This is a genomic window from Phytopseudomonas dryadis, assembly GCF_004327355.1.
Classification (GTDB): domain Bacteria; phylum Pseudomonadota; class Gammaproteobacteria; order Pseudomonadales; family Pseudomonadaceae; genus Aquipseudomonas; species Aquipseudomonas dryadis.
Genome location: NZ_QJUM01000011.1, coordinates 114,458 through 171,334, shown reverse-complemented (window position 1 = coordinate 171,334; position 56,877 = coordinate 114,458). Strand labels below are relative to the sequence as shown.

The window sequence follows — 56,877 nt, the reverse complement described above, 5'->3', positions numbered from 1 at the left end:
CCCGCGCCGCCACCGGCCGCGCCGGCGTGATCGCCTTCACCGGTGCCTACCACGGCCGCACCATGATGACCCTGTCGCTGACCGGCAAGGTCGTTCCCTACTCCGCCGGCATGGGCCTGATGCCCGCCGGCGTGTACCGCGCCCAGGCGCCTTGCGAGCTGCACGGTGTGAGCGAGGACGAGTCCATCGCCAGCATCGAGCGCATCTTCAAGAACGACGCCCAGCCCCAGGACATCGCCGCGATCATCATCGAGCCGGTGCAGGGCGAGGGTGGTTTCTACGTCAACTCGCCGGCGTTCATGAAGCGCCTGCGCGCCCTGTGCGACCAGCACGGCATCCTGCTGATCGCCGACGAAGTGCAGACCGGGGCCGGTCGTACCGGTACCTTCTTCGCCACCGAGCAACTGGGCGTGATCCCGGACCTGACCACCTTCGCCAAGTCCGTCGGCGGCGGTTTCCCCATCTCCGGGGTCAGCGGCAAGGCCGAGATCATGGACGCCATCGCTCCCGGCGGCCTGGGCGGCACCTATGCCGGTAGCCCGATCGCCTGTGCCGCGGCCCTGGCCGTGCTGAAAGTGTTCGACGAAGAGAAGCTGCTGGATCGTTCCAACGCCGTGGGCGAGAAGCTCAAGGCCGGCCTGCGCGACATCGCCGCCAAGCACAAGGTCATCGGCGATGTGCGTGGCCTGGGTTCGATGGTCGCCATCGAGCTGTTCGACGGCGGCGACCACAGCAAGCCGGCCGCCGAACTGACCGGCAAGATCGTCGCCAAGGCGCGTGACAAGGGCCTGATCCTGCTGTCGTGCGGCACCTACTACAATGTCATCCGTTTCCTGATGCCGGTCACCATCCCGGACGCTCAACTGGAAAAAGGCATCGCCATCGTTGCCGAGTGCTTCGACGAACTCGCCTGAGTTCGCGTCGCCTGAGAAGACCCGCTGCGGCGGGTCTTTTTTGTGGCTCGCCATCCCTGGCGGCTACCTTGCGGGCCGCCGCAGGCGACGTCAAAACTGGCTCCCAGCCATTTTTTGCCCATGATTGCTGGTCAGCGCTGGTATGGCGCAAAGCCACGTTCTAGACTGCGTCCTGTCATGGCTGACGGTTGCTACAGCTTTTTCGAGCCCGAGGATGCGGGGATCGGTCGCTAGCCCTGCCTGAACTCGTCTCGCACCGATTTCTCGAGGTTTTCATGCCTGTTCCGGCCAGTGCCCCGGAAGTTCTCATTGCCGATGCCGACCCCTGGACGGCCGATCTGCTTGCCCAACTGGTGCTCGACGTACGCTGCGATGCGCAGGTGATTCGCGTCAACGATGGTCAGGCGGCCCTGGCCCGCTGCAAACGACGCCTGCCGGAACTGGTGATCGCCGACAGCGAATTGCCCGGGCTCGATGGCCTGGAGTTGCTGCGTCAGGTACGGCGTCACCCGCGTACGCCGGCGTTGCCGTTCATCCTCATCAGCGGCCGGCTGGATGCCAACAGCGTGCGCGCGGCCAGGCCGCTGGCGCCTACTGCCTATCTGGCCAAGCCCTTCAATGCCGAGTCGTTGCGCAAGCGCCTGCTCGGGCTGTTGCAGGCCGAGGGCGAAGAGCTGCTGTGCCCGATTCGTCCGTTGCTGGTGAACACGCTCGACGATTACCTCGACGCCATGCGTGAAGAGGGTCAGGGGGCTCCGCTGCTGGCGTCGGTGCGCGATTCGGTCAGCCAGTACCTGAGCAGCAACGAACCCGGTCTGCGCGAGTTGGAGCAGGTCTTCGCCCGCGACCCGCAGATCACCGCCTGCCTGATCGCGGCGGCGAACAGCGCCGCCCACCACAATGGCGCTCCCTGCCAGACCCTGGCGCAGGCGCTGCCGCGTCTGGGAGTGGCGCGTACCTTGAACCTGGTGCTGGGGCTGTCGATACAGCGCAATGCCCGTCTCAGCGACCCGCGTCTGGCCGAGCAAGGCGGCAAGACCTGGGCGGCCGCCCAGCGCAGCGCGGAGGTGGCCCACTGGCTGGCCTGTGAGCTGTCGCTGGATGCCGAGCTCTGTTACACGGCGGGCCTGTTGCACAACATCGGCGAGCTGGCGCTGCTGCGCTGCCTGCAGGACTGGCAGGATGCCGGCGGCGTGCTGAGCGATGCAGACATCGACCAGGCCCTCAGGCAGCGTGCCGCCAGTTTCGGCTCTGCTCTGCGCATCCGCTGGCGTCTGCCATTCGGCCTGCGTGAGCTGGTGGCGGCTTATTACAGCCTCAGCAGCGGCGTGTTCTCCCGTGAAGCGCTGGTGCTCAATCTGACCGGCCAGGTCCTGGCGCTGGGGGCAGAGCAGACGGCCAGCGAACTGCGCGACGCGCGTTGCGTCCGCTTGCTGCGCCTGGATCCCGCGTTGCTGACACGTTTGCCGGTGCAGGCCAGCAGCGCCTGAGTGCGCCTGCCGTGGCCGCGAGACATGGCTGCCTGCCGTCGCCTGCTGGAAAATGTGTCCAAAGCCTGCCGCGGGCGTCTCTTCACTTGCCGAAGAAGGGCCCGTGCCGCCATGCTCTGGCGAATGGTCGTCACGGCCGGCGATCACCGGATCGTTCTGCGCGGATGCTGGTCCAACTCCGTTCTCTGCCTAATGGCGATGCGTTCCCCGATTGCGGATGCGTATCGCCGATGCTCTGAGGATTGTGCTGTACATGACACATTTTGACCTGTTGCTGGTCGGTGCCGGCCCGGCTCACCTCGGGGTGTTGCGGCGTTGGGCGCTGAACGAGCGGCCGGCGGGTCGCATCGCGTTGCTGGCCAGTGCCGAGCACGCCTGGCATGTCGGCATGTTGCCGGGGCTGGTCGCTGGGCGTTATACCCCCGCGCACTGCCAGATCGAGTTGGCGGGCCTGTGCCAGGCCGCTCAGGTCGAACTGATCGTGGCTCAGGTCGAGGCGTTTGCCGCGGCGTCGCGACAGGTCACGCTGGTCGATGGCCGGGTGCTGGAAGGCAACTGGCTGTCGCTCAATGCCGGCGAGCTGGTGGCCTGCCCACCCCGACAAGGCGAGGCGATGCAGGTGCTGGCGGTCAAGCCCGTGGATGCCTTCATCAGCGGCTGGCAACAATGGCAGCAGGCGCCCCAGGCGCTGGCCATTCTCGGTGGCGGTGTGGCCGGGGTGGAAATGGCCCTGGCGCTGGCCGGGCAGGTGCCCCAGGTGTCGCTGTTCTGTGGCGAGCCGCTGCTTGCCGGGCATTCGCCGGGGCTGCGCATGCGGGCGCTGGGCCATCTGCGCATGCGCCGGGTGCAGGTGCGCGAACACTGCCCGATCAGCCGGATCGATGAAGACTGCCTGATGAGTGGCGAGTCCCCGGTATGGCGCGGTCGTCGCCTGCTGCTGGCCAGTGGCGCCCAGGCCCTGCCCTGGATCGCCGGGAGTGGAGTGGGTTGCGACGCGGCGGGCTTCATCCATACCGCCGCGACCCTGCAAAGTCACTCGCATCCGCAGATCTTCGCCGTGGGCGATTGCGCGAGCATGCCCGGGGTGCGCAAGAGTGGCTTGTACTCCCTGCGCCAGGTGCCGGTGCTGGCCGCCAATCTTGCCGCCGCCTTGCGCGGCACCGCGCTGCGGCCCTACAAGGCGCGTGCCCAGGGCCCGCTGTTGCTGGCCTGCGGCGATGGCGGCGCCTTGCTCGGCTGGCGTGAATGGAGCGCCGGCGGGCAGTTCTATGGGCGTTGCAAGGATTACCTCGATCGCGCCTTCGTGCAGCGCCATCGGCTGGATCGCTGATCTGCTACCAAAGTGCCATGTTCAGGCGTAGCGTGCAGGTGGTCAACTCGAGCCGCAGGGACTACAGATTGTGCGTCCGTTGCCGATGTCCTCGGTGATCGCGGAAGATTTCCGCGCCTGCTCAGCAACTGAACAGAATAAAAACAACGAGGTCTGGCCATGGGTTTCGTTTTCCCGCGTGATTCACTGGCCCTTGTGCTGCATGCACTCGGGCTTGTCGCCCTGATGCTGGTCTACCAGCAGGTGCGCTTGCCCGCCTATGTCGGCGTGCCCGCGCTTTTGCTGCTCGCCCTGTGGCCGTGGCTGGGGCCATGGCGGCGTCCGCCGGCACCGGCGCAAGCCGTGGCGGCCGGCTCGCTGGGGGATTTGAGCCAGAGCCTGTCGCAGCACACCTGCCACAATGCGCTGTCGGCGGCCCAGGTGTCGCATACGGTGCAGCAACTGGCCGGCAAGCTGCAGTCGCAATTGCTGGCGGTGGAGCAGATTGGCGAGGGCGCCGATGCCGTCACCCGCACCGAACAGGACAACGCCCAGCGTGCCGGGCAGACCCTGAACGCGGCGCAGACCGTGCGTGACAGCAGTGCCAGTGGCCAGGCCGAATTGCAACAGGCGATCAGCCGCATGCAGCAGCTCAGCGCCCAGACCGCTGCCAGTCGCGAACTGATCGACGGCCTCGGCAAGCGCACCGAGCAGATCGAGCAGGTCACTCAGGTGATTCAATCGATTGCCAGCCAGACCAACCTGCTGGCGCTCAACGCCGCCATCGAGGCGGCCCGTGCCGGCGAGCAGGGCCGTGGCTTCGCGGTGGTCGCCGACGAGGTGCGCAGCCTGGCCGGGCGTACCGCCAGCGCCACCGGCGAAGTCGGCCAGATGGTCGCCGATATCCGCCAGCAGAGCGCCGCAGTGGTCACCCATATTCAACGCCAGGCCGATGAGCTGGAGCAGGCTGCCCGACAGATCGAGTTCACGGGCGAGCAGTTGCGTGGTATCGCCGATCTGGCGGCGGATGTGGACACCCAGGTGGCGCAGATCAGCGCCGGCACGGCGAGCAACCACGAGCGCCTGGCCGATCTGCTGGTGGCGGTCGAGCAACTGCGCGGCGATGTGCGTGCCAGCGAAGGGCAGACGCGGCAGCTCGGGGTGGCCGCCGAACAACTGGTCGCGCAGGCCGAGACGGTCAGCGAGCAACTGGCCAGCGTCGGCCTGGATGACTATCACCAGCGCATCTACGACCTCGCCCGGGAAGGCGCCGCGGCGATCGCCCGGCAGTTCGAGGCCGATATCCAGGCCGGCCGCATCAGCCTGGCCGACCTGTTCGACCGCCAGTACCAGCCCATCGCCAACAGTTTCCCGCCCAGATTCAAGACCCGCTTCGACAGCTATGCCGACCAGGTGCTACCGGACCTGCAGGAACCCCTGCTCAAGCGTCACGAGGGGCTGGTATTCGCCATCGCCAGCACCCCGGAAGGCTATGTGCCGACCCACAACAAGGCCTTCAACCATCCGCCCACCGGCGACCGCGCGGTGGACATGGCGAAGAGCCGTAGCAAGCGCCTGTTCAACGATCGCACCGGCATCCGCTGTGGCAGTCACCAGCAGCCGTTGCTGCTGCAGACCTACATGCGCGACACCGGCGAGCTGATGCACGATCTGTCGGTGCCCATCCATGTGCAGGGGCGGCACTGGGGCGGCCTGCGCCTGGGCTACAAGCCGGAGCCCTGAGCGGCGCAGGCTGACGCGCGGCCGCGCGCAATGTTTAGTTCGGGACGATCTGAAGGTGCGATAAAAGCGATTTAATTGCCCGCTGGCGGCGTGCGAGCCTCAGGGCATGAGCATCCCGGCGACCCGTTCCAGCCGTTCGAAATACGTACCTGCCCTGCGCCGGCGGCCACCCGTGCCCGAGCGCACCGCGTTGCCACGGGCCCTGGCCTTCTGGGCGCTGTGGCACTGCCGCCATGCCCGCCCGCCGGATAGCGCCGCCGTTCCGATCTGATGCCACTGGCTGCCCCGTGCAGCCGCTTGCCGATCATCGCCCGTTCGAGCGGGCCCGCGCCATCCGGCGCTGACGAGAGCCCTATGCACTTCGCCCCCTTGCAGGACGCCGAGGATTTCCTCGCGCAGAACCCCGATATCGAGTTGTTCGAACTGTTCATCATCGACGGCAACGGCGTGCCGCGCGGCAAGCTGTTGCACCGCGACGAGCTCGTGGCCGTGTACCGTAGCGGCCGGCCGCTGCCGAGCACCATTCTCGGCCTGAGCATCAACGGCGATGACGTCGAGGATTCCGGCCTGGTGTGGGAGGTCGGTGATATCGACTGCCGCGCCTATCCGCTGGCCGGCAGCCTGGTGCGCCTGCCCTGGCGGCGCATCCCCACGGCGGCGGTGCAGGTCAGTATGCACCCGCAGGAGGGGATGCCGGCCAGCGTCGCCGACCCGCGCCATGTGCTGGTGCGGGTGATCGAACGCCTGCAGGCCGAAGGCTTGCATCCGGTGATGGCCTGCGAGCTGGAGTTCTACCTGCTCGACGCCAGGCGCGATGCCCAGGGCAATCCGCAGCCTGCGCTGGACGCCGATGGCGGCCGGCCGCGCAACACCCAGGTCTACGGCCTGCGCGAGCTGGAGCAGATCGAACCGTTTCTCGCCGATCTCTACGCGGCGTGCAAGGCCCAGGGCATACCGGCGCGCACGGCGATTTCCGAGTACGCGCCGGGACAGGTGGAGATTACCCTGGAGCATGGCGATGCGCTGCAGGCGATGGATCAGGCGGTACGGTACAAGCGCCTGGTCAAGGGCGTGGCTCATCGCCATGGCATGCAGGCCTGCTTCATGGCCAAGCCCTTCGAGCACCTGGCCGGCACCGGCATGCACATGCACGTCAGCCTGAACGACGGCGAAGGCCGCAACCTGTTCGCCAGCGAGGCCGCCGCCGGTACACCGTTGTTGCGTCGGGCGGTGGGCGGCATGCTCGCCTGTCTGCTCGACTCGTTGTTGCTGTTCTGTCCCAACGCCAATTCCTACCGGCGTTTCCAGGCCAACAGCTATGCGCCGCTGGCGCCCACCTGGGGCGTCGACAACCGCACCGTCAGTCTGCGCGTGCCGGGCGGCCCGGCCGCGAGCCGGCATATCGAGCACCGCATCTGCGGCGCCGATGCCAACCCCTATCTGGCCGCCGCCGCGATCCTCGCCGCCATCCACCGTGGAATCGAAGAGGAGCTGGACCCGGGGGCGCCGATCGAGGGCAATGGCTATGCTCAGGCCACGACCCTGCTGCCGACCGACTGGTTGACCTCGCTGCGTGCCTTGCAGGCCTCGACCTGGGCCCCTGGCGCCCTGGGAGAAGAATTTCTGCGGGTGTATCTGGCGGTCAAGCGCGAAGAGCATCGCCGCTTCATGGGCGAAGTCGGCGAGCAGGACTGGCGCTGGTACCTGAATCAGGCTTGAGGCGCATTGTGCCGGGCGGATATCGGCACTCGATCAGCGGGTGGCTGTCCGACCCACGCCAAATCGAATATCCAGGCTGCGCCGGGTGCGCCGACAAGGACAGAACATGAACACCATCATTCGACACGGGGTTGCCGCGGCTGAGCGCAGCCCGTCCTATTACACCGCGACTCTCAACGAGGAAAGCGCTTATCCGGTCCTGCAGGGCGAGGTGCAGGTCGATGTGGCGATCATCGGCGCCGGCTTCACCGGCCTGGCCACTGCGCTGGAACTGGCCGAACGCGGCTTCAAGGTGGCCGTGGTGGAAGCCCGCAAGGTTGGCTGGGGCGCCAGTGGGCGCAATGGCGGTCAGGTCACCGGCAGCCTGTCCGGCGATGCCGCCATGGGCAAGCAGATGCGCAAGCGCCTGGGCGACGAGGTCGACGATTTCATCTGGGATCTGCGCTGGCGTGGGCATGCCATCATCAAGCGGCGGGTCGAGCGCTACGGCATCGCCTGCGACCTCAAGCACGGGCATCTGCACGCGGCGATGAAGCCCAGCCACATGGAGGAGCTGAAGGCGGCCCATGACGAGGCGCTGCGCCGGGGCATGGGCGATGAGCTGCAATTGCTCGATCGCGACGCCGTCCGCGCGCACCTCGACAGCCCGCTGTATGTCGGCGCGCTGAAGAACAGCCGCAACATGCACCTGCACCCGCTGAACCTGTGCCTGGGCGAAGCCCGCGCCGCGAGCAGCCTGGGCGCGCTGATCTTCGAGCAGTCGCCGGTACTGCAGATCGTGCATGGCGCCAGGCCGGCTCTGGTCACCGCCGAAGGCCGTATCGTCGCCAACCAGGTGCTGCTGGCCGGCGACGTGTACCACCGGCTGGAGCCGAAAACGCTCAAGGGCATGATTTTCCCGGCCATGGGCGGCATCGTCACCACCGCGCCCCTGGGGGAACTGGCGCGGCAGATCAACCCGCAGGATCTGGCGGTCTACGACTGCCGCTTCGTCCTCGATTACTACCGCCTGACCGCCGACGGACGCCTGCTGTTCGGCGGTGGCGCCAACTATTCCGGGCGCGATTCGCGGGATATCGCCGCCGAACTGCGCCCGGGTATCGAGCGTACCTTTCCCTGCCTCAAGGACGTGCCCATCGAGTTCCAGTGGAGCTGCGCCATGGGCATCGTCATCAACCGCATTCCACAGTTGGGCAAGCTGTCGCCGAACGTCTGGTACTGCCAGGGCTATTCCGGCCATGGCATCGCCACCAGCCATGTGCTGGGCGAGATCATGGCCGAAGCCATGAGCGGCGAACTGGAGCGCTTCGACACCTTCGCCGCCTGTTCGCATATCAAGGTGCCGATGGGCGATCGGCTGGGCAATCCCATGCTGGCGCTGGGCATGTGGTACTACCGGATGCTGGAGAGGCTGCGCTAGGCGATCCCGCTGTTGTGGGAGCCGCGACCTCGCGGCGAATGGTGGGCACGACGCCGTTTTTGCGGGATGGCCGCAATCAATTCGCCCCGAGGTCGGGGCTCCTACAGGTTTGTAGATCACGCGATCGTGTAGGAACGGGGCGCCTGGCTCTTGCCGGCGAATGGTGGCCATGGCGTGGAATTGCACAATGGCCACCGTCGTATCGCCCGCAAGCGGGCTCCTACGGGGTGTGCGATTTGGCGGGCTTGAACGCTAGGCGCGGTTGGGCTCTTCGTGCGGCTCCGGCACTTCGTCGCGATCATCGATGAATTCGGTGCGTGGGGAGCCATCGGCGTTGAGTTGGAACACCCGCTGAGGCTGGCCTTCGGCATTGAATAGCACCTGGCCCAGGCCGGCCGCATTCCACAGGCGTTCGCCCGCCTTGCTGTGTTCGGGGATGTGCGGAAACACCTGCATGCGCCGGCGTTTGGTCAGCCGGTTCAGCGGCGACCAGGGCGCATACAGCCAGCGGTTGAGGCGGTCGAAGATATCCAGCAGGCGCCGCGGGAACTCGTTCTTCACCCCGCTGCTGGTGACCTGCCAGATGGTCGGGCCGTGCCTGCGCTGGCGAATACGCACTTCGTAGAAGAACGAGTAGTGCACGTCGCCGGAAAGGATCACGTAGTCGCCCGGCGTGCGCGAATGACGGAAGATGTTGAGCATCACCCGCGCCGCACCGCGATGCGCCATCCAGTTTTCCGCATCGACCATCAGCGGTTGGCCGGCCCAACTGAAGACCCGCTGTACGATCTCGATCAGCTTGACCCCGAACATCGGCGCCGGCGAGACGATGATCGCCGACGGATGATCGAGCAGATCCTGCTGGAATTCGCTGAGCGCTTCCCAGTCGAGCAGGCCGGAGGGACGCCTGGGGTGGCGCTCGCTGCGCCAGCGGCGGGTGCGGGTATCGAGCACCAGTAGGGCCGGTGTGCTGGGTAACAGGTAATGCCACTGCTGGAAAGCGAGCAACCGGTCGATCAGGCGATCCTGCATCGGGCTGTCCAGGCTCCCGCCTTTGGCCTGCTCGCACAGGCTACGGGCGTTGCCCAGGGGCTCGCCGAAGGCGTCCGGGTTGTTGCCCCAGCCCTGGCAGAGCAGGTAGCCGATCAGGGCGTTGCCGATGATGCGCTTGGAGAACGGGTGACCGTAGGCGGTTTCTTCCCACTGCGCCGAGAGGTTCCAGTCGTCGGTGACGTCATGGTCGTCGAAGATCATCAGGTTCGGCAGGTGCGCCAGAACCCGGGCGACACCGCTCAGCCCGCCGACGAAGGCGTCGATGTGCGTCAGTTCCCGGCGATAACGTTCGGCGTGTTCGGCCTCCAGCGCTGGCATGTCCGTATCGATCAGCGTCCAGGGCGTGGGCGACCAGACCAGCAGGTACATGGCCAGCACCTCGGCCAGGCTGACCAGGTGGTTGTCGGCGTTGCTGCTGGTGAAGATCGGCTTTTCCGTACCGCCGAAGAAGCGTTCGCGCAGGGTTTCGTTGCTCTTCAGCGCTGGCAGCAGGTCGGCGCGCCGGTAGTAGCTGGCCGGATGCGCGTAGAGCGCCGCACTGTCGTCGACCACAGCGCCTTCGAGGCGCTCGTGGTACAGGCCCAGGCGTTCGATCAGGCCGTGGATCGCACGCAGCATGGGCCCGGCGACATCGTCGGCGTACACCTGGTCGCCGCTGTGCATCAGCAGCGCCGGGCGCTCGTGCGGGGCATGGGGCTCGGCCAGCAGGCGATCGGCGCAGAGCAGACCATCGGCCGAAGGGTGATGCGGTTTGCGGCAGGAACCATGCAGCAGATGGTCGATGTGCGCGCGCAGGACGAAGTTGGGTTGGCGCGCCTCGCCGTACAGCAGGTGCGGAGCCCAGTCGGCGATACCCCGGGCGCCGTCGATCAGCAGGTCGTAGTCGATCCGTTCGTCCTGCGGCAGCGGCGTGTCCAGGCGCAGGTCGATCAGGTGCATGACCGCGTGGCGGCCGATGGTCAGACGCTGACAGCTATCGTCTCCGAGGCGGTGCTCGTTGTCGCCCAGCCGTAGTGTCAGCGACAGCTCGCGAGTAGCCACCAGCCACAGCACCAGCCGCCCAGGCTGCAGACGGCGCAGCAGCGGACCGGCGAGTACCGGCGGTAGTGGGTGGTCAGCGGTGGATTCGGACAAGGGCATCAGGGCTTCGGCGGACGAGGAACAGGGACATGGGCGGCTGTCGATGGAGGAACATGGACATGGCGCTTGGCCATTGGTTCGCCTATCACGAATTGTTCATATGATTGTGGCAGTTCCTACTGCGAGACCTTACGCAGGCCTTCCAGGTCGAGAATCTCGATTTCGCCATAGGTCAGGCGCAGGATGCCCCGGGCTTCCAGCTCCTTGAGAATCTGGTTGGTGGTCTGCCGGGAAATCGCCAGCATCAGCGCCAGCTGTTCCTGAGCCAGGTGGATGATGCGCTGCGGGCCCCGGGTTTCGCCATAGTGTTCGGCGATCAGCAGCAGACGCCTGGCCAGGCGCTGGGCGGCGGGCAGCAGGCTCATCTCTTCCAGGGTGATGAAGGCCAGGCGCACCTTGTGCGTCATCAGCAGGGCGAGGTCGCGCCAGTAGCCGGGATGCGCGTCGAGCAATGCCAGCAGGTCGGCCTGGGGCACCCGCAGCAGGGTGCTGGCGCTTACGGCGAAGGCGTCGTGGGTACGCGGCTGGCCGTCGAACAGGGAGATTTCGCCGAACCAGTACGGCGGTTCGATCAGGGTCAGCAGGGCTTCCTTGCCCTGGCGGTCGACCGCGCCGATGCGTATGGCGCCGGCCACCACGGCGTACAGGCCACTGGGCGCATCGCCGCGGCGGAACAGGCGCTGGCCGGCATCCAGGTGCACTTCCTGGGCCATTTCCAGCAGGGCCTGCCGGAGCGCGGCGGGCAGAGCGGCGAACCACTGGCCCTGAAGCAGGTGGGCGTGCAGGTCGGTCATGAGGGCTCCCGGTTTGTCGGCTACCTGACAGTACGCCGCCGGGTAGCGGGTTCATTATCGCTTGACCGTTGCCTTGGAGAACAATAATGAAAACTCTGGTCGATCATCTGGCTCAATACGCGGCCTATCACCGCGACCGGCGTAATATCGCCACTCACTTCATCGGCATTCCCATGATCGTGCTGGCGGTGGCCGTGCTGCTGTCGCGGCCAGGCCTGCCGGTGGCCGGTGTGTGGCTGTCGCCGGCGACCCTGGTGACCCTGGCGGCCGTCTGCTTCTACCTGCGTCTGGATCTTCGCTTCGGCCTGGTCATGACGCTGCTGCTTGGCCTCGCCCTATGGATCGGTGCCCTGCTGGCGATGGGCGGCACGGCGCTGTGGCTGAGTGCCGGGCTCGGCTTGTTCGTGGTCGGCTGGATCATCCAGTTCATCGGCCATTTCTACGAGGGGCGCAAGCCGGCTTTCGTCGACGACATCATGGGGCTGATGGTCGGGCCACTGTTCGTGATAGCCGAGGCCGCCTTTCTGCTTGGCCTGCGCCATGAGGTGGAGCAGGCGGTGGTGCAGCGCGCCGGGCCGACCTGCATCCGCGAACGCAAGACGGCGCCTTCTTAAAAGCGGAAGCGGACGTTGAGCTGCAAGCCACAAGCTTCAAGCTAGAAGCGAGGCAGCCTGTAGGATGGGTGAAACCCATCAATTGCCGATGGGTTTCACCCATCCTACGAACTTCAGCCTTTAGCGCTCCTATCGGCCGTCCGCTTTCGGGCTTAGCTGGCCGTGGTGGTGACCGGTTTGCCGGCCTTGGGCTTGAAGTACAGGGTGGCACCGCGGCTGAGGTTGTCCAGGCTGAGGTGATCCTTGGCCACTTCGGCTTCGATCAGTTCATCCTGGCCCTCGACCTTGAGGGTCACCCGGGTGATCGCCCCCAGTGGCCGGATGTCGCGCACTTCGCCGGCCTGGTGATCGTCCTGCGGTTCGGTCGACAGATGGACTTCGTGGGGGCGGAACAGCACGTGGCGGTCTTCGCCCACGTACAGTCGGTTGGCGTCGCCGAGGAAGTGGTAGACGAAGTCGCTGGCCGGTTTCTCGTAAACCTCGGCCGGCGAGCCGATCTGCTCGACCACGCCCTTGTTCATCACCACGATGCGGTCGGCCACTTCCATGGCTTCTTCCTGGTCGTGGGTGACGAACACGCTGGTCAGGTGCACTTCTTCGTGCAGGCGCGCCAGCCAGCGACGCAGTTCCTTGCGTACCTTGGCATCGAGGGCGCCGAAGGGTTCGTCGAGCAGCAGCACCTTGGGCTCCACCGCCAGGGCGCGAGCCAGGGCGATACGCTGGCGCTGGCCGCCGGAAAGCTGTTCCGGGTAGCGGTCGGCGAGCCAGTCGAGCTGCACCAGGTCGAGCAGGTCGTGCACCTTCTTCTTGATCACGTTCTCGTTCGGCCGCTCGCGTTTGGCCTTCATGCGCAAGCCGAAGGCGACGTTGTCGAACACCGTCATGTGGCGGAACAGGGCGTAGTGCTGGAACACGAAGCCGACCTTGCGATCGCGCACGTCGTGTTCGGACACGTCTTCGCCGTGGAACACGATGTTGCCGCTGTCCGGGGTTTCCAGGCCGGCGATGATGCGCAGCAGGGTGGTCTTGCCGCAGCCGGACGGGCCGAGCAGGGCCACCAGCTCGCCGCTGTTGATGTTCAGGTTGATGTTGTCGAGCGCCTTGAACTGGCCGAAGTGCTTGTTGATGCCTTGAACTTGAATACTCATGGGTTGCACCTGCTGATCTGTGTTGCCGGGGCGGCGCATGCGTGCACCGCCGGCGGAATGATTCAATCGTCCTGATTCGCCTTGAGCTGCCGGCTCAGGCGCGCTTCGCTCCATTGGCGAAGCAGCAACACGACCAGGGCCATGACCAGCAACAGGATGGCCACGCTGAACGCGGCGACGATGTTGTATTCGTTGTAGAGAATCTCGATGTGCAGTGGCAGCGTGTTGGTGTAGCCGCGGATGTGGCCGGAGACCACCGATACCGCGCCGAACTCGCCCATCGCCCGTGCCGTGCACAGCACCACGCCGTAAACCAGCGCCCATTTTACGTTAGGCAGCGTGACATGCCAGAACATCTGCCAGCCGTTGGCGCCGAGCAGGCGCGCGGCTTCTTCTTCGGTGGTGCCCTGTTCCTCCATCAGCGGGATCAGTTCGCGGGCGACGAAGGGGAAGGTGACGAAGATGGTGGCCAGGACGATGCCCGGCACGGCATAGATGATCTGCAGGTTCTGGTCCTGCAGGTAGGGCGCCAGCTTGCTCTGGGCACCGAACAGCAGCACGTAGATCAGGCCGGCGACCACCGGCGAGACCGAGAACGGCATGTCGATCAGGGTCACCAGCACGCTCTTGCCGCGGAACTCGAACTTGGTCACCGCCCAGGCCGCGGCCACGCCGAACACCAGGTTCAGCGGCACGGAAATGGCCGTGGCCAGCAGGGTCAGCTTGAGCGCGGAAATGGCGTCCGGCTCGCGGATCGCCTCCCAGAAAAATTCCAGGCCGCGGCTCAGGCCCTGGGTGACGACGATGTACAGCGGCAGTACCAGGATCACCGCGAATACCGCCCAGGCGACGACGATCAGGGCGATGGCGCCGGGGGAGCGGCGCACCGGGCGCGCAGCCGCGTTCTTGCCAAGGGTTGCAAGGCTCATGACGGGCTCCTCAGAGTTGCGGCTGGATACGGCGCTGCAGGATGTTGATCAGCAGCAGCAGGATGAACGAGACCACCAGCATCAACACGCCGATGGCGGTCGCGCTCGGGTAGTCGTACTGATCCAGCTTGGAGACGATCAGCAGCGGCAGGATCTCGGTTCGCATCGGGATGTTGCCGGCGATGAACACCACCGAGCCGTATTCGCCGACGCCGCGGGCGAAGGCCAGGGCGAAGCCGGTGAGCCAGGCCGGCAGCAGGCTCGGCAGCAGCACGTGCCAGAACACCTGCAACGGCTTGGCGCCCAGGCAGGCGGCGGCTTCCTCGACCTCCTTGGGGATGTCGGCCAGCACCGGCTGCAAGGTGCGCACCACGAAGGGCAGGGTGACGAACACCAGCGCCAGGGTGATGCCCAGCGGGGTATAGGCGATCTTGAACGGGAACAGCGAGCCGATCAGGCCGTTGGGCGCGTACAGCGCGGTCAGGGCGATACCGGCGACCGCGGTGGGCAGGGCGAACGGCATGTCGACCATGGCATCGATGATGCGCCGGCCGGGAAAGGTGTAGCGCACCAGCACCCAGGCGATGACGGTGCCGAGAATGCCGTTGAGCAGGGCTGCCGCCAGGGCGGTGCCGAAGGACAGCTTGAGGGAGAACAGCACCTGGCGGTTGGTGATCAGGTTCCACCACTGCTCCAGAGACAGTTGCAGAGAGAAGAGGAACATGGCGCCCAGCGGGATGAGCACGATCAGCGCCAGGTAAGTCAGGGTGTAACCCAGAGTCAGCCCGAAGCCGGGTATGACCGAGGAGGTTCGACGAGACATGGGGAGTCCTTTTGATCAGGTCCGCAGAGCGAAGCCCGCCACTCCTTCAGGAGTGGCGGGCTTCGTCGGTCAGGCTGAACTTACTGGTTGATCTTCTTGAAGATGTCGTCGAACACGCCGCCGTCGTCGAAGTACTTGGGCTGTGCGGAGGCCCAGCCACCGAAGTCCTTGTCGATGGTGACCAGCTCCAGGTCCTGGAACTGATCCTTGAACTCGGCGGCCACTTCAGCGTTACGCGGACGGTAGAAGTGCTTCGCCGCGATGCGCTGGCCTTCTTCGCTGTACAGGTACTGCAGGTAGGCTTCGGCGGCCTTGCGGGTGCCCTTGCGGTCGACGTTCTTGTCGACCACCGCCACCGGCGGCTCGGCGAGGATGGACAGCGACGGGGTGACGATTTCCAGCTGGTCGCCGCCCTCCTCGGCCAGCGACAGGTAGGCTTCGTTTTCCCAGGCCAGCAGCACGTCGCCCAGGCCACGCTGCACGAAGCTGATGGTCGAACCACGGGCGCCGGTGTCGAGAACCGGCGCGTGACGGTACAACTCGGTCACGTATTCCAGGGCCTTTTCGTCGCTGCCGTATTTTTTCTTGGCGTAAGCCCAGGCGGCGAGGAAGTTCCAGCGTGCACCGCCGGAGGTTTTCGGGTTCGGGGTGATGATTTCGACGCCATCCTTGACCAGGTCGTCCCAGTCCTTGATGCCTTTCGGATTGCCCTTGCGCACCAGGAAGACGATGGTCGAGGTGTAGGGGGTGCTGTTGTCGGCCAGGCGGGACTGCCATTTCGGATCGATCAGCTCCTGGTTCAGGTTGATCGCGTCGATGTCGCCGGACAGCGCCAGGGTCACCACGTCGGCCTGCAGGCCGTCGATCACCGCACGGGCCTGTTTGCCCGAGCCACCGTGGGACTGCTGGATGGTCAGGGCTTCGTTGCCTTGTTCCTGCCAGTGCTTGTTGAAGGCCTTGTTGAATTCGACATACAGCTCGCGGGTCGGGTCGTAGGACACGTTGAGCAGGGTCTGGGCCGCGACCGGGCCGGCGACCAGGGCGCTGGCGATGGCAGCGAGTGCGAAACGGCGAATGGACATGGGTAACTCCTCGATACTGAATACGGTGTTGGCGTGTTGGGCTTGTTTTTCGATGCCGAGTCTCAGCCCGGCATTCGTGGATTACATCGACAGTAGCGGTACCTGTTCATGCTGGGGGTCATCTCACACTGTTCCCGTTGTCGGGTTGACGATACCAGCTGGCGTCAGGTGTTCTTGTTGCCGGACTGCTGCAGGCGGAATTTTTCCTTGCGCTCGATCTGCACCACCTGGCCGTTGTGCACGGTGATTTCCACCGAGCCGAACTTCAGGCCGTGCAGGGCACTGTGGATTTCGCGCAGGATGGTGGCTTCATCCTGGCCTTCCAGGTTGCGGAGGGTTGCGGTCATGGCTAAGGCTCCTTGCCCTCGTTCTTTATGCGACGGCTGTCGGCTGTGGGGCGTGGAGCGGATATTAGGGAACCTGAAATATTCTTAAAAATACTGTTTAAGAACATTTATATCTCTTTTGGATATATATCTATTTTGCCCTTGTCGCGCGTTGTTATTTGCTTATGCGGAATAAGCAAATAAGTTCTTATTCTTTTTAGTATCGTTCATGGCCTTCTACACTGCCGACAACGCATATAGAGGAGGCGCGGTGATGCGCAGTGAAGCGATTCGATACGTGATCGTGCCGGGCTGGCAGGGCTCGGCCGACGATCATTGGCAGAGCCACTGGCAGCGCAGCCTGCCGAACAGCGCGCGGGTCGAGCAGAAGGACTGGCTGACGCCGCGTCGCGAGGAGTGGGTGGCGGCGCTGGAAGAACAGGTGAGCGCCGACCCGCGGCCAGCGATCCTGATCGCTCACAGCCTGGGCTGCGTGACGGTCGCCCACTGGGCGGCGCAGGCGCCCGTGGCGTCGCTACGCCGGGTACTCGGCGCCTTGCTGGTCGCACCGGCGGATGTGCAGCGCGCCAACTGCCCGCCGGCCTTGCAGAACTTCGCGCCGATTCCCCGGCACCTGCTGCCGTTTCCCAGCCAGTTGGTCGGTTCCGACAACGATTCGGCCGCCAGCGCCGCGCGCGCCATCGAACTGGCCCGCGACTGGGGCAGCGAGGCGGCCCTGCTCAGTGGCGCCGGGCATATCAATGTGAAGTCCGGTCACCAGCGCTGGGAGCAGGGCTTCGCCTACCTCTACCGCCTGCAGAACCGTATCGAACAGCAGCAGCGCCGACGCGCCTGAGCGGCAGCGTTCAGGCACGCATTTTTTCAACGGAGGCCGCATGCGGCCTGACGCTATATAGAGAGTGTTTTATGGACCTGTCATCGGCTGGCGATCAGTCGCTGCTGATCTTTCCCGATGCGGAAAAGAGCCCCCTGAGCATCCGCGCCAAGGCCCTGGTGTTCATCGATCCGCGCACACGCCGCCTGCGCGCCGAGGTCGAGCGCCTGGCCGACCTGCCGGTGCCCATCCTGATCCAGGGCGAGACCGGCACCGGCAAGGAACTGCTGGCCCGGCACATCCACCGGGCCAGTGAGCGGCCGGGCTTGTTCGTCGCGCTCAGTTGCAGCGGCCTGAGCCCCAACCATGCCGAGGCCGAGCTGTTCGGTTATGCCGCCGGTGCCCACCAGGGCGCGCCCAGCAGCCGTGCCGGCTGGGTCGGCTCGGCCAATGGCGGCACCCTGTACCTCGATGAGATCGGTGACCTGCCGCTGCCCTTGCAGGCGCAACTGCTCAGCGTGCTGGAGACCGGCGAGGCCCTGCGCGTCGGGGCTTCGCAGGCGACGCCGGTGGATGTGCGCCTGGTGGCCGCCACCAGTATCGACCTGTGGCAGGCGGTGGCCGCCGGCAAGTTCGACGAGCGCCTGGCCCATTACCTCAGCGATGGCCGCCTGGAGTTGCCGCCGCTGCGCGAGCGGGTCGGCGATGTATTGCCCCTGGCGGAGTATTTTCTCGGCATCTACGCCCAGCGCCTGCGTCTGCCGCTGCCTGGTATCAGCCTCGCCGCCCAGGCCGTGCTCGAGCGCCACGACTGGCCGGGCAACACCCGTGAACTGGAGAACGTGGTGCACTTCGCGTTGCTGGTCTCCGGTGCCGATGAGATCGATGTGCAACACCTCAACCTGCCGGCGGCACCGCCGTTGAAACGCATCGAACATGCGCTCGAGCAATTGCTCGACGATGGCGATGCAACACAGCTCGCCGCCCTGCGCGAACTGCTAAGGCGTGCCGAGGCCCGGGCGCCGGTACTGGCGGCGTCGTAAGCAACTTTGCTGTTTCATCACGACAGCGGAGCCTGGGGGATTTCCCGGGTGTCGCTGCGCTCGACCCGGGCTACGCAAGGATAGCGTTCCTGTCGAGACGTTCGTCGGGCTCAGCTCTAAGCGCGCAGAATGGCCACATTCGTGTGGGAGCCGCGAATCGTGGACATACCGCGATTCTTCAGCATGACCGCCCTCGCATCGCGCCGGGGGCGACGCTCCTGCGAACGGGCTCTTGCAGGCCAAGGATCAAGACGGTATCTACCAAGGGTCAGCTACGTAGGATGGGGCGGGCCGCGCAGATGAGCCTCATCGGAAATTGATGGGTTTCACCCATCCTACTGCTGGCTGGCTTGCCGTAGGCTGGGTGAGGCGCTTGTTACGCTGGCGAATACGACACAGGTTCGGTTGCGCCGTAACCCACCCTATCAAGGGTCAGGACGCCAGCAGCGATACCGATTTGATCTGCGCCCACAGCGCCTGTCCGGCCTGGATGCCCAACTGGTCGAAGGAATAGCGGGTGATGCGGGCGATGATGCGTTCGTCGCCGACCCGCAGTTCGACCAGGCGGTGCGCCGGGTTGGGCAGCTCGAACCACCGTTCGACCCTGGCCGGCAACAGGTTGAGGACACTGCTGTCCTGGGCCTGCTGCAAGCCGAGGCTGACATCGCGGGCCTTGACCTTGATCCGCACCCGTCGCCCTGGCGGCAGTGGCGCATGGGCCAGCCTCAGGCTGCTGGCGCTGCCGGCCAGGCTGATGTCGAGCAGGCCGTAGCCGGCGTCGTGGCGCTCCACCCGGCCTTCGATCACCGCCTCGGCGTCGTCTTCGAAGATGAACGGCAGGTCGCTGCGGATCAGGGTTTCCTTCAGCGGCCCGGCGGCCTGTACCCGGCCGTCGTCCAGCACCACCAAGTGGTCGGCCAGCCGGGCGACTTCGTCCGGCGAGTGGCTGACGTAGAGAATCGGGATTTCCAGCTCGTCATGCAGGCGTTCCAGATAGGGCAGCACTTCCTGCTTGCGCTTGAGGTCGAGTGCCGCCAGTGGCTCGTCCATCAGCAGCAGCCTGGGGCTGGTGAGCAGGGCGCGGGCCATGCCGACGCGCTGGCGCTCGCCGCCGGAGAGCCGATCCGGCAGGCGCTGCAGCAGGTGTTCGATACCCAGCAGGGCGACGGCCTGCTCGAGAGGCACGCGCCGCTCGGCCGCCGCGATGCGCTTGAGGCCGTACTGCAGATTGCCCTGCACGGTGAGGTGGGGGAACAGGTTGGCATCCTGGAATACATAGCCGACCGGACGCCGATGGGCCGGCAGCCAGACGCCGCGGCCGCTGTCCTGCCAGCATTCGCCATTGACCTGCAGATGCCCCTCGGCCGGCTGCTCGAGCCCGGCGAAACAGCGCAGGCAACTGGTCTTGCCCGAACCGGAATGGCCGAACAGCGCGGTGATGCCGCGGCCGGGCAGTTGCAGGTCGACGTCCAGAGTGAAACCGGGATGAGCGAGCCTGAAGCGGGCGTGGATCCGTGCGTCGTTCATGACCAGGCCTTATGGCCGCGGCGACCGGTGGAGTACAGCGCCAGCAGCACCAGGAACGAGAACAGCACCATGCCGCCGGCCAGCCAGTGGGCCTGGGCGTACTCCATGGTTTCCACATGGTTGTAGATCTGCACCGAGGCCACCTGGGTCTTGCCGGGAATGTTGCCGCCGATCATCAGCACCACGCCGAATTCGCCGACGGTGTGGGCAAACCCGAGAATCGCGGCGGTGAGGAAGCCCGGCCTGGCCAGTGGCAGGACCACGCTGAAGAAGGCATCCCAGGGCCCGGCACGCAGGGTCGCGGCGGCCTCCAGGGGCGCCCGGCCAATGGCTTCGAAGGCGTTCTGCAGCGGCTGCACGACGAACGGCAGGGAGTAGAACACCGAGCCGATCACCAGGCCGGCGAAGGTGAAGGTCAGGGTGCCGAGGCCCAGGCTCTGGGTCAGTTGGCCGAAGAAACCGTTGGGCCCCATGCTGATCAGCAGGTAGAAACCGATCACCGTCGGCGGCAGCACCAGCGGTAGGGCGACGATGGCACCGATGGGCCGCTTGAGCCAGGAGTCGGTGCGCGACAGCCACCAGGCGATGGGCGTGCCGACCAGCAGCAACAGCACGGTGGTCAGGCTGGCCAGCTCCAGGGTCAGGAGGATCGCAGCGAAGTCGTTGGGGCCCAGTGGCATGGGGACAGCCTTTGAGAGGTAAAAGACGAGAAAGGCGCTGGAGGCTGAGCGAAATTGTTCCGCGTCCGGCCTCCAGCGCGCTTGATCGGCTTATTTTAGAGCTGGTAGCCGTAAGCCTTGATGATGGCGGCGGCCTTCGGCCCCTTCAGGTAGTCGACCAGCGCGGTGGCGGCGGGGTTGTTGGCGCCCTTGTTGAGGATGACGGCGTCCTGACGGATCGGCTCGTGCATGTCCTCCGGCACGATCCAGGCCGAACCGCCGGTGATCTGGCCGTCCTTGTACACCTGGGACAGGGCGACGAAACCGAGCTCGGCATTGCCGGTGGACACGAACTGCAGCGCCTGGGTGATGTTCTGGCCTTCGACGATCTTGCTGCGCAGCGAGTCGCTCAGGCCCAGTTTGTCCAAGGTCTGGGTGGCCGCCAGGCCATAGGGCGCGGCTTTCGGGTTGGCGATGGACAGGTGCTTGAAGTCGCCCTGTTTCAGGACGGCGCCTTTATCGTCGACGTAGCCTTCCTTGGCCGACCACAGCACCAGGGTGCCGATGGCATAGGTGAAGCGCGAGCCTTCGACGATCTGGCCTTCCTCTTCCAGCTTGGCCGGGGTGCTGTCGTCGGCGGCGAGGAACACCTCGAAGGGCGCGCCGTTGCTGATCTGCGCATAGAACTGTCCGGTGGCGCCGTAGACGGCCTGCACGCTGTGCCCGGTGTCTTTCTCGAATTCGCTGGCGATGGCCTGGATCGGCGCGGTGAAGTTGGCGGCGACCGCCACCTGGACCTGCTCGGCCAGGGCGTTACCGGCCATGGCGAGGGTGGCGCAAAGGACGAACAACGGACGAACGAGGCGAGTGCGCATGGACAGCTCCTGAGTGGCACGGAAAGCGGGCGGCGTAGCGTCCGCGGTAACGCTATATACAAAAATATACGGCGATAGGGAAGGGGAAGTCGCAAGCTTCAAGCTTCAAGCCAGAAGCCAGAAACGTATCGGTGTTACGCCTGAACCGCTTTTAACTTGCCGCTTGAAGCTTAACGGCTGCTCCGGCGGCGAGGCGCGGTAAGATCGCGTCCTGAAACGGCTTTGAGGTGACAGGGGTGGATCTACAGCGGGGCTTCGTCCTGACCCGGCACTGGCGCGATACGGCGGCCGGTACCCAGGTCGAATTCTGGCTGTCGACCGACACTGGCCCGCGGCGCGTTCGCCTGCCGCTGCAGACCTCGGTGGCCTTTATCGCCGCCGAGCAGCGCGCCCGCGCCGAGGCGCTGCTGCATGGCGAGCAGGGCGTCGAACTGCGCCCGCTGGCGCTATGCGATTTCCGCCATCGCCCGGTGCTGGGCCTGTACTGCCGCCAGCACCGCCAGTTGATCAACCTCGAGCAGCGCCTGCGCCAGGCCGGGGTCGACGTCTACGAGGCCGATGTGCGGCCGCCGGAGCGTTACCTGATGGAGCGCTTCATCACCGCGCCGGTGCTGTTCGGCGGTACCCCGGCCGATGACGGCGTGCTGATCGATGCGCAGATGAAGCCGACGCCGGATTACCGGCCGCGCCTGAAGCTGGTGTCTCTGGATATCGAGACCACGGCCAAGGGCGAGCTGTACTCCATCGCGCTGGAAGGCTGCGGCCAGCGCCAGGTGTACATGCTCGGGCCGCCGAACAAGGACACGGCGGTGGACTTCGCCCTCGACTACCGCGATACCCGTGGCGAGCTGCTCGAGGCGCTGAACCAGTGGCTGGCGCTGCACGACCCGGACGCCATCATCGGCTGGAACCTGGTGCAGTTCGATCTGCGCGTGCTGCAGGAACACGCGCAGCGCCTGCAGGTGCCGCTGCGTCTGGGCCGCGGCGGCGAGCCCCTGGGCTGGCGCGAGCACGGCGCCAAGCAGCATTTCTTCGCCAGCGCGCCGGGACGCCTGATCATCGATGGCATCGAGGCGCTGCGCTCGGCGACCTGGAGCTTCCCCTCCTTCAGCCTGGAGCACGTCGCCCAGACCCTGCTCGGCGAAGGCAAGGACATCAGCACACCCTACCAGCGCATGGACGAGATCAATCGCATGTTCGCCGAGGACAAGCCGGCCCTGGCCCGCTACAACCTCAAGGATTGCGAACTGGTGACGCGCATCTTCGCCAAGACCGAACTGCTCACCTTCCTGCTCGAGCGCGCCACGGTCACCGGCCTGCCCGTCGACCGCAGCGGCGGTTCGGTGGCGGCCTTCGTCCACCTGTACATGCCGCTGATGCACCGCCTGGGGTTCGTCGCGCCCAACCTCGGCGAGCGGCAGGCGGAGGCCAGCCCCGGCGGTTTCGTCATGGACTCGCGGCCAGGGCTGTACGAGTCGGTGCTGGTGCTGGACTACAAGAGCCTGTATCCGTCGCTGATCCGCACCTTTCTGATCGACCCGGTGGGGTTGGTGGAGGGCCTGCGCACACCGGATGACGCCAGCTCGGTCGCGGGCTTTCGCGGCGCGCGCTTCTCGCGTACGCGGCATTGCCTGCCGGCCATCGTCGAGCGCGTGTGGCAGGGGCGCGAGACGGCCAAGCGCGAGGGCAATGCGCCCTTGTCCCAGGCGCTGAAGATCATCATGAACGCCTTCTACGGGGTGCTCGGGTCGAGCGGCTGCCGCTTCTTCGATCCGCGCCTGGCCTCGTCGATCACCCTGCGCGGGCACGAAGTGATGCGCCGCACCCGCGCCCTGATCGAGGCCGAGGGCCACGCGGTGATCTACGGCGATACCGACTCCACCTTCGTCTGGTTGCGGCGGGCCCATTCCCAGGACGAGGCCGAGCGCATCGGCCGTGCCCTGGTGCAGCGGGTCAACCAGTGGTGGCGCGAGCACCTGCGCGACGCGTTCGGTCTGCACAGCGCCCTGGAGCTGCAGTTCGAAACCCACTTCAGCCGTTTTCTGATGCCCACCATTCGCGGCGCCGAGGAGGGCAGCAAGAAGCGCTATGCCGGCCTGATCCAGCACGCCGATGGCCGCGAGGAGATGGTCTACAAGGGTCTGGAAACGGTGCGCAGCGACTGGTCGCCCCTGGCCCAGCAGTTCCAGCAGGAGCTGTACCTGCGCATCTTCCGCCGCCAGCCGTATCAGGCCTACGTGCGCGACTACGTACGCCGCACCCTGGCGGGCGAGTTCGATGAGCGCCTGGTCTACCGCAAGCGCCTGCGCCGGCGCCTGGACGACTACCAGCGCAACGTGCCGCCGCATGTGCGTGCGGCCCGTCTGGCCGATGCCTACAACGATGAACAGGGCCGGCCCCGGCAGTACCAGCGCGGTGGCTGGATCAGCTACGTGATCAGCGTCGCCGGACCGGAGCCGCTGGAGGTGCGCCGGGCGCCGATCGACTACGAACACTACCTGACCCGTCAGTTGCAGCCGGTCGCCGATGCCATCCTGCCGTTCGTCGACGATGACTTCAGCACCCTGATCGGCGGCCAGCTCGGCCTGTTCTGAGGCCGCCCATCCGCGCTGCGCGCCCTGCCCGTTCGGCCATGGCTGCCAGGCCCGGCATGCATATTCTAAAATGTAATTTATTAGTAATTATTGATTCTTTTTAGTTTTATAAGCCTTGGCTTAGCCTTGCTTTCGCCTACACATAACCGTCTTTACCGAGTACGGCCCGCGCATCGGCCGGCTCACGATGGATCACGCTCTGGAGCACACCCGCATGAACAAGTCCACATTGGCCCTGGCCGTCACCGTCGCCACCCTGGCCCAACAGGCCGGTGCGGCCGGCTTTATCGAAGACAGCACGGCCAAGCTCGACCTGCGCAATTTCTATTACGACCTGAACACCAAGAACACCGCCAACAACAATGGCGAGGCGAACGAGTGGGGCCAGGGTTTCATCTTCAACTACCAGTCCGGTTTCACCGAGGGCACCGTGGGGGTGGGCGTCGATGTGATCGGCCTGTATGGCCTGCGCCTGGATTCCGGTGGCAGAAATACCAAGGTGGGCCGTGATCGCACTCCGGGCGCGCTGTTCCCCCTGGAAAGCGACGGCAGCGCCGTGGATGATTACAGCAAGGCCGGCGCCACCGCCAAACTGCGTCTGTCCAAGACCGAATTGCGCCTGGGTACTCTGCAGCCGAAACTGCCGGTGGTTAACTTCAACGACGGCCGCCTGCTGCCGCAACTGTTCGAGGGCGGGCAGATCACCTCCAGCGAGATCGACGGCCTGACCCTCACCGCCGGTCAACTGGAACACACCAAGACCCGCTCCTCGACCGACGATATCGGCCTGCGCATCGGCGGTGCCGCGGCCAGTGCCGACACCAACAAGTTCTACTACGCCGGTGGCGACTACAAGATCACCAAGGATCTGACCGCGCAGTACTACTACGGCAACCTGGACGATTTCTACAAGCAACACTTCGTCGGTCTGGTACATAACCTAGCGTTGCCCGCCGGTAGCCTGAAAACCGATCTGCGCTATTTCGACAGCGGCTCCGACGGCAAGAACGGCAATGCCGCCGGTCGTGCAGAAGGCTACGTCAGCACTGGCAAGCCGGGCTTCGATGGTGAAGTCGACAACCGTACCTGGAGCGCCCTGTTCACCTACAGCCTGGAAGGCCACTCGTTGAGCGCTGGCTACCAGCAGGTGTCCGGCGACAGCGCCTTCCCGTTCCTCAACCAGGGTGACGGTTCCACCGCCTACCTGATCACCGACCGGCAGATCGGCAAGTTCCTCAGCGCCGGCGAGCGCACCTGGCTGGCCGAGTACGGCTACGACTTCGGCAAGGTCGGTGTCCCCGGTTTGAAGGCGCTCGTGACCTATCTGTCCGGCAGCAATATCGACGGTGGCGCCCAGGGCGACCGCAAGGAATGGGAGCGTGATTTCCGCCTCGACTACAGCGTCCAGGAAGGCTCGCTCAAAGGCCTGGGTTTCTCCTGGCGCAATGCGTCGCTGCGTGGCAACACCAGCGCCAACGATGCCGACGAGAACCGTCTGATCGTCAGCTACAGCCTGCCGCTGCTGTAACACCTTTTCGGGCGGGGCGGAGCCTGGCTTCCCTCGCCCTTTTTACATCGCTCCTGACTGCGCCCGCCAACGGGCCGGAAGGTCTTTCGTTGCGTCAGGAGATGAACATGATTCCTTTCAGCCTGCGCCGCGGCCTGGCCGCCGTATGCGCCGTATTCCTGCCATTGGCCGCCCAGGCCGATGCGCCAAAGGAAGTCCGCCTGGACTATGCCTACTATGCCCCGACCAGCCTGGTGCTCAAGCAGCAGGGCATCCTGGAAAAAGCCCTGGCCCCCCAGGGTATTTCGGTGAAATGGGTGCTGAGCCAGGGCAGTAACCGCTCCCTCGAATACCTCAATGGCGGCAGCATCGATTTCGCCTCGACTGCCGGACTCGCCGCGGTGCTGAGCCGCGCCAATGGCAGCCCGATCAAGACCGTGTACGTGGCCAGCCGCCCGGAATGGACGGCCCTGGCCGTGCCCAAGGATTCGCCGATCCAAACGCTGGCCGATCTCAAGGGTAAGAAAGTGGCCGCGACCAAGGGCACCGATCCCTTCCTGTTCCTGTTGCGCAGCCTGCAGAGCGTGGGGCTGGACAAGAATGACGTGAGCATTCTGCACCTGCAGCACCCCGATGGACGTGTCGCCCTGGAACGCGGCGACGTGGACGCCTGGGCGGGTCTCGACCCGCACATGGCGTCCAGCGAAGTACAGGCCGGCTCGCGTCTGCTGTACCGCAACCTGAATTTCAACAGCTATGGCGTGCTCAGTGTCACCGAGCGCTTCGCCACCCAGCAACCGGAGCTGATCAAGCAGGTGATCGGTGCCTACGAGCAAGCGCGCGAATGGGCGCTGGACAATCCCGATGCCCTGGCGCAGCTCTTGTCGGAGGAAGCCAAGCTGCCGCTGGACGTCGCCAGGCTGCAGCTGTCGCGCACCGATTTCAGCAACCCGCTGCCAGGCCCCGAGCATATCGCCGCGCTCAAGGCCGCCGCGCCGATCCTGCTCGAAGAGCAATTGGTACGCCCCGGCACCGACGTCGTCGCGGCTGTCGAGCAGTTGATCAGTCCGCAACTGGCCGCCAGCGTGATTCAGCCGGCCGTGGCCAAAGCGGGCCAGTGAGCATGGGTTCGCTCGATCTGACCCGCGGCCGCGTGGCCGAGCGCTCGCCGCGCTGGCGTCCCAGGCTCAGCGGCCTGCGTGGCTGGGCCGTGCCGCTGGCCGTGTTGCTGCTGCTCGAGGCCCTGGTGCGTTTCGCCATCCTGCCGGCGCACCAGATGCCGGCGCCCAGCCAGGTGGCGCAGACGCTCTATGCGCTGGCCGTGGGCGGCGAACTGTGGAGGCATCTCTCCGCCAGCCTGCTCAGGGTGGCCGCCGGTTTCGTGATCGGCGCGGGCCTGGCCATCCTGATCGGCACCTGGGTCGGCCTCAGCCGTCGCGCCGAAGCCTATCTGGAGCCGACCTTCCAGGCCTTGCGGGCGATTCCCAGCCTGGCCTGGGTGCCCCTGCTGCTGCTCTGGCTGGGTATCGATGAAACGCCCAAGATCGTGCTGATCGCCTTGGGCGCGTTCTTCCCGGTGTACCTGGCGCTGCTCTCCGGCATTCGCAACATCGATCGCAAACTGGTGGAAGTGGGCCACCTGTACAACCTCAACCAGGCGGCCCTGGTGCGGCGCATTCTGCTACCCGCCGCGCTGCCCAGCCTGTTCACCGGTTTGCGCGGCGCCCTGAGCCTGAGCTGGATGTTCCTGGTGGCCGCCGAATTGATTGCCGCCAGCAGTGGCCTGGGCTACCTGCTCAGCGATGGTCGGGAAACCTCGCGCCCGGATCTGGTGATCGCGGCGATTCTGCTGCTGGCCGTGCTCGGCAAGCTGAGCGACAGCCTGCTCAAGTACTGGGAAGGTCGCGCGCTGAGCTGGCGGGACAGTTTTCAAGGCGGGGAGGAGTGACCATGAGTGCCTTGCTCGATCTCCAGTCCATCAGTAAATCCTTCTCCGGGCTGCGTGTGCTCGAGGATGTCAGCCTGAGCCTGGCGCCCGGTGAAATCGTCAGCCTGCTCGGCCCCAGCGGTTGCGGCAAGAGCACCTTGCTGCGCATTGCCGCCGGCCTGGACAAGGCGTTTCAGGGGCAATTGCAGCTCAATCCGTTGCTGCAGTTCGGCCAGGGCAATGGCATCGGCGTGGTGTTCCAGGAGCCGCGGCTGATGCCCTGGCTGAACGTGGCGCAGAACGTCGGTTTCGCCGCTGGGCGCGCGGCCGATGCGGCCTGGGTCGAGCAGTTGATCCGCGATGTCGGCCTGGCTGGCCGTGGCGATGCCCTGCCCAAGCAGCTCTCCGGCGGCATGGCCCAGCGTGCGGCGATTGCCCGCGGGCTGTACGGCAAGCCTCAGGTGCTGCTGCTCGACGAACCCTTCAGCGCGGTGGATGCCTTCACCCGCATGAAACTGCAGGATCTGGTCAGCGAACTGGCCGCCCGTTACGAGATCGCCGTGCTGCTGGTCACCCACGACCTCGAAGAGGCCTTCTACCTCAGCGACCGGGTGCTGATCCTCGGCGGCACGCCGAGCCGGCTGCAGCGTGAACTGGCCGTGCCCCTGGCGCGTCCGCGCGATCGCCGGGCGGCGGAACTGGCCTATCTGCGTGGCGAGGCGCTCACCGAGCTGTACCGGTCCCATGCGTTGTAGCGATTTCCTCGTGGTGGAATCTTTACCGGGCCTTTGGCCCGGTTTTTTTATGGCGCTGTTAAACGCGTAGGAGCCGCGACCCCGCGGCGATGGGTGGCCGTAACACGGTTCGTGGGATGGCCGCCATCGCATCGCGCCGGGGTCGACGCTCCTGCAGGCGAGCACTCCGCACGGGCTCCGGCAGGCCAAGGATCAAGACGCTATCCACGGTTCTGGCCAAGCGGCACACCCCAGGCGCTGCGGTATTTCTGCCTGACCTGCCCCGGTGCGTGAGCAGTGCTGTTCGCCCGATGGCAGGAACCCGCCGCCGGATCGGGGTTCTGTACTGAACCCCACCGCGGAGTCCTAGCCATGGCAACCAGCGAAAAACACAAGATGTTGGCCGGCGATCTTTACCTGGCCAGCGACCCGGAGCTACAGGCCGAAAGCGCCGCGACGGCCGCCTGGCTGGCCCGCTACAACATGGCGCTGGGGCTGTCGGCGGCCGAGCGCACACGCCTGCTCGGCGAGCGCCTGGCCGCGGTCGGCACGGGCGTGGTGGTGCGTCCGCCGTTTCATTGCGACTACGGCTTCAACATCAGCCTGGGCAACGACGTGTTCATGAATTTCAACTGCGTGATTCTCGACGTGGTCGCCGTCAGCATCGGTGACAAGACCCAGATCGGCCCTGGCGTGCAGATCCTCAGCGCCGATCATCCGCGCGACCCGGCCGTGCGCGAGTCCGGGCTCGAGTTCGGCCGGCCGGTGACCATCGGCCGCAATGTCTGGATCGGCGCCGGCGCGCTGATCCTGCCCGGCGTGAGCATCGGCGATGACGCGCTGATCGGCGCGGGCAGCGTGGTGACCCGGGACGTGCCGGCCGGCGCCACGGCCTTCGGCAACCCGGCGCGGCTGCGAGGGTGACGGGGCGCTCGCTCCTGCGCGCGGCTGGCGGGCACCCGGCGTGAGGTCGATCCATTCGTATAGTCAAATAAGTAATAAATAAATCGTTATTTATTCTTTTTAATATTTTCTGTTCCTGAGCATAGTGAGCGCCACGCAACGACTCACCGAAGGAGCAACAGCATGAGCATCCGCCTTGGCGACATCGCCCCCGATTTCGAACAGGACTCCAGCGAAGGCCGCATCCGTTTCCACGAATGGCTGGGCGACCAGTGGGGCATCCTGTTTTCCCACCCGGCCGACTTCACGCCGGTGTGCACCACCGAGCTGGGTTTCACCGCCAAGCTCAAGGACGAATTCGCCAAGCGCAACGTGAAGGCCATTGCGCTGTCGGTTGACCCGGTGGAGTCCCATGTCAAATGGATCGGCGATATCAACGAGACGCAGAACACCGCGGTCAACTTCCCCATCCTCGCCGATGCCGACCGCAAGGTTTCCGAGCTCTACGATCTGATTCACCCGAACGCCAACGACACCCTGACGGTACGCTCGCTGTTCGTCATCGATCCGAACAAGAAGGTGCGCCTGACCATCACCTATCCGGCGAGCACCGGGCGCAACTTCAACGAGATCCTGCGCGTGATCGACTCGCTGCAGCTGACCGACAGCCACAAGGTGGCCACCCCGGCCAATTGGCAGGACGGCGACGAGGTGGTGATCGTGCCTTCGCTCAAGGATGAAGACGAGATCAAGCAGCGCTTCCCGAAAGGCTACCGCGCGGTGAAACCCTACCTGCGCCTGACACCGCAGCCGAACAAGTAAGGAACACTCATGTTGGTGGTTTTGTTGGGCGGCAGCCCGAGCCAGAAATCGCGCTCGAACGTATTGCTCGAGCGCTCGCGGCGCTGGCTGCAGGCGCATGGCATCGAAGTGGTGAGCTATCAGGTACGCGATTTCAACGCCGAGGATCTGCTCTTCGCCCGCTTCGACAGCCCGCAGATCCAGGCATTGCAGGCGCACATCGCGCTGGCCGACGGCCTGCTGGTCGCGACCCCGGTGTACAAGGCCTCGTTCTCCGGGGCCCTGAAGACGCTGCTCGACGTTCTGCCCGAGCGCGCCTTGCACCACAAGGTGGTGCTGCCCATCGCCACCGGCGGTAGCAGTGCGCACATGCTGGCGGTGGATTACGCCTTGAAGCCGGTACTGGCCGCGCTGAAGGCGCAGGAAATGCTGCACGGAATTTTCGCCGATGACAGCCAGATCGCCTACACCGACAACGGTGCGCAACTGGCTCCGGCACTGGAACAGCGTCTGGACGATGCACTGCAGCACCTGGTTCAGGCCCTCAACCGCCGCCCCCAGCCGATTGCGCCGGGGCTGTTGAACGAGCGGCTGATCAGCGGGCGCTGGAGCACCTGAGGTAGCGCTGCACATCATTCGTAGGCGTGTGCCGTGTGGCCCGCGCCTGTAAACCCACCTTACTAGCCCGCCAACGAGGCAGCAGGTGGCCAACCACTCAATGCACAGGAGAGCGTGTCATGCGCACCATCACTTTGCGTCGGAGTCTGGTCGCCTTGTTTGCCGCGGCCCTTTCCTTCGGCGCCATTACTCAAGCCCAAGCTGCTTCTCAGGACAAGAGCGTCCTGCGTATCGGCTATCAGAAATACGGCACCCTGGTGCTGCTCAAGGCCAAGGGCACGCTGGAAAAGCGCCTGGCCGAGCAGGGTGTGGAGGTCAAGTGGACGGAGTTTCCTGGCGGGCCGCAGTTGCTCGAAGGCCTGAACGTCGGTTCGGTGGACTTCGGCGTGACCGGCGAAACCCCGCCGGTGTTCGCCCAGGCCGCGGGTGCCGACCTGCTCTATGTGGCCTACGAGCCACCGGCGCCGACCAGCGAGGCGATCCTGGTGCCCAAGGACTCGCCGCTCAAGTCGGTGGCCGAGCTCAAGGGCAAGAAGGTCGCCCTGAACAAGGGCTCCAACGTGCATTACCTGCTGGTCCGCGCCCTGGAAGATGCCGGTCTGAAGTACAGCGACATCCAGCCCGTGTACCTGCCGCCGGCCGATGCCCGCGCCGCCTTCGAGCGTGGCAGCGTCGATGCCTGGGTCATCTGGGATCCGTTCCAGGCCGCTGCCGAGCAGCAGTTGCAGGCGCGCACCCTGCGCGATGGCCAGGGGCTGGTCGACAACCACCAGTTCTACCTGGCGACCAAGCCCTATGCGGAAAAGAACCCGGCGGTCATCAGCGCGCTGATCGAGGAAGTGCGCGCCGTGGGTGAAGACTCCAAGGCCGACCCGGATGCGGTCACCGAACAGGTGGCGCCGTTGCTCGGCCTGTCCAAGGACATCACCGCCATCGCCGTGAAACGCCAGGGTTACGGGGCCGCCTTCATCACCCCGCAGGTGGTGGAGGCGCAGCAGAAGATCGCCGACACCTTCACCGAACTCAAGCTGATTCCCAAGCAACTGAGCATCAAGGACGTGATCTGGGCACCGCCGGCGTCGGTCGCGGCAGCGCAGACCGCCCAGCAGTAAGGCATTCAGCCGCGTGACCGCAGGGCGCGCGGCGACCACTACCAAGGAGACCACTCCATGAGTCTGAACATTTTCTGGTTCCTGCCGACCCACGGCGACGGCCACTACCTCGGTACCTCGCAAGGGGCCCGCGCCGTCGACCACGGCTACCTGCAGCAGATCGCCCAGGCCGCGGATCGCCTCGGCTTCGGCGGCGTGCTGATCCCCACCGGGCGTTCCTGCGAGGATTCCTGGCTGGTGGCGGCGTCGCTGATCCCGGTGACCCAGCGCCTGAAATTCCTGGTCGCACTGCGCCCCGGCATCATTTCCCCCACCGTGGCCGCGCGCCAGGCGGCGACCCTGGATCGTCTGTCCGGCGGTCGCGCGCTGTTCAACCTGGTCACCGGTGGCGACCCGGACGAGCTGGCCGGCGATGGCCTGAACCTGTCCCACGCCGAGCGCTACGAGGCATCGGTGGAGTTCACCCGCATCTGGCGCCGGGTGCTGGAAGGCGAAGTGGTCGATTACGACGGCAAGCACATCCAGGTCAAGGGCGCCAAGCTGCTCTACCCGCCGATCCAGCAACCGCGTCCGCCGCTGTATTTCGGTGGTTCCTCCGAGGCCGCCCAGGATCTGGCCGCCGAGCAGGTCGAGCTGTACCTGACCTGGGGCGAGCCACCGGCGGCGGTGGCCGAAAAGATTGCCGCGGTACGCGAAAAGGCCGCGGCGCAGGGCCGGGAAGTGCGCTTCGGCATCCGTCTGCACGTGATCGTCCGGGAAACCAACGAGGAGGCCTGGAAGGCCGCCGACAAACTGATCGCCCACGTCGACGACGACACCATCGCCCGGGCCCAGGCCTCGCTGGCGCGCTTCGACTCGGTGGGCCAGCAGCGCATGGCCGCCCTGCATGGTGGCAGCAAGGACAACCTGGAAGTGTCGCCGAACCTCTGGGCCGGGGTCGGCCTGGTGCGCGGCGGCGCCGGCACCGCCCTGGTCGGCGACGGCCCGACGGTCGCCGAGCGGGTCAAGGAGTATGCGGCGCTGGGTATCGACACCTTCATCTTTTCCGGCTATCCGCATCTCGAAGAGTCCTACCGGGTCGCCGAACTGCTGTTCCCCCATCTGGATGTGAATCGCCCGGCCCTGCCGGAAGGCGCGGGCTACGTCAGCCCGTTCGGCGAAATGGTGGCCAACGACATCCTGCCCAAGGCGGCGTCGGCCAGTTGAAGCGAGGTCGGGCGCGGATGCCCGGCCATCCCGTGATGATTTTCGAGGTATGACATGAGCGACACGTCTTTCAACCGCCTGGCCCTGCGGCTGGCACCCTGGCTGTTGCCGGTGGGGTTGCTGCTCGCCTGGCAGGGCGCGGTGGTGCTCGGGCTGCTGTCCACGCGCATCCTGCCGGCGCCGAGCGCGGTGCTGGAGGCCGGCTGGCAGCTGCTGTCCAGCGGTGAAATCTGGACGCACCTGGCGATCAGCGGCTGGCGCGCCGGGGTCGGCTTCGCCATCGGTGGCGGTATCGGCCTGATCCTGGGCTTCATCACCGGCCTGTCGAAGTGGGGCGAGCGCCTGATCGACAGCTCGGTACAGATGATCCGCAACGTCCCGCACCTGGCGCTGATCCCGCTGGTGATCCTGTGGTTCGGCATCGACGAGAGCGCGAAGATCTTCCTGGTCGCCCTCGGCACCCTGTTCCCGATCTACCTGAACACCTACCACGGCATCCGCAACGTCGACCCGGCGCTGGTGGAAATGTCGCGCAGCTACGGGCTGTCCGGCTTCGCCCTGTTCCGCCAGGTGATCCTGCCCGGTGCGTTGCCCTCGATCCTGGTGGGCGTGCGTTTCGCCCTCGGCCTGATGTGGCTGACCCTGATCGTCGCCGAGACCATTTCCGCCAGCTCCGGCATCGGTTACCTGGCCATGAACGCCCGGGAGTTCCTGCAGACCGACGTGGTGGTACTGGCGATCCTGCTCTACGCCGTGCTCGGCAAACTGGCCGATGTCGCCGCCCGTGGCCTGGAGCGCGCCTGGCTGCGCTGGCATCCGGCCTATCAGGGCAAGGGGGTAGCACGATGACGGCTCTGCACAGTCTCAAGCGCGGCACGCCACTGACCATCCGCGGTATCCAGAAATCCTTTGGCGAGCGTCAGGTACTCAAGGACATCGAGCTGCGCATACCCGCCGGCCAGTTCGTCGCGGTAGTCGGCCGCAGCGGGTGCGGCAAGAGCACCCTGTTGCGCCTGCTCGCCGGCCTCGATCAACCCACCGGCGGCGAGCTGCTGGCCGGTAACGGCCCCCTGGCGGCGACCCGCGAGGATACCCGGCTGATGTTCCAGGAAGCGCGTCTGCTGCCCTGGAAGCGCGTGATCGACAACGTCGGCCTCGGGCTTACCGGCGACTGGCGGCCCAAGGCCCAGCAGGTGCTGGAGGCGGTCGGCCTGGGCGAGCGGGCCAACGAATGGCCGGCGGCGCTGTCCGGCGGGCAGAAGCAGCGTGTGGCCCTGGCCCGGGCGCTGATCCATGAACCCCGTCTGCTGCTGCTCGACGAGCCGCTGGGCGCGCTGGATGCGCTGACCCGCATCGAGATGCAACAGTTGATCGAGCGTCTGTGGCAGCAGCATGGCTTCACCGTCTTGCTGGTCACCCATGACGTCAGCGAGGCCGTGGCCACCGCCGATCGGGTGATCCTGATCGAGGACGGCCAGGTCGGCCTGGATCTGGACGTGAGCCTGCCGCGCCCGCGCAACAAGGGCTCGGCCCGCCTCGCTTCGCTGGAGGCCGAGGTGCTCAACCGTGTGCTGCAGTTGCCTGAATCGCCACCGCAGCCCGACCCCGTTTCACCGCTCCCCACGCAATTGCGTTGGGCGCTATAGAGCAGCCACAAGTTTCAAGCTTCAAGCTGCAAGTAGGAGCACGACGCTTTCGCTTGTAGCTTGCCGCTTGAGGCTTGCAGCTAATTTCGACCCCAGGAGAAACTCACCATGACCATCAAAGCCATCAACGTTCGTAACCAGTTCAAAGGCACCATCAAGGAAATCGTCGAAGGCGACGTACTGTCGGAAATCGACGTGCAGACCGCGGCCGGTATCGTCACCTCGGTGATCACCACCCGTTCCGTGCGCGAGCTGGAACTGGGCGTGGGCAGCGAAGTGATCGCCTTCGTCAAGTCCACCGAGGTATCCATCGCCAAGCTGTGAGCGAGGCCGGCATCGCGCCGGCCGTTCTCATCCCGGGGCCTCTCGGCACTGCCCGCGCGGCGCGCGACGGTAGCGTCGGCAGGCCCCGATTTCGTTTACCTGGGGTACTGCAAATTCAGCGCATCGGCGGGCTGTGGCCGGCCGATATAGTAGCCCTGGGCATAATCGCAGCCGAGCTGGCGCAGGTAATCCCACTGCTCGGCCCGCTCGATACCCTCGGCGAGTACCTTGAGCTCCATGCTGTGGGCCAGGGCGATGACGGCGCGGGTAATGGCCACGTCGTCCTTGTCGTGAGGCAGGCCGGCCACGAAGCTCTGGTCGAGCTTGAGCTTGTGCACCGGCAGGCGCTTGAGCCGCGCCAGGGAGCTGTAGCCGGTGCCGAAGTCGTCGATGGCCAGGCGTACGCCCAGTGCGCGCAGGCGCTCGAGCAAGGCGTGGGCCATGTCGGGGTCGTGCATCACCGCGCTCTCCGTGACCTCCAGCTCCAGGCAGGCCGGGGGCAGGCCCGTCTCGGCCAGCACCTGGGCCACCCGCTGATCCAGTTCGCCGCGGCTGAACAGGCGACTGGACAGGTTCACGGCGACGAATTGCTGGGCGTAACCCTGGGCTTGCCAGGCGACCATCTGCCGACACGCCTGCTCCAGCACCCAGGCATCGATGGCGCTGATCATGCCGCTGTCTTCGGCCACCGGGATGAATTCGCCGGGCGGCACCAGGCCGCGTTGCGGGTGTTGCCAGCGCACCAGGGCCTCGACCCCGATCAGCTGCCCGTCACTGAGGCGGCACAGGGGTTGATAGTGCACGCGCAGCTCGCCGTTTTCCAGGGCATGGCGCATGCCGCCGACCAGTTCGACCCGCTGTCGCGCATACTCGGTCTGTTCCTGGTCATAGAAGGCGAAGCCCTCCCTGCCGCTGCTCTTGGCCTTGAACAGGGCCGAGTCGACGTTGCGCAGCACCTGCTCGACGGTGTGCGCGTCGTCCGGGTACAGGCAGATGCCCACGCTCGCGGAAATGAACAGTTCCTGGTCCTCGAGCTGAAACGGGTCGCCCAGGCAGTCGATCAATTGCTGGGCCAGGTGGGCGGCCTGCTCGGCCTGGTTGCACTCTTCGCAGAGCAGGCCGAACTCGTCGCCGCCCAGGCGCGCCAGGGTGATGCCTTTGTCGAGCTGACCGACCAGGCGCTCACCGGCCGCCTTGATCAGCAGGTCGCCGACGTTGTGCCCGAGGCTTTCGTTGATGTGCTTGAAGTGGTCCAGGTCGATCACCAGCACCGCGCCCCGGCGTGCTTCGTTCTGCGAACGTTGCAGGGCATGTTCGACGCGTTCGGTGAACAGCAGGCGATTGGGCAGGTTGCTCAGGGGGTCGTGGTGGGCGAGATGATCCAGTTCGCGCTGCGAGCGCCTGAGCACGGAGATATCGGAGAACACGGCGACGTAATAGCTGAGCACGCCATTGTCATCGCGGATGGCGCGGATGCACTGCCACTGTGGGTAGATCTCGCCGTTCTTGCGCCTGTTCCAGACCTCGCCGCTCCAGGTCCCCCGGGTCTGCAGGGTATGCCACAGGTTATGGTAGAAGTTGCTGTCGTGGCGCCCGGACTTGAGCAGGGTGGGTTGCTGGCCGAGGATCTCCGCTTCGCTGTAGCCGGTGATGCGGCTGAAGGCCGGGTTGATGTGCACGATGTTCTGCTGCGCATCGGTGACCAGCACACCCTCCTGGGTGGCTTCGAACACCGCCGCGGCCTGGCGCAGGCTGTCGGCGTCGGCGCGGCGCTGGGTGATGTCGCTGACCGTGCCGATGAAGCGCTCCGGCTGGCCGTTCTCGTCCAGTTGTATGCGCCCGCGGGACTGGATCCAGCGGTAACTGCCGTCGCGATGGCGCAACCGGTAGGTGTTTTCATAGGGGGCCTGGCTGGCCGCTGCCAGCACCCGGGCGACGCTGCGTTCGTAGTGGGGGCGGTCGTCGGGATGCATATATTGCAGCCAGCGTTCGCGCGTATCGCCCAGTTCGCCGTTCTCCAGGCCGAGCAGAGCGGTATAGCCGGGTGAGTAATAGATCTTCTGCTGGCGCAGATCCCAATCCCAGAGGCCGTCGTCGGTTGCCGACAGGGCCAGGCTCAGGCGTTCTTCGCTGAGCCTGAGGGCGGCACCGATACGGGCTCGCTTGTCCAGGTGCTTGCGGATGGTCAGGTACAGCAAGGTGCTGGTGAGCAGCACGAAAATCAGCCCTTTCCAGACCTGGATCTGTTCCGTCTGTCGGACACTGAGGTCCAGTGAGGCAAGCAGCGTGTCGCTGAATACGACCCATAGTGCGGCCGCCAGCAGGTAGTTCAAGGTCAGGCGCAAAGCGCCTTGAGGTGTACTCATAACGCGTGGTTCGGCTCTCTGTCTCGGCGGAAAATCATCACTGAAGGCTGCGTTGTAACATTCTCAGCCAAAAGACTCCGTGGTTTTCCGGTTCCTGTTGTTGATAATGCAGGCGTCGGCCTTTCGGCCACACCGCGTCTTTCCCTGCAAGAGGCATTCGAGCCCATGTGGTACAACGGTTTTCTCGACCTGTCGGTCTGGCAACTGATTGCCGTCACCCTGCTGATGACCCATGTCACCATCATCGGCGTGACGGTTTATCTGCACCGCTATTCGGCGCACCGCTCGCTGGAGTTGCATCCTGCGCTCAAGCACTTCTTCCGTTTCTGGCTGTGGCTGACCACCGCCATGAATACCCGCGAGTGGACCGCGATCCACCGCAAGCACCACGCCAAATGCGAAACCGCGGACGATCCGCACAGCCCGGTTGTCAAGGGGTTGGCTACGGTAATGCGAAGTGGTGCAGAATTGTACGCTAAAGAGGCGAAGAATCAGGATACCTTGCGCATCTATGGCAAGAACTGTCCTGATGATTGGGTCGAACGCAGGATTTATTCGCGTTTTCCCATCGCTGGCGTGACACTTATGGCGATCATCGACCTGGCCCTGTTCGGCGTGCTCGGCATTACCGTCTGGGCGGTGCAGATGATGTGGATCCCGGTGTGGGCCGCAGGCGTGGTCAACGGCCTCGGCCATGCGGTTGGCTACCGTAACTTCGAATGCCGCGACGCGGCCACCAACCTGGTGCCCTGGGGCATCCTGATCGGTGGCGAAGAGCTGCACAACAATCACCACACCTATCCCAATTCGGCCAAGTTGTCGGTCAAGCGCTGGGAGTTCGACATGGGCTGGGCCTGGATTCAGGTGTTCAGCTTCCTGCGCCTGGCCAAGGTGCAGCGCGTGGCGCCCATTGCCCATCGGGTGCCGGGCAAGGGCTGTCTGGATATGGACACGGCCATGGCGATCCTCAACAACCGCTTCCAGATCATGGCGCAGTACCGCAAGCTGGTGATCGCACCGCTGGTCAAGCAGGAACTGGCCAAGGCCGACGCCTCGGTACGTCATCAGTTCCACCGCGCCAAGCGTCTGCTGTCGCGTGAGCCGAGCCTGTTGCAGGACAAGCAGCAACTGCGTATCGACGCCATGCTGGCGCAGAGTCAGGCGCTCAAGGTGATCTACGAGAAGCGCCTGGCGTTGCAGTTGATCTGGGCACGTACCAGTTCCAACGGCCACGACATGCTCGAGGCGATCAAGCACTGGGTGCAGGACGCCGAGGCCAGCGGCATCCAGTCGCTGCGCGACTTCGCCGAGCAGCTCAAGACCTATTCGCTGCGTCCGGCGGTAGTGTGATGGATTGCGCAATCGCGTGTGCCATGGTGAACCGCGTCAGCCGCCCACGGTCATAGCAGTTACTCCGGTCGCCACCAAAAAGCCCGCCGTTCGGCGGGCTTTTTGGTGTGGATCCGGTATCCCACTGTCATCACCCCGGCCACTCTCAGGATCGGTATATGGACGAACACGGCACTATCGATCTGGAAGAGCTGACCCTGGCGTTGTTGCACAGCCGAGCGGAGGGCACGCGCCTGCGCGAACGCGAGCGGCTGTTCAGCACGCTGCTGGGCAGCGTCAATGCGGTGCTCTGGGCGTTCGACTGGAACACCCAGCAGATCATCTACGTCAGCCCCGCCTACGAACGCGTATTCGGCCGCTCCGCCGGGCTGCTGCTGGCCGACTACGGCGAGTGGCGCAACAGCATCTATCCCGACGACCTGGAGTTCGCCGAGCAGAGCATGGCCAAGGTGCTCGATACCGGCGCGGTGGAAGCCCGGGAGTACCGTATCATCCGCGCCGATGGACAGATCCGCTGGCTCAGCGACAAGTGTTTCATCAGCAGCCAGAACGAGGCCGATCAGTCGCGGATCGTTTTCGGCATCGCCGAGGACATCACCGAGAAGAAGCAACTCGAGGGCGAACTGCATCGCCTGGCCACCACCGACGTGTTGACCCAGAGCAGCAATCGCCGACACTTCTTCGAGTGCGCGCAGCGCGAATTCGAGCAGGCCCGCAGCCTGGGGCGGCCACTGGCGTTCCTGTTGCTGGACCTGGACGACTTCAAGCAGATCAACGATCGCTATGGGCATCAGGTCGGCGATCAGGTGCTGCAGCAACTGGCCAGCTGTGCCGGTTCCGTGCTGCGCCGCGGCGATCTGTTCGGCCGTATCGGCGGGGAGGAGTTCGCCGCCGTGTTTCCGGGTTGCGAGCCGACGCTGGCGGCGCAGATCGCCGAACGCCTGCAGCGTGAAATCCAGCGCCTGAGTTTCGCTCATGAAGACAAGGCATTCGGTATCACCGTGAGCCAGGGGTTGACCTCCATGGGCAGCGCCGACCGTGGGCTCGATGTGCTTTATGCCCGGGCCGATGCCGCCATGTACCAGGCCAAGCGACAGGGCAAGAACCGGATTGTCATGGTGTGATTGGCGGCAATTCGCCAATTTGGTGCTTTGAATAGGCAGATAAGCGCCTATTTTGTCGCTAGGACGACAACGCTCGCCTTGATTGGTTCAAGCAATATATTGAAATATATGATTTTGTGAATGTCACCTAATGGGTGGCACGTTATCTGCTGTATCATCTTCAGCAAACGGCCAGCCGTGGCCGACAATAACAATGAAGAGCGTTCACGATGCCATTCCTCCGTTCGTTCCGTCGCCCGTTCCCGTTGCGCCGTCATACCGTTCCGTATTCCTGATCGATTTCGCGTTGTCGCCCGCTCGCCCGTGGCGCCTTTCGGCTGCCTGGTGACGGACTGCAGTGCCCCTGATTCGGTCGATGACCTGTCGCCACGAGGTTGAGCCGGGTTCAGACCGATGTGCCGCACCCATAAAAGAAAACACTGGAGAGATCACAATGAGAAAAACCTCCCTGGCGCTGGCCGTCGCTGCCAGCACCCTGGGCCTGTCCCTGAGCAACGTCGCCAACGCCGCGTTCATCGAAGACAGCACTGCCAAGCTCGACCTGCGCAACTTCTATTTCAACAACGATATCCGTGACAGCGATAGCCCGAGCAACAAGGAATGGGGTCAGGCATTCCAGTTGAATCTGCAATCGGGTTTCACCGAGGGTACCGTGGGTTTCGGCGTCGATGCGCTGGGCCTGCTGGGCGTGAAGCTGGACTCCGGTAGCCGCACCAACAAGGCGGGTCGTAGCCGTACTCCCGGTGTCCTGTTCCCGACGGACAGCGACAACAGCGCCGTGGACGAATTCAGCAGCCTGGGCCTGACTGGCAAGATTCGCGTTTCCAAGACCATCGCCCAGATCGGTACCCTGCAGCCGAAGCTGCCGGTCGTGGTTTTCAACGATGGCCGTCTGATCCCGCAGACCTTCGAGGGTGCGCAGATCACCTCGAACGAAATCGACAACCTGACCCTGATCCTGGGCCAGCTGGAGCATTCCAAGGGGCGTGCGTCGAGCAACACCGATTCGCTGGCCATCGCTGGCGCCGGTGCCGGTGCGGACAGCAACAAGTTCTACTACGGCGGTGCCGACTACAAGATCAACAAGGATCTGCTGGTTCAGTACTACTACGGCAATCTGGATGACTTCTACAAGCAGCACTTCCTCGGCCTGACCCACACGCTGGCGCTGGGTGCTGGCTCGCTGAAATCCGATCTGCGCTATTTCGACACCGGCTCCGACGGCAAGAACGGCAGTGTGGCCGGTCGGGCCGACGGCTACCTGGGCAGCGGCTACTACGGGAATGGCGTCACGACCGGTGAAGTGGACAACCGTACCTGGAGCGCCTTCTTCACCTACAGCCTGGAAGGCCACGCCCTGAGCGCCGGCTACCAGCAGGTTTCCGGTGATAGCAACTTCATCCAGCTGAACCAGGGTTCGATTCCTGGGCAGGGCGGCGCGACCACCTACCTGATCACCGATCGCCAGATCACCAACTTCGGGCGTGCCGGCGAGCGCACCTGGATTGGCCAGTACGGTTATGACTTCGGCAAGATCGGCGTTCCCGGCCTGACCGCCAGCGTGCTGTACATGAAGGGCGACAACATCAAGGCGGTGGGCGGCGACCAGAAAGAGTGGGAGCGTGACCTGACCCTCAGCTACGTGCTCCAGGAAGGCGCTCTGAAAGGCGTGGGCTTCGCCTGGCGTAACGCCGCTCTGCGTAGCCAGACCTCCTCCGGCGACGTCGATCAGAACCGTCTGATCGTCAGCTACAGCATCCCCCTGCTGTAAGTTCGTCGAGGCCGCGCCACGCAGCGGCCCATGGCAATGCGCAACAGCCCGGACCTGTTCCGGGCTTTTGCTTGGGCGACAACATGACACGCCCATTTGTCCATTAATTTTGTGTGGTTTAAGGGCAGAGGTTGACCCCTGTCAAAAGCAGAGTCCGCTGCAGCGTTCATCGTGGGACGGCCAATAAGCCTGATAGAACGAGGAGCTCTCCATGCGCAACATTTCTCTGTTGATCGCGGGACTTTGCCTGAGTCTCGATGCCTGGTCCGTGCCGCGAGGCGACGAACCGGTTTCACCCATCCAGCCCTATACGGCCACCGACAGCGCCAAGGTCGAGCTGGGCAAGCAGTTGTTCTTCGACCCGCGCCTGTCGCGTTCGGGGTTCATTTCCTGCAACTCGTGCCACAACCTGAGCATGGGCGGCAGCGACAACCTGCCCACGTCCATTGGTCACCACTGGCAGCAGGGGCCGATCAATTCGCCGACCGTACTCAACTCCAGCCTGAACCTGGCGCAGTTCTGGGACGGCCGCGCCGCCGACCTCAAGGAACAGGCCGCCGGCCCCATCGCCAACCCCAAGGAAATGGCCTTCACCCATATCCTGGCGATCGACGTGCTGCGCTCCATCCCGCAGTACCGCGAGTCCTTCAAGCGGGTCTACCAGAGCGAGGAGATCACCCTGGATGCGGTGACCGATGCCATTGCCGAGTTCGAGAAGACCCTGGTCACGCCCAACTCGCGTTTCGACCTGTGGCTCAAGGGCGATGATGCGGCCTTGTCCTCGGCCGAGCTGGAGGGCTATCAGTTGTTCAAGTCGATCGGTTGCGTGGCCTGCCACAACGGCCCGGCCATGGGCGGCAACTCCTTCCAGAAGATGGGCCTGGTGGAGGCCTACCAGACCGACAATCCCGCCGAGGGCGTGGCCGGTCTGACCGGCAAGGATACCGACCGCTTCCTGTTCAAGGTGCCGACGCTGCGCAATGTCGAGCTGACCTACCCCTACTTCCACGATGGCGCCTACTGGGAGCTGGAGAAGGCCGTGGACGTGATGGCGCGGCTGCAGTTGGGACGTCAGTTGAGCGAGGGCGAGATCGGCTCCATCACCGCTTTCCTGAAGACCCTGACCGGCGAGCAGCCGGCGTTCGCAGTGCCGATGCTGCCGCCTTCGACCAATGACACGCCACGGCCGGCGCCCTTCGAGCCGGCGCTGGTCATGGAGGAAGTGGAAACGGCCGAGTGATCGGCCGCTGATCCCGGCGGCGGCCGTTCAGCCTTTCTGCGCCAACGGTTGCTGCTGGGTGATGCAGTGGATATTGCCGCCGCCCAGCAGGATCTCCCGGCCCGGCACCAGCACCACGCGCCGCTCGGGGAACAGGCGCTGCAGGATCGCCTTCGCCTCGGCGTCCTTCGGGTCGGCGAAGCTGGGCGCGACGATGCCGCCGTTGACGATCAGGAAGTTCACATAGGAGCCGGCCAGGCGTAGCTCCGGGCTGCGCTCCTGGCTGCCGGCGACCCGATCGACGCCGGCGCATTCTTCGTCGCTGGCATGCAGTGGACCGGGGATCGGCATCTTGTGCACGGTCAATGGCCGGCCCCTGGCGTCGCGGCTGTTCTCCAGCACGCGCAGGGCGGCCTGGCAGCGCGGATAGTTCGGGTCGTCCGGCTCGTCCGTCCAGGCCAGCAATACCTCGCCGGGGCGCACGTAACAGCAGAAGTTGTCGACGTGGCCATCGGTCTCGTCGTTGAACAGACCGTCCGGTAGCCAGATCACCTTGTCGATGGCCAGGTGTTCGGCCAGCACGGCCTCGATTTGCTCGCGGTTCAGGTGCGGGTTGCGATTGGGGTTGAGCAGGCATTCCTCGGTGGTGATCAGGGTGCCTTCGCCATCGACGTGAATCGAGCCGCCCTCGAGCACGAAGCCTTCGCTGCGGTAGCGCGCACAGCCCTCCAGGCCGAGGATCTTGCCGGCCACCTGATCGTCGCGCAGCCAGGGAAAGTACAGGCCTCCGGCGAGCCCGCCCCAGGCATTGAAGCCCCAGTCCACGCCGCGCAGCTCGCCCCGGTCGTTGCTGACGAAGGTCGGGCCGGTGTCGCGCACCCAGGCGTCGTCCGTGCTCATTTCCACCACGCGGATATGCGGGTGCTGCAGCCGCGCGCAGGCGTTCTCGTACTGCGCGGCGGAGACGCAGAGCGTGACGGGTTCGAACTCGGCGATGGCCAGGGCCACGGCGGCAAAGGCCTGCTGGGCGGGCTTGGCGCCCAGGCGCCAGTTGTCCGGGCGCTCCGGCCAGACCATCCAGGTCTGGCTGTGCGGCTCCCATTCGGCGGGCATGCGGAAGCCATCGGCGCGGGGGGTGGAGGTGAGGGTCGACATGGCGTTGCTCCGTGACGGGGAGCGCGGCTGGAAGCGCTCCCGCCTTTCAGGGGAATGTGGCTGTGGACACGCGCGGCGCCTGGCTCAGGACTCCAGCGCGCCATCCAGGGTCTTGATCGGCCCGTAGAGGTTCGGACGACGGTCGCGGAAGGTGCCCCAGGCGCTGCGGACGTGCTCGAGCTGATCGAGGTCGAAGCTGTGTACCAGCACGCCTTCCTCGGTTTCGTTCAGTTCCTCGACCTTCTCGCCGAACTGGTTGGCGATGAAGGACGAACCGTAGAAGGTGATGTCGTAGCCGTCCTGCTCTTCTTTGCCGATGCGGTTGCTGGCGACCAGCGGCATCAGGTTGGCGCCGGCATGGCCTTGCTGTACCCGCTGCCAGTGGTCGCGCGAGGTGATGCTGGCGTCGTGCGGCTCGCTGCCGATGGCGGTGGGGTAGAAGAGGATTTCCGCGCCGAGCAGGGCCATGCTGCGGGCGCATTCGGGGAACCACTGATCCCAGCAGATGCCCACGCCGATCCTGGCGTAGCGGGTGTTCCACACCTTGAAGCCGGTGTCGCCCGGGTTGAAGTAGTACTTCTCGTGGTAGCCGGGACCGTCGGGGATATGGCTTTTCCGATAGATGCCGAGGTTCCTGCCGTCGGCATCGATGACAGCGATGCTGTTGAAGCGCGCCCGCCCGGCCAGTTCGAAGAAGCTGATCGGCAGCACCACCTGCAGTTCCTCGGCGATCTTCTGGAAGTGCAGGATCGCCGGGTTGCTCTCGACCGGTGTGGCCAGCTGCAGGTAGTTCGCATTGGGCTTCTGGCAGAAGTAGGGCGTCTCGAACAGTTCCTGGATGAGGATGACCTGAGCGCCTTTGCCGGCGGCTTCGCGCACCAGTTTCTCGGCCTTGGCGATGTTCGCGGCGCTGTCCCAGGAACAGGCCATCTGGGTGGCGGCGACGGTGACGATACGGGACATGCGGTACCTCCAGGGGACAGTGAGCGGTAGAGGCTGAACCTTAGCAGAGCTACCGTGACGTCGAACGGACGGATAAGGATGGAAATGACGACCCTTTATAGTCGATAAAAATCCGTTTTCAAAGGGTGTCGGATATTTTTTTGGCTACCTGTTCGATATTTATCGGATAAATATCGATTATATAGCATGACAGGCTCCGGGCCTGTTTCACCGCTGAAGCATCTGTTGCGGGCCATGCGCCAATGAACCCGGGGCTCTGCAGGGCGGCTACGACCGCCAGTGGGGAGTCAGAGGGTGGAGTCGCCCGCCGCCGGCGCTTCGCGTTTGCGCAGGTGGGGAGGCAGGTACAGGCCGAGATAGGCCTCGAACACGCGCATGCCCTCTTCGGCCAGGCGTGGCGTGATGCGGCCGTGGAGCTGCACCGAGCGCGCATAGACGCGGTCGCCCAGCTCCATGGCCAGGGCGAAGACGTCGATATCCTCCGGCAGGGCCGGGAGTACGAAGTGGCGGTCGAACAGCGCCTGCATCTGTTGACCGAGTTCGATGTCGTGCTGGCGATCCGCCTGGGTCACTTCGCTCAGGCCGTGCTGGGCCAGGATCAGTTGCTGGGCGGCGGTATCGCTGGCGTAGATGGCCAGCATGCGCTGTTCGACGATCCGCGACAGGTCGCGCCAACTGTGCAGTTGGGCGCTCTCGATGGGACTCTGCAGGCAGGCGCGGAAGGCGCCGTGCACATCCGCGGTCAGGGCCTGCAGCAGGGCCGGTACGCTGGCGAAGAAGTGATAGACCGAGGAGGGCGCCATGGCCGCGCGCTCGGCCACGGCATAGATCGACAGGGCGGCCACGCCCTGTTCGGCGAGCAGGGCGCGGGCCGCGGCGAGGATCTGCTCGATGCGCGCCTGGCTGCTGGCGCGGGGCTTGCGCGAGGTCATTCAGGCACCGTCACGAAAGCGTTTCCACACGGCATCGCGCACCTCCTCCTGCTTCTGCGGCAGGGTTTCCAAGGCATGCATGCGACGCCTGAGGGCGGCATCCGGATACAGCGCCGGCTCGTTGCGCAGGCTGGCCTCGAGGAACTGCCTGGCATCGGCGTTACCGCTCGGGTACAGGGTTTCGCGGGTGATCAGGGCGGCTACTTCGGGCTGCATCAGGTAGTCGATGAAACGATGGGCGAGATCGGGGCGACGGGCGCTGCTGGGAATCACCAGGCTGTCGATGAACAGTACCGAGCCCTCCTCGGGAATGACGAATTGCACGGGCTGGCCCTTGCTGGCCGCGCCCAGTGCGTCGCCGACCCAGGCCAGGGCCAGGCACAGCTTGCCGTCGTTGAGATCGTCGATGTAGCGCTCGCTGTCGACATAGCGCAGGTTCGGTCGCAGTTGCTGCAGCAGTTCGCCTGCGCGTTTGATGCGCGCCGGCGCGGCGCGGGCCAGGCTGTGGCCCTGGTAGTTGAACAGCACCGAGAGCACTTCTTCCGGGGCGTCCAGGGTGCTGATCCCGCACGCGGCCAGGCGACTGCTCTGCGCCGGATCGAACAGCAGGCTCCAGCTCCGTGGCAGCGGGCCACCGTAGCTGGCTTCGGCCTTGGGCACGTTGATGGCCAGGCCGACCGCGCCCCACAGGTAGGGAACGGCGTGCCGGTTGCGATGATCGACCGCGGCGAGTTTGGTCAGCAGTTCCTTGTCCAGGTGCTGGCGGTTGGGCAACTGGCTGAAGTCCAGGGGTTGCAGGGTGCCGGCTTCGATCAGCTTGGCCAGCTCGTTGTGCGTGGGCACGGCGATGTCGATGGCCTCACCGCTGTTCAGCGCGGTTCTCAGTGCCTCGGCTGTGCTGAAGGTATGGTAATCGACCTCGATGCCGGTTTCGGCCTGGAAACGTTCCAGTACCTGCGGGGCGATATAGTCGTTCCAGTTGTAGACGCGGATGCTATCGCCCTGCGCCGCCAGGGTGATCAGGGGCGACAGGCTCAGCAGCAGGGGAATGAGGCGGCGAATCATCGTGAGCGTCCTGAAAGTGCTGGCGAACGGGTGGGCAGATTAGGCCTCCTGAGCGCGGCAGCGTCAATCTCCTGGAGCCGCTAAAGGCTCTGGAATGAGGGTTTCATCATGAAAACGCCGGCAGACGCCGAATGCCGATCAGATAAGGTTTTTGTGGGAGCAGGGGCGCTTACAGAAGAAGAGCGGCAAACTGCCGCCCGTGTAGGAGCGTCGACCTCGGCGCGATGCGATGGCGGCCATCCCACAAAACCAGTGGTGCGACCCGCAATCGCCGCGGGGGGCGCGGCTCCCACAGGGCCGGGGCAAACCGCCGTTTTGCGGGCCCAATGCTTAACTGACTGGCATTAGGCGGGCGCCGCCGTTTCGGGAGGCCTCAGACCGTGTGCAGGTACCAGTTGTACTCGAGGTCGGAGATGGTGGTCTCGAACTCCTGCAGCTCGGCTTCCTTGCAGGCGACGAAGATGTCGATGTAGTCCGGGCTGATGTACTTGTTCAGCACTTCGCTGTCGTCCAGCTCGCGCAGGGCGTCGCGCAGGTTGTTCGGCAGGCTCTGCTCCAGTTGCTCGTAGGAGTTGCCCTCGATCGGCTCGCCCGGATCCAGCTGATTGGTCAGGCCATGGTGAATGCCGGCCAGGATCGCCGACATCATCAGGTACGGGTTGGCATCGGCGCCGGCCACGCGGTGCTCGATACGAATCGCATCGTCGCTGCCGGTGGGCACGCGGACCGCCACGGTGCGGTTGTCCAGGCCCCAGCTCGGCGCGTTGGGCACGTAGAACTGCGCGCCGAAACGGCGATACGAGTTGACGTTGGGGCAGAGGAAGGCCATCGACGCCGGCATGGTCTCGAGGATGCCGGCGATGGCATGGCGCAGCGGCGCATGCTGCTCGGGATCGTCGGTGGCGAAGATGTTCTGCCCGGTCTTCTTGTCCAGCAGCGAGATGTGCACGTGCAGGCCGTTGCCCGCCTGGCCGGGATAGGGCTTGGCCATGAAGGTCGAGTCCATCTCGTGGTCGTAGGCGATGTTCTTGATCAGGCGCTTGAGCAGCAGCGCATGGTCACAGGCCTTGAGGGCGTCCTGGGTGTGGTGCAGGTTGACCTCGAACTGCGCCGGGGCGCTTTCCTTGACGATGGCGTCGGCCGGCAGATCCTGCTCCTTGGCCGCCTCGAGCATGTCCTGCAGGCAGTCGACGTACTCGTCGAGGTCGTCGATCAGGTAGACCTGGGTGGAGATCGGCCGCTTGCCGGAGATCGGCGAGCGTGGTGGTTGCGGGCGGCCGTTCACGTTCTCCTGGTCGATCAGGTAGAACTCCAGTTCGAAGGCCGCGCAGATGGTCAGGCCGAGTTCGTCGAACTTCTGCACCACCTGGCGCAATACCTCGCGGGGGTCGGCGAAGAAGGGCTTGCCGTCCAGCTCGTGCATGGTCATCAGCAGTTGCGCGGTGGGGCGCTTCTGCCAGGGTTCCTTGCACAGGGTATTGGGGATGGGGAAGCAGATACGGTCGGCGTCGCCGATATCCAGGCCCAGGCCGGTGCTTTCCACCGTGGCGCCATTGATATCCAGGGCGAACAAAGAGGCGGGGAGGTTGATGCCTTTTTCGTACACCTTGTGCAGGCTGGCGCGTTCGATGCGCTTGCCGCGCACCACGCCATTCATATCCGCAATAAGAAGGTCGACGAACTGAACCTCAGGATGTTCCTTAAGGAACGCGTTCGCTTCATTAAGCTGAACGGCACGCGGGGGTACCGACATGATGCAACACCTTTGTTGTTAAAAATATCAATCATGCAATTGCACGAGAAGGAGTCAATCTTAAACGCCTGACGCTGTCAAGACAGGTCCATGGTGCCCTAAAAAAGAGCCATGTGGCCATTTTTAGGGCATTTCAGGGCATTGCCAGGCGCGGTTTTGCCTGTGTTTTCGCAGTGCTCAGGGTGGCGTGTTCAATTTTTTACATGGCTGTTGTGTAAAAAAATGAACAACGCTACTCTCGAGCCGAACCCTATATACACCAAAAAACGGGTGTCCCATGTCTTGCATGCCGCTGATCGGCGTCATCGCCTGCACCAAACGGATCGGTGCGCACTCCTATCATATCGCCGGCGACAAGTACCTGCGGGCGGTGTGTAGCGGCGCGGGCGGTCTGCCCCTGATCATCCCGGCGCTGCCCGGGCTGATCGATCCCGATAGCCTGCTCGAAAATCTGCACGGGCTGCTGTTCACCGGTTCTCCCTCGAATGTCGAGCCGCAGCATTATGGCGGTGCGCCCAGCGCGCCCGGAACCCTGCACGACAGCGCCCGCGATGGCCTCAGCCTGCCGCTGATCCTGCGCGCCGTGGCGCTGGGGATACCGCTGCTGGGTATCTGCCGCGGCTTCCAGGAGATGAACGTGGCGTTCGGCGGCAGCCTGCATCAGGCGCTGCACCAGGTGCCTGGCCTGATGGATCATCGCGAGCCGCAAGATGCGCCCCTCGAAGTGCAGTACGGGCCGGCCCACGCCTTGCAGGTGCAGCCGGGCGGTGTGCTGGCCGGGCTCGGCCTGGGGCCTGAAATAAAGGTCAATTCCATTCACGGGCAGGGTGTCGAACGACTGGCCCCGGGCCTTAGAATCGAGGCGCTGGCCCCGGACGGGCTGATCGAGGCATTTTCCGTCGAGGCGGCGCCGAGCTTTGCCCTCGGCGTGCAATGGCACCCGGAGTGGCAAGTCAGCGATAACCCGGATTATCTCGCCATCTTTCAGGCCTTTGGTGAGGCTTGCAGGAAGAGGGCGGGGCTATGCTGAGCCGGCGGCACATGTCGGTTTCTTAAACCCTGAGGTCTCTATGAGTACCAAATTGGACCAGCTCTCGAGCTGGCTGAAAGAACGCAAAATCACCGAAGTGGAATGCTTGATCAGTGACCTTACCGGCATTGCCCGCGGCAAGATCTCGCCGACCAACAAGTTTCTCGACGAAAAGGGCATGCGCCTGCCGGAGAGCGTGCTGCTGCAGACCGTCACCGGCGACTACGTCGAGGACGACATCTATTACGAGTTGCTCGACGAGGCGGACATCGACATGTTCTGCCGTCCGGACGAGAACGCGGTATTCCTGGTGCCCTGGGCCATCGAGCCGACCGCGATGGTGATCCACGACACCTTCGACAAGCAGGGCTACCCGATCGAGCTGTCGCCGCGCAACATCCTCAAGAACATCCTCAAGCTCTACGCGGACAAGGGCTGGAAGGCCATCGTCGCACCGGAGATGGAGTTCTACCTGACCAAGCGCAACAGCGACCCGGATTTCCCGCTGGTGGCGCCGATGGGGCGTTCCGGGCGCCCGGAAGTCGGTCGGCAATCCTTCTCCATCGACGCGGCCAACGAATTCGACCCGCTGTTCGAGGATGTCTACGACTGGTGCGAGCTGCAGGGCCTGGATCTCGACACGCTGATCCACGAGGACGGCCCGGCGCAGATGGAAATCAACTTCCGCCACGGTGACGCCCTGCACCTGGCCGACCAGATCACCGTGTTCAAGCGCACCATGCGCGAGGCGGCGCTCAAGCACGACGTGGCGGCGACCTTCATGGCCAAGCCGATCACCGACCAGCCGGGCAGCGCCATGCATATCCACCAGAGCGTGGTGGACGTGAAGACCGGCAAGAACCTGTTCTCCAACGAGGACGGGGGCATGAGCGAGCTATTCCACCACCATATCGGCGGCCTGCAGAAATACATCCCCGAGCTGCTGCCGCTGTTCGCGCCGAACGTCAACTCGTTCCGCCGTTTCCTCCCCGACACCTCGGCCCCGGTCAACGTCGAGTGGGGCGAAGAGAACCGCACCGTCGGCCTGCGCGTGCCGGAAGCCGGGCCACAGAACCGCCGCGTGGAAAACCGCCTGGCCGGCGCCGACGCCAACCCTTACCTGGTGCTGGCGGCTTCGTTGCTGTGTGGCTATATCGGCATGGTCGAGGGCATCACGCCGAGTGCCCCGGTCAAGGGGCGTGGCTACGAGCGCCGCAACCTGCGCCTGCCGGTGACCATCGAAAGCGCCCTGGAGCGCATGGAAGCCTGCAAGGACGCGGAGAAATACCTGGGCGGAAAGTTCGTCCGCGGCTATGTCGCGGTCAAGCGTGCCGAACATGAAAACTTCAAGCGGGTGATCAGTTCCTGGGAACGCGAGTTCCTCCTGCTTTCGGTCTGATCGAGCGGGAGCCGGCGCGCGCTTCGCCCGGCTGCCGATAATGGTGTGCATTTCTTGAGGTGGATATGAGCAACCCGAACAACCCGAAAACCCGTGAATGGCAGGCCATGAGCCGCGACCATCACCTGGCGCCATTCAGCGATTTCAAGCAGCTGGGCGAAAAAGGCCCGCGCATCATCACCCGCGCCGATGGTGTGTACCTGTGGGACAGCGAGGGGAACAAGATCCTCGACGCCATGGCCGGTCTGTGGTGCGTGGCCATCGGTTACGGACGCAAGGAGCTGGCCGACGCGGCCTCGCGGCAGATGCAGGAACTGCCCTACTACAACCTGTTCTTCCAGACCGCCACGCCGCCGGCGCTGGAACTGGCCAAGGCGATCGCCGAGCTGACCCCGGCGGGCATGAACCATGTGTTCTTCACCGGTTCCGGCTCCGAAGGCAACGACACCATGCTGCGTATGGTGCGCCATTACTGGGCGCTCAAGGGCAAGCCGGGCAAGCAGGTCATCATTGCCCGCGAGAACGGCTACCACGGCTCCACCGTGGCCGGTGCCAGCCTCGGCGGCATGAAGGGGATGCATGAACAGGGCGGCCTGCCGATCCCGGGCATCGTGCACATCGCCCAGCCATACTGGTTCGGCGAGGGTGGCGACATGACCCCGGAAGCCTTCGGCATCTGGGCGGCCGAGCAACTGGAGAAGAAGATCCTCGAGGTCGGCGAGGAGAACGTGGCGGCCTTTATCGCCGAGCCGATCCAGGGCGCCGGTGGCGTGATCATCCCCCCGGACAGCTACTGGCCGAAGGTGCGCGAGATCCTCGCCAGGTACGAGATCCTGTTCGTCGCCGATGAGGTCATCTGTGGTTTCGGCCGTACCGGCGAATGGTTCGGCAGCGATTTCTTCGGCAATACGCCGGACATGATGACCATCGCCAAGGGCCTGACCTCCGGCTACGTGCCCATGGGCGGACTGGTGGTGCGTGACGAGATCGTCGAGGTGCTCAACGAGGGTGGCGATTTCAACCACGGCTTCACCTATTCCGGGCATCCGGTGGCGGCGGCGGTGGCGCTGGAGAACATTCGCATCCTGCGCGAGGAGAAAATCGTCGAGCGGGTCAAGGCGGAAACGGCACCCTATTTGCAGAGGCGATTGCGCGAACTGGCGGATCACCCGCTGGTGGGCGAAGTGCGCGGTATCGGCATGCTCGGCGCCATCGAACTGGTGAAGAACAAGCAGACGCGCGAGCGTTATCCGAGTGACAAGGCGGCCGGTATGATCTGCCGCGGTCACTGCTTCGATAACGGCCTGATCATGCGCGCCGTGGGCGACACCATGATCATTTCGCCGCCCCTGGTGATCAGCCAGGCTGAAATCGACGAACTGGTGGAAAAGGCGCGCCACTGCCTGGATCTCACCGCCCGTGCTTTACTGGCTTGAGGCTTGAGCGGCACGCCGCTTCTCGGCCAGACTGCGCCGGCCACCGGCATCGCGTCGCCAGGGTAGCGCGAGCCGGATACTCAACATGACAAATGGAGCTGAACCGCATGATCAAGACCTTCGGCAAGACACTGCTGGCCGTGACGCTGGCCGCTAGCGTGGCCGGTATGGCGCAGGCAGATAGCAAGGTATTGAACGTCTACAACTGGTCGGACTACATCGCGGCGGACACCGTGGCCAAGTTCACCAAGGAGACCGGCATCAAGGTCGTCTACGACGTCTTCGATTCCAACGAGACCCTGGAAGCCAAGCTGTTCGCCGGCAAGTCCGGCTACGACATCGTGGTGCCGTCGAACAACTTCCTGGCCAAGCACATCAAGGCCAAGGTCTATCAGCCGCTGGACAAGTCCAAGCTGCCGAACTGGCAGAACCTGGATACCGCCCTGCTCAAGACCGTCGAGGTCAGCGATCCGGGCAACCAGTACGCCTTCCCCTACATGTGGGGCTCGATCGGCATCGGCTTCAACCCGGAGAAGGTCAAGGCCGTGCTGGGCGAGAACGCCCCAGTCGACTCCTGGGACCTGCTGTTCAAGCCGGAGAACATCGAGAAGCTGAAGTCCTGCGGCGTGTCCTTCCTCGACTCGCCGACCGAGGTCCTGCCGATCGCCCTGCAGTACCTGGGCCATGAGCCGACCAGCACCGATCCGAAGCAGCTCAAGGAAGCCGAGGACCTGTTCCTCAAGATCCGTCCGTCGATCACCTACTTCCATTCCTCCAAGTACATCTCCGACCTGGCCAACGGCAACCTCTGCGTGGCGGTGGGCTACTCGGGCGACGTGTACCAGGCCAAGTCCCGTGCCGAAGAGGCCGGCGGCAAGGTCGAGGTGGCCTACAACATTCCGAAGGAAGGGGCCGGTACCTTCTTCGACATGGTGGCCATCCCGGCCGACGCGGAAAACGTGGAGTCGGCCTACGCCTTCATGAACTTCCTGATGCAGCCGGAGATCATGGCCGAGATCACCAACGAGGTGCAGTTCCCCAACGGCAACGCCAAGGCCACGGAGCTGGTCGACGAGGCCATCCGCAACGACCCGGGCATCTACCCGAGCGAGGAAACCATGGCCAAGCTGTACGCCTTCCCGGATCTGCCGCCGGCAGCCCAGCGCGCCATGACCCGCAGCTGGACCAAGATCAAGTCCGGCCGCTGAGTGCGGCAACCTCCGCGGCGGCCTGGCCCGCCGCGGGTGTTGTCATGGCCCCGGGCGGGGCCATGGGCGGATCGCCGCCCGGTGCGCGCTGCGACGATGTCGTGCGCCTATTTCAATCGCGGGGTGTCGGCGGCTGCCTGACAGCCGCTGACGATCCACAAGAAGAGGACGAGCTGTGCACATTTCCCTGGGCAAGATCCTGACCACGACTGCGCTTTCGCTTGGCTTGGCAAGCCTGGCACACGCGGACGGCACCGTGCATATCTACAACTGGAGCGATTACATCGGCGAGGACACCCTGGCCGAGTTCCAGAAGGCCACGGGCATCAAGCCGGTCTACGACGTCTTCGATTCCAACGAGACCCTGGAAGGCAAGCTGCTCGCCGGCCGCAGCGGCTACGACGTGGTGGTGCCGTCCAACCATTTTCTCGGCAAGCAGATCAAGGCGGGGGCATTCCAGAAGCTCGACCGTGCGCTGCTGCCGAACTGGGACAACCTCGACCCGGCCCTGCTCAAGCAACTGCAGGCCAACGACCCGGACAACCAGTACGCGGTGCCCTACCTGTGGGGCACCAACGGCATCGGCTACAACGTGGCCAAGGTCAAGGAGGTGCTCGGCGTCGATCACATCGATTCCTGGGCCGTGCTGTTCGAGCCGGAGAACATGAAGAAGCTGTCCGCCTGCGGCGTGTCGTTTCTCGATTCGGCCGACGAGATGATTCCCGCGGTGCTCAATTACCTGGGCCTGGATCCGAACAGCCAGAGCGGCGAGGATTACGCCAAGGCCGAGGCCAAGTTGCTGGAAGTGCGGCCCTACGTGAGCTACTTCCACTCCTCGAAATACATCGGCGACCTGGCCAACGGCAATATCTGCGTGGCGTTCGGATACTCGGGCGACGTCCTGCAGGCGGCCGATCGTGCCGAGGAAGCCGGCAAGGGCGTGGAAATCGCCTATTCGATTCCCGAGGAAGGCGCCAACCTGTGGTTCGACATGCTCGCCATTCCCAAGGATGCGCGCAACGTCGAGCAGGCCCATGCCTTCATCAATTACCTGCTCGATCCCCAGGTGATCGCCGGGGTCAGCGACTATGTCGGTTACGCCAACCCCAATACCAAGGCCGGGCCACTGATGGATCAGGACATTCTCCAGGACGAGTCGGTCTATCCGCCCCAGGCGGTGCTGGACAAGTTGTACATTTCGGCGGAATTGCCGCCCAAGGCGCAGCGCCTGATGACGCGCAGCTGGACCAAGGTCAAGTCCGGAAAATAAAACCAGTAGCGCCCGGCCCAGGCCGGGCGTCATTTTTCTTGCGGGAGTTTTGGTAATGGCAGTTGCTTCCAGTGCCTATAAGAAGGTTCTCGAGGGGAGTCAGCAACCGAAAGAGGTGCTGGTCAAGATCGAGCGCGTGACCAAGAAGTTCGACGAGACGGTCGCCGTCGACGATGTCTCGCTGACCATCAACAAGGGCGAGATCTTCGCCCTGCTCGGCGGCTCCGGTTCGGGCAAGTCGACCCTGTTGCGCATGCTCGCCGGCTTCGAGCGACCGACCGAGGGGCGCATCTTCCTCGACGGCCAGGACATTACCGACATGCCGCCCTACGAGCGGCCGATCAACATGATGTTCCAGTCCTACGCGCTGTTCCCGCACATGAGCGTGGCCGACAACATCGCCTTCGGCCTCAAGCAGGACAAGCTGCCCAGGGAGGAGATCGACGCGCGGGTGAGCGAGATGCTCAAGCTGGTGCAGATGAGCCAGTACGCCAAGCGCAAGCCCCATCAACTCTCCGGTGGTCAGCGTCAGCGCGTGGCCCTGGCCCGTTCGCTGGCGAAGAAGCCCAAGCTGCTGTTGCTCGACGAGCCGATGGGCGCGCTGGACAAGAAGCTGCGCTCGCAGATGCAGCTTGAGCTGGTCGAGATCATCGAGCGGGTCGGCGTGACCTGCGTGATGGTGACCCACGACCAGGAAGAGGCCATGACCATGGCCCAGCGCATCGCCATCATGCACCTGGGCTGGATCGCCCAGATCGGCAGCCCCATCGACATCTACGAAACGCCGGCCAGTCGCCTGGTCTGCGAGTTCATCGGCAACGTCAACCTGTTCGATGGCGAGATCGTCACCGACGACGCCGACCATGCGGTGATCAACTGCCCGCAGTTGGACAGGCCGATCTACATCGGTCACGGCATCACCACCCGCGCCCAGGAAACCCGGGTGACCTACGCCCTGCGCCCGGAAAAGCTGCTGATGGCCACGCAGTTGCCGGGCGATCACGAGCACCCGGACTACAACTGGAGCAACGGCACCGTGCACGACATCGCCTACCTCGGCGGTCACTCGGTGTACTACGTGAAGCTGAGCTCGGGCCAGGTGGTGCAGTGCTTCATCGCCAACGCCGAGCGCCGTGGCAAGCGGCCGACCTGGGATGAGCCGGTGGTGGTGTTCTGGGAAGACGACAGCGGCGTGGTGTTGCAGTCATGAAGATGTCCAGCCTGACCAAGCGTATGCCCAACGGCCGACACCTTGTGATCGGCATCCCCTTCATCTGGCTGTTCCTGTTCTTCCTGTTGCCGTTCGTCATCGTGCTGAAGATCAGTTTCGCCGAAGCCGACGTGGCGATTCCGCCCTATACCGAGATCTACACCTGGGTGGACAACAGCCTGTCGGTGGTGCTGAACCTGGGCAACTACATCTTCCTCAGCGAAGATGAGCTGTACCTGGCGGCCTACCTCGGCTCGTTGAAGATCGCCTTTTTCAGCACCCTGGTCTGCCTGTTGATCGGCTATCCGATGGCCTACGCCATCGCCCGCGCGAAGAAGGAAACCCAGACGGTATTGCTGCTGTTGGTGATGATGCCGACCTGGACCGCGATCCTGATCCGCGTCTATGCCTGGATGGGCATCCTCAGCAACAACGGTCTGCTCAATGGCTTCCTGCAGAGCATCGGCCTGATCGATTCGCCGCTGCAGATCCTCAACACCAATACCGCGGTGTACATCGGTATCGTCTATTCGTACCTGCCGTTCATGATCCTGCCGCTGTTCGCCAACCTGGTGAAGCACGATCAGAGCCTGCTGGAGGCGGCGTCGGATCTGGGTTCGAGCAACTTCAACAGCTTCTGGAAGATCACCGTGCCGCTGTCGAAGAACGGCATCATCGCCGGCTGCATGCTGGTGTTCATTCCGGTGGTGGGCGAGTTCGTCATCCCCGAACTGCTCGGCGGCCCGGAGACCCTGATGATCGGCAAGGTGTTGTGGCAGGAATTCTTCAACAACCGCGACTGGCCGGTGGC

General features: G+C 64.7%; 50 protein-coding genes (2 of these 50 only partly in view). 34 read left to right on the top strand and 16 right to left on the bottom strand.

All coding sequences use genetic code 11. The features are described 5' to 3' along the window. The 7 genes from gabT to DNK34_RS11645 all read left to right on the top strand — a co-directional run. Positions 1-914: the 3' portion of a 4-aminobutyrate--2-oxoglutarate transaminase gene (gene gabT, locus DNK34_RS11670; protein ID WP_131175357.1), read on the top strand. The gene continues 367 nt to the left of window position 1, outside the view; the window shows 914 of its 1,281 coding nt (coding positions 368-1,281); its start codon lies off the left edge, out of view; its stop codon occupies positions 912-914. Positions 915-1,189: 275 nt separating this feature from the next. After that, on the top strand, positions 1,190-2,404 hold the full coding sequence (locus DNK34_RS11665; RefSeq protein ID WP_131175356.1) for an HDOD domain-containing protein: 1,215 nt from the start codon (positions 1,190-1,192) through the stop codon (positions 2,402-2,404). Positions 2,405-2,657: 253 nt separating this feature from the next. Further along, complete coding sequence (locus DNK34_RS11660; RefSeq protein WP_131175355.1) at positions 2,658-3,734, top strand: FAD-dependent oxidoreductase; 1,077 nt, start codon at positions 2,658-2,660, stop codon at positions 3,732-3,734. A 225-nt stretch (positions 3,735-3,959) separates the two neighbouring features. After that, positions 3,960-5,456: a methyl-accepting chemotaxis protein gene (locus tag DNK34_RS11655; protein ID WP_131175360.1), complete on the top strand. Its 1,497-nt coding sequence runs from the start codon at positions 3,960-3,962 to the stop codon at positions 5,454-5,456. A gap of 106 nt (positions 5,457-5,562) precedes the next feature. Further along, on the top strand, positions 5,563-5,727 hold the full coding sequence (locus DNK34_RS25420; protein WP_165497310.1) for a hypothetical protein: 165 nt from the start codon (positions 5,563-5,565) through the stop codon (positions 5,725-5,727). Between the two features lie 83 nt (positions 5,728-5,810). Next, the gene (locus DNK34_RS11650) at positions 5,811-7,175 is read left to right on the top strand and encodes a glutamine synthetase family protein (RefSeq protein ID WP_131175354.1); all 1,365 of its coding nucleotides are present in this window, start codon (positions 5,811-5,813) and stop codon (positions 7,173-7,175) included. Positions 7,176-7,281: 106 nt separating this feature from the next. Then, positions 7,282-8,595 (top strand): NAD(P)/FAD-dependent oxidoreductase, encoded by a 1,314-nt coding sequence (locus DNK34_RS11645; protein WP_131175353.1) that lies wholly within the window; start codon positions 7,282-7,284, stop codon positions 8,593-8,595. Between the two features lie 252 nt (positions 8,596-8,847). On the opposite strand, the gene DNK34_RS11640 is transcribed toward DNK34_RS11645, so the two are convergent. After that, positions 8,848-10,788, bottom strand: coding sequence for a metallophosphoesterase family protein (locus DNK34_RS11640; RefSeq protein WP_131175352.1), 1,941 nt, complete (start codon positions 10,786-10,788; stop codon positions 8,848-8,850). 116 nt (positions 10,789-10,904) lie between these two features. After that, positions 10,905-11,582: a Crp/Fnr family transcriptional regulator gene (locus tag DNK34_RS11635; RefSeq protein ID WP_131175351.1), complete on the bottom strand. Its 678-nt coding sequence runs from the start codon at positions 11,580-11,582 to the stop codon at positions 10,905-10,907. 86 nt (positions 11,583-11,668) lie between these two features. Between DNK34_RS11635 and DNK34_RS11630 the strand changes: the two genes are divergently transcribed. Beyond that, positions 11,669-12,196, top strand: a complete 528-nt coding sequence (locus DNK34_RS11630) for an Mpo1 family 2-hydroxy fatty acid dioxygenase (protein WP_131175350.1) — start codon at positions 11,669-11,671, stop codon at positions 12,194-12,196. A 152-nt stretch (positions 12,197-12,348) separates the two neighbouring features. Here the strand turns inward: DNK34_RS11630 and DNK34_RS11625 are convergent, their stop codons facing one another. From DNK34_RS11625 to oscA, 5 genes are all read right to left on the bottom strand, one after another. Next, positions 12,349-13,344 (bottom strand): sulfate/molybdate ABC transporter ATP-binding protein, encoded by a 996-nt coding sequence (locus DNK34_RS11625; protein ID WP_131175349.1) that lies wholly within the window; start codon positions 13,342-13,344, stop codon positions 12,349-12,351. Positions 13,345-13,406: 62 nt separating this feature from the next. Next, complete coding sequence (gene cysW / locus DNK34_RS11620; protein WP_131175348.1) at positions 13,407-14,273, bottom strand: sulfate ABC transporter permease subunit CysW; 867 nt, start codon at positions 14,271-14,273, stop codon at positions 13,407-13,409. 10 nt (positions 14,274-14,283) lie between these two features. After that, entirely contained in the window at positions 14,284-15,096 is an 813-nt protein-coding gene (gene cysT / locus DNK34_RS11615; protein WP_131175347.1) for a sulfate ABC transporter permease subunit CysT, read from the bottom strand. Between the two features lie 80 nt (positions 15,097-15,176). Next, a complete protein-coding gene (locus DNK34_RS11610; RefSeq protein ID WP_131175346.1) occupies positions 15,177-16,178 on the bottom strand; it encodes a sulfate ABC transporter substrate-binding protein in 1,002 nt (333 codons plus the stop codon). Positions 16,179-16,342: 164 nt separating this feature from the next. Continuing rightward, positions 16,343-16,525, bottom strand: coding sequence for a sulfur starvation response protein OscA (gene oscA, locus DNK34_RS11605; protein ID WP_131175345.1), 183 nt, complete (start codon positions 16,523-16,525; stop codon positions 16,343-16,345). A 253-nt stretch (positions 16,526-16,778) separates the two neighbouring features. Here oscA and DNK34_RS11600 point away from each other — a divergent pair, with 253 nt between their 5' ends. Together DNK34_RS11600 and DNK34_RS11595 are read left to right on the top strand one after the other, a co-directional pair. Next, a complete protein-coding gene (locus DNK34_RS11600; protein ID WP_131175344.1) occupies positions 16,779-17,360 on the top strand; it encodes an alpha/beta hydrolase in 582 nt (193 codons plus the stop codon). Between the two features lie 71 nt (positions 17,361-17,431). Beyond that, on the top strand, positions 17,432-18,382 hold the full coding sequence (locus tag DNK34_RS11595; protein ID WP_131175343.1) for a sigma 54-interacting transcriptional regulator: 951 nt from the start codon (positions 17,432-17,434) through the stop codon (positions 18,380-18,382). A 432-nt stretch (positions 18,383-18,814) separates the two neighbouring features. On the opposite strand, the gene modC is transcribed toward DNK34_RS11595, so the two are convergent. The 3 genes from modC to modA form a co-directional block, all read right to left on the bottom strand. Further along, positions 18,815-19,909, bottom strand: coding sequence for a molybdenum ABC transporter ATP-binding protein (modC, locus tag DNK34_RS11590; protein ID WP_131175342.1), 1,095 nt, complete (start codon positions 19,907-19,909; stop codon positions 18,815-18,817). Beyond that, positions 19,906-20,589, bottom strand: coding sequence for a molybdate ABC transporter permease subunit (gene modB / locus DNK34_RS11585; protein WP_131175341.1), 684 nt, complete (start codon positions 20,587-20,589; stop codon positions 19,906-19,908). The genes modC and modB overlap by 4 nt, the downstream gene beginning before the upstream one ends. Positions 20,590-20,684: 95 nt before the next feature. Further along, a complete protein-coding gene (gene modA, locus DNK34_RS11580) occupies positions 20,685-21,443 on the bottom strand; it encodes a molybdate ABC transporter substrate-binding protein (RefSeq protein ID WP_131175340.1) in 759 nt (252 codons plus the stop codon). Between the two features lie 236 nt (positions 21,444-21,679). Here modA and DNK34_RS11575 point away from each other — a divergent pair, with 236 nt between their 5' ends. The 13 genes from DNK34_RS11575 (at position 21,680) to DNK34_RS11515 (ending at position 34,815) form a co-directional block, all read left to right on the top strand. Next, complete coding sequence (locus tag DNK34_RS11575; RefSeq protein WP_131175339.1) at positions 21,680-24,037, top strand: DNA polymerase II; 2,358 nt, start codon at positions 21,680-21,682, stop codon at positions 24,035-24,037. Positions 24,038-24,251: 214 nt separating this feature from the next. Continuing rightward, the gene (locus DNK34_RS11570) at positions 24,252-25,565 is read left to right on the top strand and encodes an OprD family porin (protein ID WP_131175338.1); all 1,314 of its coding nucleotides are present in this window, start codon (positions 24,252-24,254) and stop codon (positions 25,563-25,565) included. Positions 25,566-25,672: 107 nt separating this feature from the next. After that, positions 25,673-26,665 (top strand): aliphatic sulfonate ABC transporter substrate-binding protein, encoded by a 993-nt coding sequence (locus DNK34_RS11565; protein WP_131175337.1) that lies wholly within the window; start codon positions 25,673-25,675, stop codon positions 26,663-26,665. Between the two features lie 2 nt (positions 26,666-26,667). After that, positions 26,668-27,492 (top strand): ABC transporter permease, encoded by an 825-nt coding sequence (locus DNK34_RS11560; RefSeq protein ID WP_411269306.1) that lies wholly within the window; start codon positions 26,668-26,670, stop codon positions 27,490-27,492. Between the two features lie 2 nt (positions 27,493-27,494). Beyond that, entirely contained in the window at positions 27,495-28,226 is a 732-nt protein-coding gene (locus tag DNK34_RS11555; RefSeq protein ID WP_131175335.1) for an ABC transporter ATP-binding protein, read from the top strand. Between the two features lie 351 nt (positions 28,227-28,577). Further along, entirely contained in the window at positions 28,578-29,129 is a 552-nt protein-coding gene (locus DNK34_RS11550) for a sugar O-acetyltransferase (protein ID WP_131175334.1), read from the top strand. Positions 29,130-29,291: 162 nt separating this feature from the next. Continuing rightward, the gene (locus DNK34_RS11545) at positions 29,292-29,930 is read left to right on the top strand and encodes a peroxiredoxin (protein ID WP_131175333.1); all 639 of its coding nucleotides are present in this window, start codon (positions 29,292-29,294) and stop codon (positions 29,928-29,930) included. 9 nt (positions 29,931-29,939) lie between these two features. Further along, the gene (gene ssuE, locus DNK34_RS11540) at positions 29,940-30,527 is read left to right on the top strand and encodes an NADPH-dependent FMN reductase (protein WP_131175332.1); all 588 of its coding nucleotides are present in this window, start codon (positions 29,940-29,942) and stop codon (positions 30,525-30,527) included. Positions 30,528-30,646: 119 nt separating this feature from the next. After that, the gene (locus DNK34_RS11535) at positions 30,647-31,639 is read left to right on the top strand and encodes a sulfonate ABC transporter substrate-binding protein (RefSeq protein ID WP_131175331.1); all 993 of its coding nucleotides are present in this window, start codon (positions 30,647-30,649) and stop codon (positions 31,637-31,639) included. 57 nt (positions 31,640-31,696) lie between these two features. Then, positions 31,697-32,845 carry an FMNH2-dependent alkanesulfonate monooxygenase gene (gene ssuD, locus DNK34_RS11530; RefSeq protein WP_131175330.1) on the top strand — a complete coding sequence of 383 codons (1,149 nt, stop codon included), beginning with the start codon at positions 31,697-31,699 and terminating at the stop codon, positions 32,843-32,845. 54 nt (positions 32,846-32,899) lie between these two features. Next, positions 32,900-33,694, top strand: coding sequence for an aliphatic sulfonate ABC transporter permease SsuC (gene ssuC, locus DNK34_RS11525; RefSeq protein WP_131175329.1), 795 nt, complete (start codon positions 32,900-32,902; stop codon positions 33,692-33,694). Next, positions 33,691-34,491, top strand: a complete 801-nt coding sequence (gene ssuB, locus DNK34_RS11520) for an aliphatic sulfonates ABC transporter ATP-binding protein (RefSeq protein WP_131175328.1) — start codon at positions 33,691-33,693, stop codon at positions 34,489-34,491. The genes ssuC and ssuB overlap by 4 nt, the downstream gene beginning before the upstream one ends. Before the next feature lie 108 nt (positions 34,492-34,599). After that, positions 34,600-34,815: a TOBE domain-containing protein gene (locus DNK34_RS11515; RefSeq protein ID WP_013793202.1), complete on the top strand. Its 216-nt coding sequence runs from the start codon at positions 34,600-34,602 to the stop codon at positions 34,813-34,815. A 95-nt stretch (positions 34,816-34,910) separates the two neighbouring features. On the opposite strand, the gene DNK34_RS11510 is transcribed toward DNK34_RS11515, so the two are convergent. Beyond that, entirely contained in the window at positions 34,911-37,181 is a 2,271-nt protein-coding gene (locus DNK34_RS11510; RefSeq protein ID WP_131175327.1) for a putative bifunctional diguanylate cyclase/phosphodiesterase, read from the bottom strand. A gap of 165 nt (positions 37,182-37,346) precedes the next feature. On the opposite strand from DNK34_RS11510, the gene desA reads away from it, so the two are divergent. The 4 genes from desA (at position 37,347) to DNK34_RS11490 (ending at position 42,666) form a co-directional block, all read left to right on the top strand. After that, positions 37,347-38,531, top strand: coding sequence for a delta-9 fatty acid desaturase DesA (gene desA, locus DNK34_RS11505; protein WP_131175326.1), 1,185 nt, complete (start codon positions 37,347-37,349; stop codon positions 38,529-38,531). Between the two features lie 158 nt (positions 38,532-38,689). Next, positions 38,690-39,655 (top strand): GGDEF domain-containing protein, encoded by a 966-nt coding sequence (locus tag DNK34_RS11500; RefSeq protein WP_131175325.1) that lies wholly within the window; start codon positions 38,690-38,692, stop codon positions 39,653-39,655. A 433-nt stretch (positions 39,656-40,088) separates the two neighbouring features. Then, entirely contained in the window at positions 40,089-41,426 is a 1,338-nt protein-coding gene (locus DNK34_RS11495; RefSeq protein WP_131175324.1) for an OprD family porin, read from the top strand. A 211-nt stretch (positions 41,427-41,637) separates the two neighbouring features. After that, a complete protein-coding gene (locus DNK34_RS11490) occupies positions 41,638-42,666 on the top strand; it encodes a cytochrome-c peroxidase (protein ID WP_131175323.1) in 1,029 nt (342 codons plus the stop codon). 27 nt (positions 42,667-42,693) lie between these two features. On the opposite strand, the gene aguA is transcribed toward DNK34_RS11490, so the two are convergent. From aguA to DNK34_RS11465, 5 genes are all read right to left on the bottom strand, one after another. Further along, positions 42,694-43,800: an agmatine deiminase gene (gene aguA / locus DNK34_RS11485; protein ID WP_131175322.1), complete on the bottom strand. Its 1,107-nt coding sequence runs from the start codon at positions 43,798-43,800 to the stop codon at positions 42,694-42,696. A gap of 84 nt (positions 43,801-43,884) precedes the next feature. Further along, a complete protein-coding gene (aguB, locus tag DNK34_RS11480) occupies positions 43,885-44,763 on the bottom strand; it encodes an N-carbamoylputrescine amidase (RefSeq protein ID WP_131175321.1) in 879 nt (292 codons plus the stop codon). A 287-nt stretch (positions 44,764-45,050) separates the two neighbouring features. Continuing rightward, positions 45,051-45,695: a TetR/AcrR family transcriptional regulator gene (locus tag DNK34_RS11475; protein ID WP_131175320.1), complete on the bottom strand. Its 645-nt coding sequence runs from the start codon at positions 45,693-45,695 to the stop codon at positions 45,051-45,053. Then, on the bottom strand, positions 45,696-46,760 hold the full coding sequence (locus tag DNK34_RS11470) for a polyamine ABC transporter substrate-binding protein (RefSeq protein ID WP_131175319.1): 1,065 nt from the start codon (positions 46,758-46,760) through the stop codon (positions 45,696-45,698). Positions 46,761-47,133: 373 nt separating this feature from the next. Further along, a complete protein-coding gene (locus tag DNK34_RS11465; protein ID WP_131175318.1) occupies positions 47,134-48,513 on the bottom strand; it encodes a glutamine synthetase family protein in 1,380 nt (459 codons plus the stop codon). 277 nt (positions 48,514-48,790) lie between these two features. On the opposite strand from DNK34_RS11465, the gene DNK34_RS11460 reads away from it, so the two are divergent. The 7 genes from DNK34_RS11460 to DNK34_RS11430 all read left to right on the top strand — a co-directional run. Continuing rightward, positions 48,791-49,543 (top strand): gamma-glutamyl-gamma-aminobutyrate hydrolase family protein, encoded by a 753-nt coding sequence (locus DNK34_RS11460; RefSeq protein WP_131175317.1) that lies wholly within the window; start codon positions 48,791-48,793, stop codon positions 49,541-49,543. A 40-nt stretch (positions 49,544-49,583) separates the two neighbouring features. Continuing rightward, on the top strand, positions 49,584-50,942 hold the full coding sequence (locus tag DNK34_RS11455) for a glutamine synthetase family protein (protein ID WP_131175316.1): 1,359 nt from the start codon (positions 49,584-49,586) through the stop codon (positions 50,940-50,942). 65 nt (positions 50,943-51,007) lie between these two features. Then, positions 51,008-52,378, top strand: a complete 1,371-nt coding sequence (locus DNK34_RS11450) for an aspartate aminotransferase family protein (protein WP_131175315.1) — start codon at positions 51,008-51,010, stop codon at positions 52,376-52,378. A gap of 107 nt (positions 52,379-52,485) precedes the next feature. Beyond that, complete coding sequence (locus DNK34_RS11445; protein ID WP_131175314.1) at positions 52,486-53,586, top strand: polyamine ABC transporter substrate-binding protein; 1,101 nt, start codon at positions 52,486-52,488, stop codon at positions 53,584-53,586. A 196-nt stretch (positions 53,587-53,782) separates the two neighbouring features. Then, a complete protein-coding gene (locus DNK34_RS11440) occupies positions 53,783-54,856 on the top strand; it encodes a polyamine ABC transporter substrate-binding protein (protein ID WP_278248872.1) in 1,074 nt (357 codons plus the stop codon). A gap of 55 nt (positions 54,857-54,911) precedes the next feature. Continuing rightward, positions 54,912-56,066 (top strand): polyamine ABC transporter ATP-binding protein, encoded by a 1,155-nt coding sequence (gene potA / locus DNK34_RS11435; RefSeq protein WP_131175312.1) that lies wholly within the window; start codon positions 54,912-54,914, stop codon positions 56,064-56,066. Next, positions 56,063-56,877 carry the 5' portion of an ABC transporter permease subunit gene (locus tag DNK34_RS11430; RefSeq protein ID WP_131175311.1) on the top strand. It continues 94 nt past the right edge of the window, so the window shows 815 of its 909 coding nt (coding positions 1-815); the start codon lies at positions 56,063-56,065; its stop codon lies beyond the right edge, outside the window. The genes potA and DNK34_RS11430 overlap by 4 nt, the downstream gene beginning before the upstream one ends.

What these genes read in the sequence shown, in the direction of transcription:
- desA (WP_131175326.1), top strand. Translation starts at nt 37,347, where the DNA reads ATGTGGTACAACGGTTTTCTCGACCTGTCGGTCTGGCAACTGATTGCC.
- DNK34_RS11625 (WP_131175349.1), bottom strand. Translation starts at nt 13,344, where the DNA reads ATGAGTATTCAAGTTCAAGGCATCAACAAGCACTTCGGCCAGTTCAAG.
- modC (WP_131175342.1), bottom strand. Translation starts at nt 19,909, where the DNA reads ATGAACGACGCACGGATCCACGCCCGCTTCAGGCTCGCTCATCCCGGT.
- DNK34_RS11635 (WP_131175351.1), bottom strand. Translation starts at nt 11,582, where the DNA reads ATGACCGACCTGCACGCCCACCTGCTTCAGGGCCAGTGGTTCGCCGCT.
- DNK34_RS11450 (WP_131175315.1), top strand. Translation starts at nt 51,008, where the DNA reads ATGAGCAACCCGAACAACCCGAAAACCCGTGAATGGCAGGCCATGAGC.
- DNK34_RS11650 (WP_131175354.1), top strand. Translation starts at nt 5,811, where the DNA reads ATGCACTTCGCCCCCTTGCAGGACGCCGAGGATTTCCTCGCGCAGAAC.
- DNK34_RS11545 (WP_131175333.1), top strand. Translation starts at nt 29,292, where the DNA reads ATGAGCATCCGCCTTGGCGACATCGCCCCCGATTTCGAACAGGACTCC.
- DNK34_RS11495 (WP_131175324.1), top strand. Translation starts at nt 40,089, where the DNA reads ATGAGAAAAACCTCCCTGGCGCTGGCCGTCGCTGCCAGCACCCTGGGC.
- DNK34_RS11565 (WP_131175337.1), top strand. Translation starts at nt 25,673, where the DNA reads ATGATTCCTTTCAGCCTGCGCCGCGGCCTGGCCGCCGTATGCGCCGTA.
- DNK34_RS11555 (WP_131175335.1), top strand. Translation starts at nt 27,495, where the DNA reads ATGAGTGCCTTGCTCGATCTCCAGTCCATCAGTAAATCCTTCTCCGGG.
- DNK34_RS11535 (WP_131175331.1), top strand. Translation starts at nt 30,647, where the DNA reads ATGCGCACCATCACTTTGCGTCGGAGTCTGGTCGCCTTGTTTGCCGCG.
- potA (WP_131175312.1), top strand. Translation starts at nt 54,912, where the DNA reads ATGGCAGTTGCTTCCAGTGCCTATAAGAAGGTTCTCGAGGGGAGTCAG.
- DNK34_RS11560 (WP_411269306.1), top strand. Translation starts at nt 26,668, where the DNA reads ATGGGTTCGCTCGATCTGACCCGCGGCCGCGTGGCCGAGCGCTCGCCG.
- DNK34_RS11655 (WP_131175360.1), top strand. Translation starts at nt 3,960, where the DNA reads ATGCTGGTCTACCAGCAGGTGCGCTTGCCCGCCTATGTCGGCGTGCCC.
- ssuB (WP_131175328.1), top strand. Translation starts at nt 33,691, where the DNA reads ATGACGGCTCTGCACAGTCTCAAGCGCGGCACGCCACTGACCATCCGC.
- DNK34_RS25420 (WP_165497310.1), top strand. Translation starts at nt 5,563, where the DNA reads ATGAGCATCCCGGCGACCCGTTCCAGCCGTTCGAAATACGTACCTGCC.
- DNK34_RS11490 (WP_131175323.1), top strand. Translation starts at nt 41,638, where the DNA reads ATGCGCAACATTTCTCTGTTGATCGCGGGACTTTGCCTGAGTCTCGAT.
- DNK34_RS11445 (WP_131175314.1), top strand. Translation starts at nt 52,486, where the DNA reads ATGATCAAGACCTTCGGCAAGACACTGCTGGCCGTGACGCTGGCCGCT.
- DNK34_RS11570 (WP_131175338.1), top strand. Translation starts at nt 24,252, where the DNA reads ATGAACAAGTCCACATTGGCCCTGGCCGTCACCGTCGCCACCCTGGCC.
- modA (WP_131175340.1), bottom strand. Translation starts at nt 21,443, where the DNA reads ATGCGCACTCGCCTCGTTCGTCCGTTGTTCGTCCTTTGCGCCACCCTC.
- DNK34_RS11595 (WP_131175343.1), top strand. Translation starts at nt 17,432, where the DNA reads ATGGACCTGTCATCGGCTGGCGATCAGTCGCTGCTGATCTTTCCCGAT.
- DNK34_RS11500 (WP_131175325.1), top strand. Translation starts at nt 38,690, where the DNA reads ATGGACGAACACGGCACTATCGATCTGGAAGAGCTGACCCTGGCGTTG.
- DNK34_RS11610 (WP_131175346.1), bottom strand. Translation starts at nt 16,178, where the DNA reads ATGTCCATTCGCCGTTTCGCACTCGCTGCCATCGCCAGCGCCCTGGTC.
- aguB (WP_131175321.1), bottom strand. Translation starts at nt 44,763, where the DNA reads ATGTCCCGTATCGTCACCGTCGCCGCCACCCAGATGGCCTGTTCCTGG.
- DNK34_RS11550 (WP_131175334.1), top strand. Translation starts at nt 28,578, where the DNA reads ATGGCAACCAGCGAAAAACACAAGATGTTGGCCGGCGATCTTTACCTG.
- DNK34_RS11470 (WP_131175319.1), bottom strand. Translation starts at nt 46,760, where the DNA reads ATGATTCGCCGCCTCATTCCCCTGCTGCTGAGCCTGTCGCCCCTGATC.
- DNK34_RS11475 (WP_131175320.1), bottom strand. Translation starts at nt 45,695, where the DNA reads ATGACCTCGCGCAAGCCCCGCGCCAGCAGCCAGGCGCGCATCGAGCAG.
- ssuE (WP_131175332.1), top strand. Translation starts at nt 29,940, where the DNA reads ATGTTGGTGGTTTTGTTGGGCGGCAGCCCGAGCCAGAAATCGCGCTCG.
- DNK34_RS11630 (WP_131175350.1), top strand. Translation starts at nt 11,669, where the DNA reads ATGAAAACTCTGGTCGATCATCTGGCTCAATACGCGGCCTATCACCGC.
- DNK34_RS11465 (WP_131175318.1), bottom strand. Translation starts at nt 48,513, where the DNA reads ATGTCGGTACCCCCGCGTGCCGTTCAGCTTAATGAAGCGAACGCGTTC.
- cysW (WP_131175348.1), bottom strand. Translation starts at nt 14,273, where the DNA reads ATGAGCCTTGCAACCCTTGGCAAGAACGCGGCTGCGCGCCCGGTGCGC.
- DNK34_RS11665 (WP_131175356.1), top strand. Translation starts at nt 1,190, where the DNA reads ATGCCTGTTCCGGCCAGTGCCCCGGAAGTTCTCATTGCCGATGCCGAC.
- DNK34_RS11455 (WP_131175316.1), top strand. Translation starts at nt 49,584, where the DNA reads ATGAGTACCAAATTGGACCAGCTCTCGAGCTGGCTGAAAGAACGCAAA.
- DNK34_RS11510 (WP_131175327.1), bottom strand. Translation starts at nt 37,181, where the DNA reads ATGAGTACACCTCAAGGCGCTTTGCGCCTGACCTTGAACTACCTGCTG.
- ssuD (WP_131175330.1), top strand. Translation starts at nt 31,697, where the DNA reads ATGAGTCTGAACATTTTCTGGTTCCTGCCGACCCACGGCGACGGCCAC.
- DNK34_RS11660 (WP_131175355.1), top strand. Translation starts at nt 2,658, where the DNA reads ATGACACATTTTGACCTGTTGCTGGTCGGTGCCGGCCCGGCTCACCTC.
- DNK34_RS11515 (WP_013793202.1), top strand. Translation starts at nt 34,600, where the DNA reads ATGACCATCAAAGCCATCAACGTTCGTAACCAGTTCAAAGGCACCATC.
- DNK34_RS11640 (WP_131175352.1), bottom strand. Translation starts at nt 10,788, where the DNA reads ATGCCCTTGTCCGAATCCACCGCTGACCACCCACTACCGCCGGTACTC.
- cysT (WP_131175347.1), bottom strand. Translation starts at nt 15,096, where the DNA reads ATGTCTCGTCGAACCTCCTCGGTCATACCCGGCTTCGGGCTGACTCTG.
- DNK34_RS11645 (WP_131175353.1), top strand. Translation starts at nt 7,282, where the DNA reads ATGAACACCATCATTCGACACGGGGTTGCCGCGGCTGAGCGCAGCCCG.
- modB (WP_131175341.1), bottom strand. Translation starts at nt 20,589, where the DNA reads ATGCCACTGGGCCCCAACGACTTCGCTGCGATCCTCCTGACCCTGGAG.
- ssuC (WP_131175329.1), top strand. Translation starts at nt 32,900, where the DNA reads ATGAGCGACACGTCTTTCAACCGCCTGGCCCTGCGGCTGGCACCCTGG.
- oscA (WP_131175345.1), bottom strand. Translation starts at nt 16,525, where the DNA reads ATGACCGCAACCCTCCGCAACCTGGAAGGCCAGGATGAAGCCACCATC.
- aguA (WP_131175322.1), bottom strand. Translation starts at nt 43,800, where the DNA reads ATGTCGACCCTCACCTCCACCCCCCGCGCCGATGGCTTCCGCATGCCC.
- DNK34_RS11460 (WP_131175317.1), top strand. Translation starts at nt 48,791, where the DNA reads ATGTCTTGCATGCCGCTGATCGGCGTCATCGCCTGCACCAAACGGATC.
- DNK34_RS11600 (WP_131175344.1), top strand. Translation starts at nt 16,779, where the DNA reads ATGCGCAGTGAAGCGATTCGATACGTGATCGTGCCGGGCTGGCAGGGC.